At 59.3% G+C, this 56,629-nt stretch carries 56 protein-coding genes (2 of these 56 cut by a window edge); 43 read left to right on the top strand and 13 right to left on the bottom strand.

Going from position 1 to position 56,629, the window contains the following annotated elements; translation table 11 throughout:
* Together GA0061102_RS06635 and GA0061102_RS06640 are read right to left on the bottom strand one after the other, a co-directional pair.
* Window positions 1–359, bottom strand: the 5' end (the start) of a protein-coding gene (locus GA0061102_RS06635) for an amino acid ABC transporter permease (protein ID WP_092845129.1). Its footprint begins 832 nt before the window's first position; only the first 359 of its 1,191 coding nucleotides appear in the window; its start codon is at window positions 357–359; its stop codon lies off the left edge, out of view.
* 94 nt (window positions 360–453) lie between these two features.
* Window positions 454–1,479 carry an amino acid ABC transporter substrate-binding protein gene (locus GA0061102_RS06640; protein WP_092845131.1) on the bottom strand — a complete coding sequence of 342 codons (1,026 nt, stop codon included), beginning with the start codon at window positions 1,477–1,479 and terminating at the stop codon, window positions 454–456.
* 373 nt (window positions 1,480–1,852) lie between these two features.
* Between GA0061102_RS06640 and GA0061102_RS06645 the strand changes: the two genes are divergently transcribed.
* Window positions 1,853–3,043, top strand: a complete 1,191-nt coding sequence (locus tag GA0061102_RS06645) for a cystathionine beta-lyase (RefSeq protein WP_092845133.1) — start codon at window positions 1,853–1,855, stop codon at window positions 3,041–3,043.
* Here the strand turns inward: GA0061102_RS06645 and GA0061102_RS06650 are convergent, their stop codons facing one another.
* Both GA0061102_RS06650 and GA0061102_RS06655 read right to left on the bottom strand, forming a co-directional pair.
* Window positions 3,044–4,207 (bottom strand): FAD-dependent monooxygenase, encoded by a 1,164-nt coding sequence (locus GA0061102_RS06650; RefSeq protein ID WP_092845135.1) that lies wholly within the window; start codon window positions 4,205–4,207, stop codon window positions 3,044–3,046.
* Window positions 4,208–4,236: 29 nt separating this feature from the next.
* Complete coding sequence (locus GA0061102_RS06655; RefSeq protein WP_037152186.1) at window positions 4,237–4,482, bottom strand: zinc-finger domain-containing protein; 246 nt, start codon at window positions 4,480–4,482, stop codon at window positions 4,237–4,239.
* Window positions 4,483–4,681: 199 nt separating this feature from the next.
* On the opposite strand from GA0061102_RS06655, the gene GA0061102_RS06660 reads away from it, so the two are divergent.
* Window positions 4,682–5,467, top strand: a complete 786-nt coding sequence (locus tag GA0061102_RS06660) for an alpha/beta fold hydrolase (protein ID WP_092845137.1) — start codon at window positions 4,682–4,684, stop codon at window positions 5,465–5,467.
* 8 nt (window positions 5,468–5,475) lie between these two features.
* On the opposite strand, the gene GA0061102_RS06665 is transcribed toward GA0061102_RS06660, so the two are convergent.
* The gene (locus GA0061102_RS06665; RefSeq protein ID WP_092845139.1) at window positions 5,476–6,276 is read right to left on the bottom strand and encodes an enoyl-CoA hydratase-related protein; all 801 of its coding nucleotides are present in this window, start codon (window positions 6,274–6,276) and stop codon (window positions 5,476–5,478) included.
* Between the two features lie 76 nt (window positions 6,277–6,352).
* Between GA0061102_RS06665 and cysE the strand changes: the two genes are divergently transcribed.
* The 5 genes from cysE to clpA all read left to right on the top strand — a co-directional run bounded on the left by cysE (window position 6,353) and on the right by clpA (window position 11,487).
* Window positions 6,353–7,216 carry a serine O-acetyltransferase gene (gene cysE, locus GA0061102_RS06670; RefSeq protein WP_092845141.1) on the top strand — a complete coding sequence of 288 codons (864 nt, stop codon included), beginning with the start codon at window positions 6,353–6,355 and terminating at the stop codon, window positions 7,214–7,216.
* A 124-nt stretch (window positions 7,217–7,340) separates the two neighbouring features.
* Entirely contained in the window at window positions 7,341–7,544 is a 204-nt protein-coding gene (locus tag GA0061102_RS06675; protein WP_037152189.1) for a DUF3126 family protein, read from the top strand.
* A gap of 389 nt (window positions 7,545–7,933) precedes the next feature.
* The gene (locus GA0061102_RS06680) at window positions 7,934–8,299 is read left to right on the top strand and encodes a phasin family protein (protein WP_092845143.1); all 366 of its coding nucleotides are present in this window, start codon (window positions 7,934–7,936) and stop codon (window positions 8,297–8,299) included.
* Between the two features lie 286 nt (window positions 8,300–8,585).
* On the top strand, window positions 8,586–8,939 hold the full coding sequence (clpS, locus tag GA0061102_RS06685; protein WP_092845145.1) for an ATP-dependent Clp protease adapter ClpS: 354 nt from the start codon (window positions 8,586–8,588) through the stop codon (window positions 8,937–8,939).
* Window positions 8,940–8,949: 10 nt separating this feature from the next.
* Entirely contained in the window at window positions 8,950–11,487 is a 2,538-nt protein-coding gene (clpA, locus tag GA0061102_RS06690; RefSeq protein ID WP_092845147.1) for an ATP-dependent Clp protease ATP-binding subunit ClpA, read from the top strand.
* 105 nt (window positions 11,488–11,592) lie between these two features.
* Here clpA and GA0061102_RS06695 read toward each other — a convergent pair whose 3' ends face one another.
* The 4 genes from GA0061102_RS06695 to GA0061102_RS06710 form a co-directional block, all read right to left on the bottom strand.
* The gene (locus GA0061102_RS06695) at window positions 11,593–12,024 is read right to left on the bottom strand and encodes an HIT family protein (RefSeq protein ID WP_092845149.1); all 432 of its coding nucleotides are present in this window, start codon (window positions 12,022–12,024) and stop codon (window positions 11,593–11,595) included.
* Between the two features lie 142 nt (window positions 12,025–12,166).
* A complete protein-coding gene (locus GA0061102_RS06700; protein ID WP_092845302.1) occupies window positions 12,167–13,354 on the bottom strand; it encodes a GNAT family N-acetyltransferase in 1,188 nt (395 codons plus the stop codon).
* Between the two features lie 125 nt (window positions 13,355–13,479).
* On the bottom strand, window positions 13,480–14,199 hold the full coding sequence (locus tag GA0061102_RS06705) for a glycerophosphodiester phosphodiesterase (RefSeq protein WP_092845151.1): 720 nt from the start codon (window positions 14,197–14,199) through the stop codon (window positions 13,480–13,482).
* Entirely contained in the window at window positions 14,199–14,666 is a 468-nt protein-coding gene (locus GA0061102_RS06710; protein WP_004118745.1) for a RidA family protein, read from the bottom strand. Before GA0061102_RS06710 ends, GA0061102_RS06705 begins: the two co-directional genes overlap by 1 nt.
* A 135-nt stretch (window positions 14,667–14,801) precedes the next feature.
* On the opposite strand from GA0061102_RS06710, the gene GA0061102_RS06715 reads away from it, so the two are divergent.
* The 18 genes from GA0061102_RS06715 to lpxB all read left to right on the top strand — a co-directional run bounded on the left by GA0061102_RS06715 (window position 14,802) and on the right by lpxB (window position 34,333).
* Window positions 14,802–15,629: a cell envelope integrity EipB family protein gene (locus GA0061102_RS06715; RefSeq protein ID WP_092845153.1), complete on the top strand. Its 828-nt coding sequence runs from the start codon at window positions 14,802–14,804 to the stop codon at window positions 15,627–15,629.
* Between the two features lie 208 nt (window positions 15,630–15,837).
* The gene (locus GA0061102_RS06720) at window positions 15,838–16,917 is read left to right on the top strand and encodes a toxic anion resistance protein (RefSeq protein ID WP_092845155.1); all 1,080 of its coding nucleotides are present in this window, start codon (window positions 15,838–15,840) and stop codon (window positions 16,915–16,917) included.
* 5 nt (window positions 16,918–16,922) lie between these two features.
* Window positions 16,923–18,497 (top strand): VWA domain-containing protein, encoded by a 1,575-nt coding sequence (locus GA0061102_RS06725; protein WP_425348517.1) that lies wholly within the window; start codon window positions 16,923–16,925, stop codon window positions 18,495–18,497.
* Between the two features lie 7 nt (window positions 18,498–18,504).
* Window positions 18,505–19,122, top strand: coding sequence for a 5-bromo-4-chloroindolyl phosphate hydrolysis family protein (locus tag GA0061102_RS06730; RefSeq protein WP_092845157.1), 618 nt, complete (start codon window positions 18,505–18,507; stop codon window positions 19,120–19,122).
* Window positions 19,122–20,228, top strand: a complete 1,107-nt coding sequence (locus GA0061102_RS06735) for a substrate-binding domain-containing protein (RefSeq protein ID WP_092845159.1) — start codon at window positions 19,122–19,124, stop codon at window positions 20,226–20,228. Before GA0061102_RS06730 ends, GA0061102_RS06735 begins: the two co-directional genes overlap by 1 nt.
* Before the next feature lie 187 nt (window positions 20,229–20,415).
* Window positions 20,416–21,183 carry a 30S ribosomal protein S2 gene (gene rpsB, locus GA0061102_RS06740; protein WP_092845161.1) on the top strand — a complete coding sequence of 256 codons (768 nt, stop codon included), beginning with the start codon at window positions 20,416–20,418 and terminating at the stop codon, window positions 21,181–21,183.
* Between the two features lie 377 nt (window positions 21,184–21,560).
* Window positions 21,561–22,487 carry a translation elongation factor Ts gene (gene tsf / locus GA0061102_RS06745; RefSeq protein ID WP_092845163.1) on the top strand — a complete coding sequence of 309 codons (927 nt, stop codon included), beginning with the start codon at window positions 21,561–21,563 and terminating at the stop codon, window positions 22,485–22,487.
* Between the two features lie 135 nt (window positions 22,488–22,622).
* Window positions 22,623–23,342 (top strand): UMP kinase, encoded by a 720-nt coding sequence (gene pyrH / locus GA0061102_RS06750; protein ID WP_092845165.1) that lies wholly within the window; start codon window positions 22,623–22,625, stop codon window positions 23,340–23,342.
* Window positions 23,343–23,397: 55 nt separating this feature from the next.
* Entirely contained in the window at window positions 23,398–23,958 is a 561-nt protein-coding gene (frr, locus tag GA0061102_RS06755) for a ribosome recycling factor (protein WP_092845167.1), read from the top strand.
* A gap of 105 nt (window positions 23,959–24,063) precedes the next feature.
* Window positions 24,064–24,810 (top strand): isoprenyl transferase, encoded by a 747-nt coding sequence (locus GA0061102_RS06760; RefSeq protein WP_092845169.1) that lies wholly within the window; start codon window positions 24,064–24,066, stop codon window positions 24,808–24,810.
* The gene (locus tag GA0061102_RS06765) at window positions 24,810–25,643 is read left to right on the top strand and encodes a phosphatidate cytidylyltransferase (protein WP_092845171.1); all 834 of its coding nucleotides are present in this window, start codon (window positions 24,810–24,812) and stop codon (window positions 25,641–25,643) included. Before GA0061102_RS06760 ends, GA0061102_RS06765 begins: the two co-directional genes overlap by 1 nt.
* A gap of 23 nt (window positions 25,644–25,666) precedes the next feature.
* Window positions 25,667–27,340: an RIP metalloprotease RseP gene (gene rseP / locus GA0061102_RS06770; protein WP_092845173.1), complete on the top strand. Its 1,674-nt coding sequence runs from the start codon at window positions 25,667–25,669 to the stop codon at window positions 27,338–27,340.
* Between the two features lie 201 nt (window positions 27,341–27,541).
* Window positions 27,542–29,875: an outer membrane protein assembly factor BamA gene (gene bamA, locus GA0061102_RS06775; protein ID WP_092845175.1), complete on the top strand. Its 2,334-nt coding sequence runs from the start codon at window positions 27,542–27,544 to the stop codon at window positions 29,873–29,875.
* 51 nt (window positions 29,876–29,926) lie between these two features.
* A complete protein-coding gene (gene lpxD / locus GA0061102_RS06780; RefSeq protein WP_092845177.1) occupies window positions 29,927–30,994 on the top strand; it encodes a UDP-3-O-(3-hydroxymyristoyl)glucosamine N-acyltransferase in 1,068 nt (355 codons plus the stop codon).
* On the top strand, window positions 30,987–31,460 hold the full coding sequence (fabZ, locus tag GA0061102_RS06785) for a 3-hydroxyacyl-ACP dehydratase FabZ (protein ID WP_092845179.1): 474 nt from the start codon (window positions 30,987–30,989) through the stop codon (window positions 31,458–31,460). The genes lpxD and fabZ overlap by 8 nt, the downstream gene beginning before the upstream one ends.
* The gene (gene lpxA, locus GA0061102_RS06790) at window positions 31,457–32,272 is read left to right on the top strand and encodes an acyl-ACP--UDP-N-acetylglucosamine O-acyltransferase (RefSeq protein ID WP_092845181.1); all 816 of its coding nucleotides are present in this window, start codon (window positions 31,457–31,459) and stop codon (window positions 32,270–32,272) included. Before fabZ ends, lpxA begins: the two co-directional genes overlap by 4 nt.
* 1 nt (window position 32,273) lies before the next feature.
* Window positions 32,274–33,155 (top strand): LpxI family protein, encoded by an 882-nt coding sequence (locus GA0061102_RS06795; protein ID WP_092845183.1) that lies wholly within the window; start codon window positions 32,274–32,276, stop codon window positions 33,153–33,155.
* The gene (gene lpxB, locus GA0061102_RS06800; RefSeq protein ID WP_092845185.1) at window positions 33,152–34,333 is read left to right on the top strand and encodes a lipid-A-disaccharide synthase; all 1,182 of its coding nucleotides are present in this window, start codon (window positions 33,152–33,154) and stop codon (window positions 34,331–34,333) included. The genes GA0061102_RS06795 and lpxB overlap by 4 nt, the downstream gene beginning before the upstream one ends.
* 28 nt (window positions 34,334–34,361) lie before the next feature.
* Here the strand turns inward: lpxB and gltA are convergent, their stop codons facing one another.
* Complete coding sequence (gltA, locus tag GA0061102_RS06805; RefSeq protein ID WP_092845187.1) at window positions 34,362–35,651, bottom strand: citrate synthase; 1,290 nt, start codon at window positions 35,649–35,651, stop codon at window positions 34,362–34,364.
* 281 nt (window positions 35,652–35,932) lie between these two features.
* On the opposite strand from gltA, the gene GA0061102_RS06810 reads away from it, so the two are divergent.
* Window positions 35,933–38,395, top strand: coding sequence for a ComEC/Rec2 family competence protein (locus tag GA0061102_RS06810; protein ID WP_167667923.1), 2,463 nt, complete (start codon window positions 35,933–35,935; stop codon window positions 38,393–38,395).
* Here GA0061102_RS06810 and lexA read toward each other — a convergent pair.
* The gene (lexA, locus tag GA0061102_RS06815; RefSeq protein ID WP_092845306.1) at window positions 38,376–39,098 is read right to left on the bottom strand and encodes a transcriptional repressor LexA; all 723 of its coding nucleotides are present in this window, start codon (window positions 39,096–39,098) and stop codon (window positions 38,376–38,378) included. The two genes, GA0061102_RS06810 and lexA, sit on opposite strands and share 20 nt — an antisense overlap.
* Before the next feature lie 418 nt (window positions 39,099–39,516).
* On the opposite strand from lexA, the gene GA0061102_RS06820 reads away from it, so the two are divergent.
* The 14 genes from GA0061102_RS06820 (at window position 39,517) to GA0061102_RS06885 (ending at window position 52,180) form a co-directional block, all read left to right on the top strand.
* Window positions 39,517–40,404 carry a VOC family protein gene (locus GA0061102_RS06820; protein ID WP_092845191.1) on the top strand — a complete coding sequence of 296 codons (888 nt, stop codon included), beginning with the start codon at window positions 39,517–39,519 and terminating at the stop codon, window positions 40,402–40,404.
* A complete protein-coding gene (kdsA, locus tag GA0061102_RS06825; RefSeq protein ID WP_092845193.1) occupies window positions 40,401–41,240 on the top strand; it encodes a 3-deoxy-8-phosphooctulonate synthase in 840 nt (279 codons plus the stop codon). The genes GA0061102_RS06820 and kdsA overlap by 4 nt, the downstream gene beginning before the upstream one ends.
* Before the next feature lie 149 nt (window positions 41,241–41,389).
* Window positions 41,390–42,664 (top strand): phosphopyruvate hydratase, encoded by a 1,275-nt coding sequence (gene eno, locus GA0061102_RS06830; RefSeq protein WP_092845195.1) that lies wholly within the window; start codon window positions 41,390–41,392, stop codon window positions 42,662–42,664.
* Window positions 42,665–42,898: 234 nt separating this feature from the next.
* Complete coding sequence (locus GA0061102_RS06835; protein ID WP_092845197.1) at window positions 42,899–43,210, top strand: FtsB family cell division protein; 312 nt, start codon at window positions 42,899–42,901, stop codon at window positions 43,208–43,210.
* A 155-nt stretch (window positions 43,211–43,365) separates the two neighbouring features.
* On the top strand, window positions 43,366–44,409 hold the full coding sequence (gene pdhA, locus GA0061102_RS06840) for a pyruvate dehydrogenase (acetyl-transferring) E1 component subunit alpha (RefSeq protein WP_092845199.1): 1,044 nt from the start codon (window positions 43,366–43,368) through the stop codon (window positions 44,407–44,409).
* A gap of 16 nt (window positions 44,410–44,425) precedes the next feature.
* Window positions 44,426–45,808, top strand: coding sequence for a pyruvate dehydrogenase complex E1 component subunit beta (locus GA0061102_RS06845; protein ID WP_092845201.1), 1,383 nt, complete (start codon window positions 44,426–44,428; stop codon window positions 45,806–45,808).
* 15 nt (window positions 45,809–45,823) lie between these two features.
* Complete coding sequence (locus GA0061102_RS06850) at window positions 45,824–47,173, top strand: pyruvate dehydrogenase complex dihydrolipoamide acetyltransferase (protein WP_092845203.1); 1,350 nt, start codon at window positions 45,824–45,826, stop codon at window positions 47,171–47,173.
* Between the two features lie 25 nt (window positions 47,174–47,198).
* A complete protein-coding gene (locus tag GA0061102_RS06855; protein WP_092845205.1) occupies window positions 47,199–47,840 on the top strand; it encodes an SGNH/GDSL hydrolase family protein in 642 nt (213 codons plus the stop codon).
* 52 nt (window positions 47,841–47,892) lie between these two features.
* Window positions 47,893–49,338, top strand: coding sequence for a dihydrolipoyl dehydrogenase (gene lpdA, locus GA0061102_RS06860; RefSeq protein WP_092845207.1), 1,446 nt, complete (start codon window positions 47,893–47,895; stop codon window positions 49,336–49,338).
* 55 nt (window positions 49,339–49,393) lie between these two features.
* Window positions 49,394–49,648 carry a GlsB/YeaQ/YmgE family stress response membrane protein gene (locus GA0061102_RS06865; RefSeq protein WP_092845209.1) on the top strand — a complete coding sequence of 85 codons (255 nt, stop codon included), beginning with the start codon at window positions 49,394–49,396 and terminating at the stop codon, window positions 49,646–49,648.
* Window positions 49,649–49,717: 69 nt separating this feature from the next.
* Entirely contained in the window at window positions 49,718–49,966 is a 249-nt protein-coding gene (locus GA0061102_RS06870) for a GlsB/YeaQ/YmgE family stress response membrane protein (RefSeq protein ID WP_092845211.1), read from the top strand.
* Between the two features lie 35 nt (window positions 49,967–50,001).
* Window positions 50,002–50,973, top strand: coding sequence for a lipoyl synthase (gene lipA, locus GA0061102_RS06875; RefSeq protein WP_092845213.1), 972 nt, complete (start codon window positions 50,002–50,004; stop codon window positions 50,971–50,973).
* Between the two features lie 157 nt (window positions 50,974–51,130).
* A complete protein-coding gene (locus tag GA0061102_RS06880) occupies window positions 51,131–51,724 on the top strand; it encodes a P-loop NTPase family protein (RefSeq protein ID WP_092845215.1) in 594 nt (197 codons plus the stop codon).
* 9 nt (window positions 51,725–51,733) lie between these two features.
* Window positions 51,734–52,180: a type II toxin-antitoxin system RatA family toxin gene (locus GA0061102_RS06885; protein ID WP_092845217.1), complete on the top strand. Its 447-nt coding sequence runs from the start codon at window positions 51,734–51,736 to the stop codon at window positions 52,178–52,180.
* Window positions 52,181–52,192: 12 nt separating this feature from the next.
* Here the strand turns inward: GA0061102_RS06885 and GA0061102_RS06890 are convergent, their stop codons facing one another.
* Window positions 52,193–52,687, bottom strand: a complete 495-nt coding sequence (locus tag GA0061102_RS06890; protein WP_425348518.1) for a CinA family protein — start codon at window positions 52,685–52,687, stop codon at window positions 52,193–52,195.
* The gene (locus GA0061102_RS06895) at window positions 52,687–53,907 is read right to left on the bottom strand and encodes a bifunctional 2-C-methyl-D-erythritol 4-phosphate cytidylyltransferase/2-C-methyl-D-erythritol 2,4-cyclodiphosphate synthase (protein ID WP_092845310.1); all 1,221 of its coding nucleotides are present in this window, start codon (window positions 53,905–53,907) and stop codon (window positions 52,687–52,689) included. Before GA0061102_RS06895 ends, GA0061102_RS06890 begins: the two co-directional genes overlap by 1 nt.
* Window positions 53,908–54,129: 222 nt before the next feature.
* Here GA0061102_RS06895 and dusB point away from each other — a divergent pair, with 222 nt between their 5' ends.
* The 3 genes in view from dusB to ntrC are tightly spaced (each overlapping or abutting the next) and all read left to right on the top strand, a layout consistent with a single transcriptional unit that may run on beyond the window.
* Window positions 54,130–55,158, top strand: coding sequence for a tRNA dihydrouridine synthase DusB (dusB, locus tag GA0061102_RS06900; protein WP_092845219.1), 1,029 nt, complete (start codon window positions 54,130–54,132; stop codon window positions 55,156–55,158).
* The gene (locus tag GA0061102_RS06905; protein WP_092845221.1) at window positions 55,155–56,312 is read left to right on the top strand and encodes a two-component system sensor histidine kinase NtrB; all 1,158 of its coding nucleotides are present in this window, start codon (window positions 55,155–55,157) and stop codon (window positions 56,310–56,312) included. The genes dusB and GA0061102_RS06905 overlap by 4 nt, the downstream gene beginning before the upstream one ends.
* On the top strand, window positions 56,309–56,629 hold the 5' end (the start) of the coding sequence (gene ntrC / locus GA0061102_RS06910; RefSeq protein WP_092845223.1) for a nitrogen regulation protein NR(I). The gene runs 1,131 nt beyond the window's last position; 321 of the gene's 1,452 nt are visible here — the first part of the coding sequence; the start codon lies at window positions 56,309–56,311; its stop codon lies beyond the right edge, outside the window. The genes GA0061102_RS06905 and ntrC overlap by 4 nt, the downstream gene beginning before the upstream one ends.

Here is a 56,629-nt window from a genome sequence, read left to right on the forward strand (position 1 = left end):
TTCGAAAGCCTGCCGATGCCGATGATGAAGCCGACGATCGTTGCCGCAACGATGCCGACGACCGATATAAGGAGCGTGTTGAGCAGGCCGACGATCAGCGCATCGGTATTGGTGGAATCGCTGGAATAGGGGATGAGAGCCTGTCCCAGATTGAAACCGGCGCGACCTTCGAGAAAGCCAAAGCCGAAGGAGCGGTTCAAGTCGTGGAGATTGCGCGCTGTATTGTAAAAGATGACCGCGCCGATGCCTGCGAGAATGACGATAGTCAGGACCTGGTAAAAAATACCCCGGACTTTGGGGTTGTTCAGCGCAGATACGAATGCGCTCCCGCCCTCAGGCGAATTCGTCGTGATTGCCATGCAAATTTTTTCCCCAATGTGCCTGTTTCAGGCTTGTTTTCTTGAGGGGAGAAAGGCGGATGCCGCCTTTCTCCAAAAGTGAGCTTGTTGAAGCTTAGCGTACCGGAGGCGCGTACTGGATGCCGCCCTTGTTCCAGAGAGCGTTGAGGCCGCGGGCGATCTTCAGCGGGCTGCCTGCGCCGATGTTGCGGTCGAAGACTTCGCCGTAGTTACCAACACCTTTGATGACGTTGTAGGCCCAGTCACTGGTGAGGCCAAGGTCGGTGCCGATCGTGGAACCCTGCTCGGCGCCGAGGAAACGCTTGATATCCGGGTTTGCGGACTTCTTCATGTCGTCGACGTTCTTCTGCGTGATGCCGAATTCCTCAGCATTGACGAGCGCATAGGCCGTCCAGCTGACGATGTTGAACCATTGGTCGTCGCCCTGGCGGACGGCCGGGCCGAGCGGCTCTTTGGAGATGATTTCAGGCAGAACGACGTTGTCGTCCGGATTCTTCAGCGTCAGACGCAGAGAGTAAAGGCCGGACTGGTCGGTGGTGTAGACGTCGCAACGGCCGGAGTCGTAAGCGGTGTTGACTTCCTCGAGCTTGTCGAAGACGACCGGATTGTACTGCAGATTATTGGTCTTGAAATAGTCGGCGAGGTTGAGCTCGGTCGTCGTGCCGGACTGGACGCAGACGGCCGCGCCGGAAAGCTCAAGCGCCGACTTCACGTTCAATTCCTTGCGAACCATGAAGCCCTGGCCGTCATAATAGGTGACGGGGCGGAACTTGAGGCCGAGAGCGGTGTCGCGGTTGATGGTCCAAGTCGTGTTACGAGAAAGCACGTCGATTTCGCCGGACTGCAGCGCGGTGAAGCGGTCCTTCGCGCTGAGGGGAGTGTACTTTACCTTGGTCGCGTCACCGAAGACGGCGGAAGCGACGGCCTTGCAGAAGTCGACGTCGAAACCGGCCCAATTACCGGATGCGTCCGGCTGTGCGAAGCCAAGAAGGCCCGTATTCACGCCGCACTGAACGAAGCCCTTGGCCTTTACATCGCCGAGCGTCGAGGCGGAGGCGCCGGACGCGGTGTAGGCCAATGCTGCGACTCCGAGAAACGCGGAGAGAGCAAACTTTTTCATCTTTCCCAACCTTCTTCTATTGTTTTATAGTTAAACTGTATCACCTCTGAAGCTGGTTCACGGGGAACCATGTTTCCTCACTCTCTTGAGGCGAGTGATCCTATCACAGTCGCAAATGGATTTCCGGTCAAGAGATTGACCCCATTATTGCCGATTTATTCCAAAATTTCACCCTGTTAGGCTGGAAATCGGGCGTTTGGCGCCAAAATGAGCAGGGTTTTGCCAAAAAACTGCACGGAAATGGGGTTTTAGGCACAGTTTTCAGTATTTTAGTCCTATAATAATATGATGCGATCGATAGGATCGGGGTTGACCCAACTGGACTTGCTCGCCACAAATCCAGCTTCCTACAGCGCCAAAGGCATATCCGGACATGAAAGACAAAGACACCTTCCTGCAGAACGCCGGCATCAACACACGTTTATCCCACATCGGCTATTCGCCTCTCGATTTTCACGGCTTCGTCAATCCGCCCGTAGTGCATGCCTCGACGGTGCTGTTTCCCAATGCCCGGGTGATGGAGACGCACGATCAGAAATACACCTATGGGACCCGCGGCACGCCGACGACGGACGCGCTGTGCGAGGCCATGGACGCACTGGAAGGATCGGCTGGAACCGTCATCGTTCCTTCCGGTCTTGCGGCGGTTACCGTGCCGTTTCTTGCCTACTTGTCCGCCGGCGATCACGCGTTGATCGTTGATTCGGTCTACGGGCCGACTCGCTTTTTTTGCGATACCATGCTGAAGCGACTCGGGGTTGAGGTCGACTATTACGATCCTTTGGCCGGTGCCGGTATCGAGCAACTGTTCAAGCCGAACACCAGGCTGGTTCATACCGAGGCGCCAGGTTCCAATACCTTCGAAATGCAGGATATTCCGGCCATTTCGGCGGCGGCTCACCGGCATGGATGCGTCGTCACCATGGACAATACCTGGGCGACCCCGCTCTATTTCAAGCCGCTCGATCATGGTGTCGACGTCTCCATCCACGCAGTGACGAAGTATCCGGCCGGCCACTCCGATATCGTCATGGGAACCGTTTCCGCCAACGAGACGCATTGGCAGCGATTGCTGGATGCGCATGGCCAGCTCGGCATCTGCGGCGCACCGGATGACGCCTATCAGGTGCTGCGCGGCTTGCGCACCATGGGTGTGCGCCTGGAGCGGCATCAGGAGAGTGCGCTCGAGATTGCCCGATGGCTCGAGAGCAGGGAAGAAGTCGCCCGCGTCTTGCATCCGGCGCTGCCGAGCTTCCCGAGCCATGAGATCTGGAAGCGTGACTTCAAGGGATCAAGCGGCATCTTCTCGTTCGTGCTGGCCGTCGACCGCGCTGAGAAATTCAAGGTCAAGGCGCATGCCTTCCTCGATGCATTGCGGATTTTCGGCCTCGGCTATTCCTGGGGCGGGTTCGAAAGCCTTGCATTGCAGGTGAACCTCAACGATCGGCGAGTCGCCAAGGCGCCAACCGAGGGACCGGTGATCCGTCTGCAGATCGGTCTCGAAGATGTCGCCGATATCAAGGCGGATATCGAAAAGGGCTTTGCGGCAGTCAAGGAAGTTTGATCAGCCGATGGCTCGATAGCCGTAAATCCAGTCCATATCCGCCGCAAGGCTTTGCGGCGGCCGTAGGGAGAGAACGATGTCGCGCGCCATGCGGATCGGTCCGCGGGCATGGTAGGCGAATTGATTAAAGGCGGCGCGCTGGCGCAGGCGAGCGATGCGCGGCGCACGACGTTTTTCAAAGAGATCGAATGCTTCCGCCGGTATGTGCTTTGCCAGCATGCCCGCCAGCTCGAACGCATCCTCGATCGCCATGGCCGCGCCCTGAGCCGCAAACGGCATCATCGCATGCGCGGCATCACCGATCAGGATCGTATCGCCGCCATTGTGCCAACGACCGGCGCCCATGGCATAAAGCGGCCAGAAACTTGTCTGAGCCTGCGCTTCCAGCATTCCCCGAATCGCATTGTTCCAGCCGGAAAAGCCCTCAAGCATGCTGTCCCGCTGCGCCTTGCTGCCGGCCGCTTTCCAGTCGTGACCGGTGCTGCTGCCGGAAACGATGGCGACGATGTTGAAGGCGGCATTTTCCCGGATCGGGTAGCAGACGAGATGGCTGGCCGGACCGAGAAATGCGGTGACGCTGGTCCTGTTCATGGCCGCCGGCGCCGCTGATTCCGCAATGGTGAAACGCCATGCGATGTTGCCGGAAAAGATGGGCGAGGGAGCGCCGGGTACCAGCATGCGTGCCTTGGACCAGACGCCATCGGCACCGATGATAACATCCAGATCCCGGCCGGCGATTCCAGCCAGCGCCTGCCGGTCTTTTACGTTGATGCGCTGGCCGAGACGCAGCGTGCAAAGCGCATTGGCGGTCACGGCGTCTAGAAGCACTTTTTGGAGCGTTGCGCGATGCACGGCCCCGTAGGGCGCACCCCATCGGTGTATGGCAAAATTCCCGCATGGAACGGAGGTGACGGGCCGCAGCGACGAACCGGAGACCAGCCGAATTTCCTCTGGCTCCAGCCAGAGCGACCGAAGTGTGTCGAGCACACCGAGCGTGTCGAGGATACGGGAAGCATTCGGGGAAATCTGCAAGCCGGCGCCGACTTCGGTCAGCGCTTCGGCCTGTTCGAAAATTTCGGAGCGGATGCCATGTCTCGCCAGCGCCAGCGCCGTCGTCAATCCGGCTATTCCGGCGCCGATGATTGCGGCTGTCTTGATCGGCATTCTTTTCTGTCCGATCGGACTCTACGGCGTCACGCTGCCTTGAAGTGGAAGACGCAGCCGGCAGGGTTGGTCTGATCCGCCTTCAGCGACGGATTGTAGCGATACAGCGTCGAGCAATAGGAGCAGACCTTCTCGGTCTCGTCGCCGAGATCGATGAAGATATGCGGATGATCGTAGGGAACCGACGCGCCAGTGCACATGAATTCCTTCACGCCGATTTCGATGGCACGGTGTCCGCCGTCGTTCTGGAAATGGGGAATATTGTGACCGGCCATGATGATCTCCAAATGCGTCTTGCCTTGAGCGGCATGAATTGCGCCAGACTTGATAGCCCCTCTTTATAGTCCTTCGCATCGATTGTGTAGTGCGAAAGTCCGGCTCGCAGCAGAGATTTTCGCCGATGCGGGGTTCACCTGATATCACCGATAAAATATGGTCCGGCGCCAGGAAGATCCTGTTTGCAAAGATAGTGCCATGAATTTGAATGCTCCTTCGATGTCCTATTTCGTCAGAGACGGATTGAAGCTCGCCTTTTTCGATGAGGGCGATCCGAACGGTCCGCCGGTGCTGCTGATTCACGGCTTTGCCTCGACGGCAATTGCAAATTGGGTCCATCCGGGTTGGCTCAAAACGCTCGGCGACGCGGGCTATCGTGTGATCGCCATCGATAATCGTGGTCACGGCGCGAGCGACAAGCTCTATGACGCCGATGTCTATCATCCGTGGATTATGGCAGAGGATGCCGTCGCGCTGCTCGACCATCTGGGCATCCCCGAGGCGCATGTGATGGGCTATTCCATGGGCGCCCGCGTTTCGACGTTCATGGCGATGGCGCATCCCGATCGCGTTCGTTCGCTGGTGCTCGGCGGCCTCGGCATCGGCATGGTCGAGGGTGTCGGCGATTGGGATCCGATCGCAGATGCGTTGGTTGCGCCGTCGCTCGATGATGTCACGCATGCCCGCGGGCGCATGTTCCGCGCCTTTGCCGAACAGACGAAGAGCGATCGGCAAGCGCTGGCAGCCTGTATCCAGGGCTCACGCGATCTGGCGACAAGAGAGGATGTGGCGAGGATCCAAGCGCCGACCCTGATCGCCGTCGGCACCAAGGACGATATTGCCGGCTCGGCGCAAGAGCTTGCCGGGTTGATGCCGCATGCCGAGGCCGTCGACATACCGAACCGCGATCATATGCTCGCCGTCGGCGACAAGGTCTTCAAGACGGCGGTTCTTGAATTTTATCAGCGCCTCGACAAGCGCTAGGCCTTAAGTCACTTGCCGGTGAAATGCGGCTTTCGCCGCTCGGCAAAGGCAGCACGGCCCTCGGCATAGTCGTCGCTATCGAAAGTCTCGGCGCCGATCACTTCCGCCTCGCGCAACAGATCGCTATCCTGTTCCAGGACGGCACGGACCGCGAGTTTGGAGGCATGCAATGCAATCGGCGCATTGGCGGCGATAGCATGGGCGAGGGTGGATACTTCGTCATCGAACGAACCGGCCTCGATTTCCTCCAGCAAAAATCCGGCCGCCGCCATCTTCTCGCCCGACATCTGCGCGCCGGTAAAGAGCGCGACCTTGGCCATCTGAGGTCCAAGCGCGTTGACGATGTCCTGCACGGCGTCGGCGGGATAGGCGATGCCGAGACGAACTGCGGGGACGGAGAAGCGTGCGCCTTGCTCGGCGATCCGCAGATCGCAGGCAGCGGCCAGTCCGAAACCGCCGCCGTAGCAGATGCCACGGATCGCCGCGATCGTCGGCACGCGGCAATGTCGGATAGCCTCGAAAGCCTGGCTGTTAAGGGCTTCGTAGGCGACGGCGGTCTCGGAATTCTTGCGCAGGCTGTCGAATTCGCGGATGTCGGCGCCGGCGGAAAAGTCCGCGCCGATACCGCGCAGAATGATGACATGGGCATGTGCCTTGTCGGTCAGCATACGCACAGCTTGAGGGATTGCTCGCCACATGGCGGCCGTTACGGCATTCTTTCGGTCGGGGTTGTTGATCGTGATCGTGCCTATGGCATCACTGCTGGTGACACGGAGGAGACCACCGGCAAAATCGTGCTCGAAATTCATGCTCGCTCGATCCATTTGTCTTGTGTGGCATTTCTTCTATATAATGCACGCCTGACAGAAAATCGGGAGACCGCCAATGGTCGCAGTAACGGATATTCGCCCTTTGGAGGGCTTAGGCGCGGTGAAGGTCGTGGATCCCATATGGGATAGCATGCGCGACGAAGCTCGCACGGCCGCTGAGCGTGACCCGCTCCTTGCCGCTTTCCTCTATTCGACCATCATCAACCATCGCTCGCTGGAAGAATGCGTGATCTATCGCATCTGCGAGCGCCTCGACCATCCGGACATGCAGGCCATTCTCTTGCGCCAGACGTTTGAGGAAATGCTGGCTGACTGGCCGGAATGGGGCGCGATTCTGCGCGTCGATATCCAGGCCGTCTACGATCGCGATCCTGCCTGCCTGCGCTTCATGGAGCCCGTGCTCTATTTCAAGGGGTTCCATGCCCTGCAGACGCATCGTCTCGCCCACTGGCTCTATAATCGCGGCCGCCGCGATTTCGCGCTCTATCTGCAAAGCCGCTCCTCAAGCGTTTTCCAGACGGACATCAATCCGGCAGCACGTATCGGCAAGGGCATCTTCCTCGACCACGCGACGGGTCTCGTCGTTGGCGAAACGGCTGTGATCGGCGACAACGTATCGATCCTGCATGGCGTCACGCTCGGCGGCACCGGCAAGGAGGGCAGCGACCGCCACCCGAAAATCGCCCATGGCGTCCTGATCGGTGCCGGTGCCAAGATCCTTGGCAATATCCAGATCGGTCATTGCTCGCGCATTGCCGCCGGCTCCGTGGTGTTGAAGGAAGTGCCTGCGAAGACGACGGTTGCCGGCGTTCCGGCCAAGGTCGTCGGCGAAGCCGGTTGTTCCGAGCCGTCCCGCTCCATGGATCAGCTGCTTGCCGAACGTGTGGTCGTGGATCAGATTATGGGTGCCGGAATCTAGAGAAATCCAGCCAGACATTCCGAGGCTTGCGCTGTCGCTGGGGAGGTATGCGCGGTTCCGGTCTTTACACCGCCGCTTTTCCTATGCAAGAAGCGGCCAACCGAGATCCTCACGGAGAAGCATTGTGAAGCCTGAAGAAATCAAGAAACTCGACGCCTATTTCAAGCGCACGTTCAACCCGCAGATCGTGGTGAAGGCCCGTCCGCGCAAGAACGATTCGGCGGAAGTTTATCTTGACGAAGAATTTCTGGGCGTCGTCTACATCGACGATGAAGATGGCGATCGTTCCTACAATTTCTCGATGGCTATCCTGGACGTCGATCTCTAGTCCGCGTGGGCAATATCCGATATTGCAACCGAATTCCTGGGCCGTATTTCATTGAAATACGGCTCTTTTCTTTGAAGATGGCGGGAAATGCCATCGTCAGGCGCTCCTGAGTACCGATTGAGTTTGTCATCGGCCCGATCGTGATTTTCCCAGCAACGGCAATATTTCTGTCAAAGCCTGCGGTTGTAGGAGGCAATGACATATATTAGCGAAAACAAAATGATGCAGCGCAAACACCGCCGCTGACATGACATTGTCACCGGAAATACAATCTTGGGTGGATATTGCATCGCACAAGACTACTTGACTAATTGTGCGTCGCATTTAAGTTTCCTGCCTGTAAACCGGCCGCCGGCCGGCCAACAACAGGCCAACAAGGGACGGAGAGCATGTTTAATTTCGACGAAGCGAACAAGAAGGGCAAGGAAGCTATGGACACGGCGCTGAAGAGCTATTCCGACGTCAGCAAGGGCTTCCAGGCGATTGCCGCCGAAGCTGCAGAGTATTCCAAGAAGTCGTTCCAGGACGGCGTTACGCATTTCGAAACGCTCGCCGGCGTCAAGAGCTTCGAAGCGGCTTTCGAACTCCAGAGCAGCTATGTGAAGTCCGCCTACGAAAACTTCGTTGCCGAAGCCACCAAGCTCGGCGAAATGTATGCCGATATCGCCAAGGTTGCTTACAAGCCTTACGAAGCGCCCGTCGCCGCTGCGACGAAGGCTGCCAGCAAGGCTGTGGCACCGGCAACGGCTGCCTGATCTCTCGCTAAAAACAAAGATTTCCGGAAGGACCGGCTACGCGATGCGTGGCCGGTCTTTTATTTTTTCGCATACCGGACAAGAACCGAAGATATGCCGCGACTTTTTTGGTCGCAGCCCATTTTGTCAGCGAATTGTGATTGCAGTGTCCCGTAAGGGGCTTAAAATCGCGCCGATATGAACTAAGTTAGAGGTTCGGATATTCGGCCCGACCAAATAAAGAAACCAACCGAGTTGCCAAGTCGGAATGCGATAGCTTCTGCCGGATGATTTGAGGAAGAATGAAATGATCGCTGAGCCGATCCGGATGCAAAACAACAACGAAAGGAATGGGGACAACGGAAATCGTGGGACCTCGGTGATTACACGCACCAAACCCAAAACCAAAAAGCCCAACCTGTATCGTGTGCTGCTTCTGAACGACGACTACACGCCCATGGACTTCGTGATCCATATCCTGGAGCGTTTCTTTCAAAAGGATCTCGAAAGTGCCACCCGCATCATGCTTCATGTCCACAACCACGGCGTCGGCGAGTGCGGGATATATACATATGAAGTGGCGGAAACGAAGGTGAGCCAGGTGATGGATTTTGCCCGGGAGCACCAGCATCCGCTGCAATGTGTTATGGAAAAGAAGTGAGGATCTGAACGTGCCAACATTTTCGCCTAGTCTTGAGAAGGCGCTGCATCAGGCACTGACCTACGCGAACGAGCGGCATCACGAGTATGCCACGCTGGAACATCTGCTTTTGGCGCTGGTAGACGACGCCGATGCCGCAGCTGTCATGGGCGCGTGCAATGTTGATCTCGACGCGCTCCGTAAGACTCTGACTGAATACGTCGATAATGAACTTTCCAACCTGATTACGGGCTATGATGAGGACTCGAAGCCGACATCCGGCTTCCAGCGAGTCATTCAGCGTGCCGTAATCCATGTGCAGTCGTCCGGTCGCGAGGAAGTGACGGGCGCCAATGTTCTCGTCGCGATTTTCGCGGAACGGGAAAGCCATGCCGCATTCTTCCTGCAGGAGCAGGAAATGACCCGCTACGACGCGGTCAACTATATCTCGCACGGTATCGGCAAGCGTCCGGGCTCCACCCAGACCCGCACGCCGCGCGGCGCCGAGGAAAGCGAATCCGAGAGCAAGCCGACCTCCCGCGGCGAGCAGGAGGAAGGTAACGGCAAGAAGCAGCAGGATGCGCTGAAGGCCTATTGCGTCAACCTCAACGAGAAGGCCAAGAACGGCAAGATCGATCCGCTGATCGGCCGCCACTCGGAGGTCAACCGCACCATCCAGGTGCTGTGCCGCCGCTCGAAGAACAATCCGCTCTATGTCGGCGACCCCGGTGTGGGCAAGACGGCGATTGCCGAAGGTCTTGCCAAGCGGATCGTCGAAGGCAAGGTCCCGGAAGCTCTGGCCGATGCCACGATCTTTTCGCTGGATATGGGCACGCTGCTTGCCGGCACCCGCTATCGCGGCGATTTCGAAGAACGCCTGAAGCAGGTCGTCAAGGAGCTCGAAGAGTATCCGGGCGCCGTGCTGTTCATCGACGAGATCCACACCGTCATTGGCGCCGGTGCCACCTCCGGCGGCGCGATGGATGCATCGAACCTGCTGAAGCCGGCTCTTTCCTCGGGTGCGATCCGTTGCATCGGTTCGACCACCTATAAGGAATACCGTCAGTTCTTCGAGAAGGACCGGGCACTTGTCCGCCGCTTCCAGAAGATCGACGTCAACGAGCCGAGCATCGAGGATGCCATCGAAATCATGAAGGGCCTGAAGCCCTATTTCGAAGAGTATCATCACCTGCGCTACTCGAACGACGCCATCAAGTCGGCTGTCGAGCTGTCGGCTCGCTATATCTCCGACCGCAAGCTGCCGGATAAGGCGATTGACGTCATTGACGAGACGGGTGCCGCACAAATGCTGCTGCCGCCGTCAAAGCGTCGCAAGCTGATAACCGAGCGCGAGATCGAGGTGACGATCGCCACCATGGCCCGCATCCCGCCGAAGACGGTTTCCAAGGATGACGAGATGGTTCTCGCCAACCTCGAGCAGGAACTACGTTCGGTCGTCTACGGCCAGGATACGGCGATCGAAGCGCTTTCGACCTCGATCAAGCTGGCTCGCGCGGGCTTGCGCGAACCGAACAAGCCGATCGGCTGCTACGTCTTCTCCGGCCCCACTGGCGTCGGCAAGACTGAGGTCGCCAAGCAGCTTGCTTCGTCGCTCGGCGTCGAACTGCTGCGCTTCGACATGTCGGAATATATGGAGCGTCATACGGTCTCCCGTCTGCTCGGAGCACCTCCCGGCTATGTCGGCTTCGACCAGGGCGGCCTCTTGACCGATGGCGTCGACCAGCACCCGCACAGCGTGGTTCTGCTTGACGAAATCGAGAAGGCGCATCCGGATATCTTCAATATCCTGCTGCAGGTCATGGACCACGGCGCGCTGACCGACCACAACGGCAAGAAGATCGACTTCCGCAACGTCATCCTGATCATGACGACCAATGCGGGCGCCTCGGAAATGGCCAAGGCCGCCATCGGCTTCGGTTCGTCCAAGCGTACGGGCGAGGATGAAGAGGCGCTCAACCGCCTGTTCACGCCGGAATTCCGCAACCGTCTGGATGCGGTCATTCCCTTCGCAGCGCTGCCGACGACGGTCATCCACAAGGTCGTGCAGAAGTTCATCATGCAGCTGGAAGCACAGCTTTCCGAACGGAATGTTACCTTCGACCTGCATGAGGATGCTATCGCCTGGCTGTCCGAGAAGGGCTACGACGACAAGATGGGCGCCCGTCCGCTGGCGCGCGTCATCCAGGAAAACATCAAGAAGCCGCTGGCGAACGAAATCCTCTTCGGCAAGCTGAAGAAGGGCGGCGTCGTCACCGTCACGGTCGGCGAGAAAGAAGACGGCAGTACCGGCATCGTGCTCAACGCGACCGCCGATACCACGCCGATCCGCCCGAAGCCGGAGGCGGAGGTCGGTGAACCGGTCGTCGAGGTGGAAGAGGATGACGGCGATACCGCCGTCAAGACCAGAAGCCGCGTCAGCAAGGCCGGTGCCGCCGCCGCCGCGCGCCGTTCCGCCAAGGCTGCGGCGGCAGCCAGTGAAAATGAAGAGCCGGAAGGCAAGTCGCCGCGTAAGGGCGGCGGCACGGTTCCGAAGGTTCCGCGTAAGTAACTGCTGAAACTAGCTGAAACGAAAGGCTGCATTGGAAACAATGCAGCCTTTTCATTTTGTTAAATGGAATTCTTGATGTGAAATCTCACGAAGCGCGACCGCGCCTCATCCGCCCAGTGCTTCGATGATCTTCTTGGCATTCTCAGCCAATACCGCGCCATCTTCCATCTTGCCCGAATGCGGTTTCAGCGCGACGCCCTCGAGGCGCGGGATAACGTGGAAATGCAGGTGGAACACGGTCTGACCGGCGGAAGGCTCGTTGAACTGGGCGATATAGACGCCATCGGCATCGAAGGCTTCCTGAACCGCGATGGCGACTTTCTGGACGACGGTGATTGCATGCTGCAGGGCAGCCGGATCGGCGTCGAAAATATTGCGCGACGAGGATTTCGGCAGAACCAGCGTATGGCCCGGCGACTGCGGCATCACATCCATGAAAGCAACCGTGTGCTCATCCTCGTAGACGCGATAGGAAGGGATCTCGCCCTTCAGGATCTTCGCGAAGATATTGTTGTCGTCATAGGCGGGGCTGGTCATCCAGGATCTCCTCGTCTTGCTTTGTGATCGTGTTGAGCGGCTACAGCAATTCCAGGAAAAATGTATAGCGGTTTTCCGGTCGGAATTGCGTAAAAACAAAAAGATAGAGCGTTTTCGCGATTCGAAGAAAAGCGGAAAGGCTCTAGATATCCTGCCGTTCGCCTTTGCGGAAGGGGCTGTGTTCGGTGAGGATTTCGCTCATCTCCTCCACCTGTTCCCGCTCATGCTTGAGATAGTCGGCAACGGCGCGCCGCAGGCCCTGATGGCCGATATAATGCGCCGAATGGGTGATGACCGGAAGATAGCCGCGGGCCAGCTTGTGCTCGCCCTGCGCTCCAGCCTCCACGCGCTTCAATCCCTTGCTGAGCGCAAAATCGATCGCCTGATGATAGCAGACCTCGAAATGCAGGAAGGGGTGATCCTCGATGCAGCCCCAGTGCCGGCCATAGAGCGTTTCGCCGCCGATGAAATTGATGGCGCCGGCAATATAGCGCCCCTCGCGCTTGGCCATGACAAGCAGGACATCCTCGGGCATGCGCTCGCCGATCAGCGAATAGAATTTCCGGGTCAGATAGGGCCGGCCCCATTTGCGGCTGCCGGTATCCATGTAGAAGGCGAAGAACTGATCCCAGATGTTTTCGGTGAGATCGCTGCCGGTCAGCCAGTCGATGCTGATGCCATGCTCCAGCGCCGCACGCCGTTCTTTCTTCAATGCCTTGCGCTTGCGGGATGCCAGCGTCTCCAGGAAGGCATCGTGATCGGCATAACCTTTATTGATGAAGTGAAACTGCTGGTCGGTACGATGTAGATAGCCGTTGCCCTCGAAGATCGAAGCTTCGTCCTCCGGCAGGAAAGTGATGTGCGCGGAGGAAGCACCGAGCTGACGGGTGACTTCCTTCAGGCTTTCGGCAAGCGCCGGCTGCAGCACGCTCCGGTCCTGTCCCTCGGCGACGAGAAGCCGCGGCCCGGTCGCGGGCGTGAAGGGAATGGAGCATTGCAGTTTCGGATAGTAGCGCCCGCCGGCACGCTCGAAGGCATCGGCCCAGCCATGATCGAAGACATATTCGCCCTGGCTATGGCTCTTCAGATAGCCGATCACCGCGCCGAGCAATTCGCCGTCGTCGGTTTCGAGCAGCAGATGATTGCCGAGCCAGCCCGTCTTGTCCGTCGCGGAGCCGGACTCCTCGAGCGACGACAGGAAGGCGTGCGAGACGAAGGGGTTGTATGGCAGCACGCTACCGGTTTTGGACGCCCCGGCCAGCTTGGACCAGCTCTCCGGAGCGATATTCTTGAAGGATCGTTCGACTCGAATAGATAATTCGTCTGTCATCAAACTCTTGGCGCTAAGAAGGAAGGACTGGGCTTTCGCCGCTGCGCTATGCATCCGGCAGGATGCGCTACTAGCGCAGCGGAATTTCAGGTTTGCCCGCAGCCTCTCCTTCGATCGATCCCGATTTACGAGGCTGTGCGCGGGTCAAAACCTTCGAAGGTCATCTGGTCTGCATTGGCAAATGTTTGCTTGCGGGCCGCTTCGTCGCGCACGGTCCAGGTGATGACCGGAATGCCGCGCTGGCGCTGCGCCGTGATGAAGGGGTTCGGCAGGTGGCCAAAGAAGTATGATATGAAGTCTAGCCCAAGATGCATGGCTTCGTCATGCTGAAAAAACGTCTCAGGCTTGTTTCCTTCAGCCGTGAGGCCGACCGGGTAGGGCGATTCCAGGGCCTTGAGGTCCTTGAGCAGCCATTGGTCGAAACTCATCAGCGCGACATTTCCCTTGTAGCCTTCGAGGACTTCGAGCACGGATTCGGCAAAGCCTTCGTCATCGCCTTCGCGGCCCTTGAGTTCCAGCACGAGCGGCACCTTGCCGTCACAGAGCCGCAAAAGCTGCTTCAAGGTCGGGATCTTGTCCTTGGTGCCGCCGATCGAGAGCAGCCCGAGCTCGGCCGAGGTGCGCTCGCGTACCTCTCCGGGCAGGTTGCACACGCGCTGAAGATCGTCGTCATGGAAGACGACCGGAACGCCGTCCGAGGCGTAATGCAGGTCGCACTCGATGGCAAAACCTGCCTCGATGGCGCGGCTGAAGGCCGAGAGCGTGTTCTCCCAGACCTGCCCGTTCATGTCATGATAGCCACGATGAGCGACGGGGCGCTCGGTCAGCCAGGCAAGCTTGCTCATTATGCGATTTCCAGAATGGCATCGATCTCGACGGCGGCATTCAGCGGCAGCGCGGCCATGCCGACGGCGGCTCGGGCGTGCTTGCCGGCTTCGCCCAGCACATTTGCCAGAAGATTGGAGGCGCCGTTGATCACAAGATGTTGTTCGACGAAATCCGGCGTCGAAGCGACGAAGCCATTCAGCTTGATCAGCCGCTTGATGCGGCCGAGATCGCCGCCGAGAGCAGCCTTCGCCTGGGCGAGAATGTTGATGGCGCAGAGTTCAGCTGCGCGCTGGCCGCCGGCAACATCGACGTCCTTGCCGAGATGGCCCGTCACGCCGATCTTGCCGTTTTCCATCGGCAGCTGGCCGGACAGATAGAGAAGATTGCCGCTGATGACATAGGGAACGTAGTTGGCGGCCGGTGCTGCGGCTTGCGGCAAAGCGATACCAAGTTCCTTCAGGCGAGCCTCTATGGCAGCGGACATTTTCATCTCCCGTTTTGTTGTAAAAACTTCAAAAATCCGGCATCAAGACTCAATTCCGACAACTGGAACCGGCAGCCTCGTTTCAGCCGAAAGCGTTCTTATAACATCGCGTGCGAGTCCAACAGGAGATAATGAATGTTCCGCTCGAGTATTGCTGCCACCGTCGTTTCGGGGCTGGGCATTCTTTCAATGGCGACGCCCGCGGCCCATGCAGCCGGCCCAAGCGGACTGATCGCACATCGCGCCGTCTACGATCTCGAGCTGAAGGATGCATCCGATCGCTCCGGCATTGCCGGCATGGTCGGACGCATGGTCTACGAATTCGAAGGCTCCGATTGCGCCGGCTTCACCACCAATTTCCGCTTCGTGACGAAGATCGACACTGGCGATTCCACCCGCGTCAGCGACCAGCAGACGACTACCTTCGAGGATCTCGGCAAGCGGATATTTCGTTTTGAGACCAAGTCCTACACGGACAGCCAGCTCGACAAGGACGTGCGCGGTGCTGCCACCGACGACCAGAAGGGCATAAAGGTCGATCTGAGCCAGCCGCAGAGCAAGCAGATCGAGCTCATCGAAAGCCGCTTCCCGACCGAGCACATGCTCGACATCATCCACAATGCCAAGCTCGGCAAGAGTTTCTTCGAGGCTCAAGTCTTCGATGGTTCGGACGATGGTGACAAGTCGCTGATCGCCACCACCGTCGTCGGCAAGCAGCAAACGCCCGCCAAGGATGACCCGGACGCCGACAAGGCCGGTCCTTTCGCGCAGACGGCTTTCTGGCCGGTGAGCGTCGCCTATTTCAACGAGAAGTCCAGCGGCGACGCCATGCCGGTCTACCGCATGTCATTCAAGCTTTATGAGAACGGCATAACGCGCGATCTCACCATGGACTACGGCGACTTCGCCCTGACAGGCAAACTCACGAAGCTCGAGGTTCTCGATAGCAAGGCGTGCCAATAGCTATCTGCTCTCAAAGCGCGAATTCATTGTCATAAAACTGTGATCCAAGTTTCACTATTGTGTGAAACGATCGGCACGCGTGGGTGAGTCTAGCCATCGCCCGTGCCGATCTGGAATTGTAGTCGGGCGCGCGGGGGAATGATCGTCTTTGGGGCGATTGGAAGTTTTTGCGGTCGGCTCCGTGTTGATGGACAGGAAAGCGCGACCTATGAGCAATATCGATATCTCCACCGGTTCCAGCAATACTCTGCCGGTTGTCGCCGCCGATCCGGCGGAAATCGCTCGCATCGGTGACAGCATCGATCTGACCGATCGTGCCGGCATTTCCGTCTATGGAGATCGTGCTCAGCAAGCGGTTTCCGATTATTCTGACCGCGTCCTGCGCGAGGTCCGCAATCGCGATCTCGGTGAGGTCGGCAAGCTGCTGACCGATATCATCGTCAAGTCGAAGAAGCTCGACCCGGCCTCGCTAAAGGATGAGGGCTTCCTGTCGCGGATGTTTTCCTCGTTCCGGGCGCGGCTGGAGCGTTTCAAGGAACAGTTCGAGGATGTGGCCGGCCAGATCGACCGCATCGGGCTGGAGCTCGACCGCCACAAGGATGTTTTGCGCCGCGACATCGCCCTTCTGGACGATCTGCATGAAGAGACCAAGCAGTCCATCGTGCAGCTCGACGCCTATGTGCAGGCTGGCAAGGATTTTGCCGAGCGTTTTCGCACCACCGAACTTCCGCGGTTGAAGAGCGTCGCCGACGCGGCCTCCGCCCATCCCGGTGGCGGCATGCTGGAGGCACAGGTCTACCAAGATAGCCTGCAGGCCCTCGATCGGCTGGAGAAGCGGGTTTTCTACCTGCAGCAGGCGCGCCAGCTCGGCATCCAGCAATTGCCGCAGATCCGTATCGTCCAGTCCGGCGACGAAACCCTGATCGAAAACCTGCAGGCGACCTCCGCGCTGACGGTGCCGGCCTGGAAGCAGAAGATGGTGATCCTGCTCGGCCTCACCCAGCAGAAATCCGCGCTCGAATTGCAGAAGACGGTCACCGACGCCACCAACGACATGATCCGCGAGGCATCGAAAATGATGAAGGATCAGGCGATTGCCATAGAACAGCAATCGCAGCGCGGTATCGTAGATATCGACACGCTGGCCGCCGCCAATCGCGATCTCATCGACACCATCAACGGTGTCCTGAAGGTGCAGGAGGATGGCCGCGCCAAGCGAGCCGAGGCCGAACAGCGGATGCAGAAAATGACCGTTGAGCTCAAAAAGGCAATGATCGAGGTGCGTTGAAGGCCATGGCGATGCGCACTTTCGTTACCGGGCTGACACTGGCAGGCCTATTCATGCTGAGCGGCTGCAATGTCGGCGGGCAGGGCCCGAAGTTTTCGATCGTTTCCGGCTCGGAAAACACCGTGCTGCAGCCGATCATCGAGGAGTTCTGCAAGGAAAAGAAGGCGAGCTGCAGTTTCACCTATGAGGGCACGCTGGATATCGGCCTTGCCCTTCAGAGCGAGAAGGGCGTCGAGCAGGACGCCGTCTGGCCGGCATCGAGCGTCTGGGTCGACATGTTCGATGCCAAGCGCCGCGTGAAGTTGCTGACTTCAGTCGCGCAGATGCCCGTCATTCTCGGTGTGCGTAAATCCAAGGCCCAGGCGCTCGGCTGGGTCGGCAAGCCGGTCTATATGAGGGATATATTGGCGGCCGTGAAAAGCGGTTCGCTGAAATTCCTCATGACGTCAGCCACGCAATCCAATTCGGGCGCCAGCGCCTATCTCGGCATGCTGTCGAGCGCGCTGGGCAACAAGCCCGTCATAGAGCCGGGCGATCTCGATAAGCCGGACGTGCAGGGTGCCGTCCGCTCCCTGCTTGCCGGCGTCGAGCGCTCCTCGGGCTCGTCGGGCTGGCTTGCTGATCTCTATACGGAGTCGGCGACAAAGGGCGTGCTTTATGACGCCATGTGGAACTACGAGGCGCTGCTGAAAGAGACCAACGACAAGCTGGTGGGCATGGGCAAGGAGCCGCTCTATGCCATCTATCCTGCCGATGGCGTCGTGGTCGCCGATTCGCCGATCGGCTTCATCGATCACGGCCGAGGGCAGGAGGTCGAGACCTTCTTCAATCAGCTCGGCGAATACCTACGGTCAGCACCCGTACAGAAGCGTATCGCCGATACCGGCCGCCGCATTCCGCTCGCCGATGTCTCTGCCAAGCCGGACCCGTCATGGAATTTCGATCCCACGCGCCTGGTGACCGCGATCCGCATGCCGGAACCCGCCGTGATCCGTCAGGCACTCGATCTCTATCAGGTGGCATTGCGAAAGCCCTCGCTGACGGCCCTCTGCCTGGATTTTTCCGGGTCGATGGAAGGCAAGGGAGAGAGCCAGCTGCAGGCGGCGATGCAGTTCCTGTTCAATCCGGATGAGACCGGCAAGGTGCTTGCGCAGTGGACGCTAGCCGATCGCATCATGGTCATTCCCTTCGACGCCGATGTGCGGACGACTTTCGAGGGCACCGGAAATCCGGCCCAGCAGAAAATGCTGGTCGACAAGGTTTCGCGCCAGCATGCCGGCGGCGGTACGGATATGTATGCCTGCGCGAGCAGGGCGCTTGACTGGATGAACGCGACGCGGGATCTGTCGTCTTATCTGCCGGCGATCGTCATCATGACCGACGGAAAGTCCGATGATGCCAATCGTGATTTCATGGGCAAGTGGGCTTCGGTGAGCCCGCATGTGCCGGTGTTCGGCATCACCTTCGGCGATGCGGACAAGCGACAGCTCGATGCTCTTGCGAAAGAGACCTCGGCACGCGTCTTCGATGGCCGCGGCGATCTGGTCAGCGCATTCCGGGCAGTGCGCGGCTATAACTAGGACGATAATGCGCAACTGGTTCGGCAATGACTGGAATTGGATTGTGGCGGGGTTCGCCGCCGCGATCGTCGTTCCCATGCTCAGCTTCTTTGCCGGCATGCCGATATGGATCGCGGCGATCATCGGTCTCTTGGTCTTCGTTGGCCTGATCTTCGTGCTCGCGCCGAAGCGCCTCTTCGAAGGGCTGGATGCCAAGGCGGTCGGCAGGGGACGCCTTGAATTTGCCCGTGACTTGTTGAGTGCGGCGGCACCCGCCGCCCAAAGGCTGGAAGCGTCGGCGGGCCAGATCGCCAGCAAGGAAACGGCAAAACGGGTGCGACATCTGGCGGAGATCGCCGCCGACGTCTTCGCCAAGGTGGAGGCCAATCCGGAAAGCGCCGGCACCGTCAGGCGGTTCCTCAGCTATTATCTGCCGCGCGCGGCAGAGGTGGCCGAGGGGTTTGCCACAATCGAGGCGAAGCGTCAGCCGGATGCTGCGCGCCTACAGGAGGTCGGTCTCGTTCTGACCAAGCTGGAAGACGCTTTCGTGCACTATTCCGACAGCCTGGTCGAAGACAGGCTGGATACGCTTGATACGGAGCTGCGCCTCATACAGGCCTCGCTCAAAGAGGATATAGGACCCTGATGGCCATTTCCCGCCGCGCTTTTGGAGTAGGGCTTCTAGCTACTGGTGTTGCAGGGACCGGCGGCTATTTCGCCGTCAAGGATCGGCCGGAACTGCAGGGGTTGCTCGGCAATCGCACGAAGCTGTTCGGCTTCATCGGTGGCGAGAAGGAAGCATTCCTTGCCGATCAGGATGTGATTTCGGCGCTGCACAGCCACGGACTTGAGATCAACAGCCGTGTCGCGGGCTCCGTGGAAATGGTGCGGGAGCAGGTGCTTCTGTCGCAGAACCCCGCCTTCCTCTGGCCGTCCTCGTCGATCATGGTCGATATCGCCCGGCAGAACGGCATCAAGATCCGCAATGATCGCGTCATCCTCAACACGCCTGTCGTCGTCTATTCCTGGCAGCCTGTCGTCGAAGGATTGACGAAGGCAGGGCTTGTCACCACGACGGCGGAGGGACATCACCAGCTCGACCTAAAGGCGCTGCTGGATGCCGTGCTTGCCGGGACGAACTGGTCGAAGCTCGGCGTCAATTCGCTCTACGGTCAGGCAAGAATCGTCTCGACGGACCCCAACCGCTCCAACTCCGGCTTCATGTTCTCCGGTCTGGTGCTCAGCCTTCTGAGCGGTAATGTGGCTAGCGGCGCCGGTCTCGCGCAGTTCGGAGACAAGGCGCAGGCCATTTTCCGCAACATGGGCTTCAAATCGTCGTCGTCGGGCAAGCTCTTCGAGCAATATCTGGCAGGCGGCATCGGTGGCGAGCCGATGATCATTGGGTACGAGAATCAGCTGGTGGAATGGATCCTCGCCGACCCGCAGCGTTGGAAGAGGGTCCAGGCCAGCAATGGCGCCAAGCCCGTGGTGCTCTATCCGCATCCGACCGTCTATTCCGCCCATCCCCTTATCGCCATCGACGAACAGGTCGATCGTATGATCGAGGCGCTCATCGGCCCGCGATTGCAGCAGCTCGCCTGGACCAAGCACGGTTTTCGCGGGCCGCTCGGCACGGTGACGGGCGATGCCGACAGCGCCATTGCCGGCCTGCTGCCGGCGGAAATCGATGCCGTCTTGCCGATGCCGGACGCCAATGTCATGCTGGCGTTGCTCGATAAACTGGCCGCATGAGGGCGGGGTAGGGCTATTTTTTTGACGAAAGCCTTGCATTCCCGGCAAATCGAATGTATGGGCAGCCGCATTCCACACGTAAGGCATGGGATTGTCCGGGAGAAATCCGGATCGTTCCGCCCGGTGGCATTCTCGAAGAGGGTGCTGTTCGCCTTGCGGAGGTTCAACCGGAAAAGGATACAAAGGCATGGCATTGCCCGATTTTTCTATGCGCCAGCTTCTCGAAGCAGGTGTTCACTTCGGCCACCAGACACACCGCTGGAACCCGAAGATGAAGCCGTACATTTTCGGCGATCGTAACAACATCCACATCATCGATCTCGCTCAGACGGTTCCGTTGCTCAGCCGCGCCCTACAGGTTGTCAGCGACACCGTTGCCCGTGGCGGCCGCGTTCTGTTCGTCGGCACCAAGCGTCAGGCGTCCGAACTGATCGCCGACAGCGCCAAGCGCTCGGCCCAGTACTACGTCAACGCTCGCTGGCTCGGCGGCATGATGACCAACTGGAAGACGATCTCCAACTCGATCCAGCGTCTGCGCAAGCTCGACGAAATCCTCTCCGGCGAAGCCCAGGGCTTCACCAAGAAGGAGCGTCTGAACCTTGAGCGCGAACGCGAAAAGCTCGACAAGGCCCTCGGCGGTATCAAGGACATGGGCGGCACGCCGGACCTGATGTTCATCATCGACACCAACAAGGAAAAGATCGCGATCGACGAAGCCAAGCGCCTCGGCATCCCGGTCGTAGCCATCATCGACTCGAATTGCGATCCGGACCTGATCGACTACCCGATCCCGGGCAACGACGACGCTTCGCGCGCCATCGCTCTTTACTGCGACCTGATCTCGCGCGCTGCCATCGACGGCATCGCTCGCCAGCAGGGTGCATCCGGCCGTGATCTCGGCGCTTCCGAGGAAGCCCCGATCGAGCCGACCCTGGCGGACGGCACCGAAGCCTGATCGCGCCTCAAGGCGGGCAGTAGACTGTCCGCCCAAGCGCAATGACATCCGGGATAAGGCCGTTTGCGACTTCAACAAGTTCGAGCGGCCTTATCGCGTTTTGCATAACGCCTTGCCCGCTGCATAATTCCTTAAATCGGAATCGATTTAAGGGTAAGATTATGCAGCAGATTTAAAGCGCTACAGCGACCTTTGTGCGTCACCCGTGACGCACGGCGCTGTAGGCGGTAAATCCAGGCTTGTTCCAATCAAGAATTCCACAGTATGACGCAGCTTCATAACGCTGTCATACTTACGGGTACATTTCGTCCCTCAAATCGGTGCCGCTTCAGCTCAAAGCCGCATGCCGCACCGTATGAACCGACAAGAGGAAGCTTATGACCGAGATTACGGCTGCACTGGTGAAGGAACTGCGCGAAAAGTCTGGCGCAGGCATGATGGACTGCAAGAAGGCGCTGACCGAAACCAACGGCGATATCGAAGCAGCGATCGACTGGCTGCGCGCCAAGGGCATCTCCAAGGCCGACAAGAAGTCCGGCCGCACCGCCGCTGAAGGCCTGATCGCCATTGCTGGCGCCGGTCACAAGGCCGTTGTCGTCGAGCTCAATTCCGAAACCGACTTCGTTGCCCGTAACGATGCCTTCCAGGACCTCGCTCGCGGCATCGCCGAAGTTGCGCTGTCCACCGACGGCACTGTTGAAGCCATTTCGGCTGCGACCTATCCGGCATCCGGCAAGCCGGTCGCCGACACCATCAAGGACGCGATCGCAACCATCGGCGAGAACATGACGCTTCGTCGCTCCGCCAAGCTCGAAGTCGAGCACGGCGTCGTTGCGACCTACATCCACAACGCTGCCGGCGACGGCATCGGCAAGCTGGGCGTTCTGGTTGCTCTGAAGTCGGTCGGTGACAAGGCTGTTCTGACGTCGATCGGCCGTCAGGTTGCCATGCACATCGCTGCTACCAACCCGCTCGCTATCCGTGCCGAAGAAGTCGACGCCGCTGTCGCCGAGCGCGAACGCAACGTCTTCATCGAGCAGTCCCGCGAATCCGGCAAGCCGGAAGCCATCATCGAAAAGATGGTCGAAGGCCGTATGCGCAAGTTCTTCGAGGAAGTCGCTCTTCTCTCGCAGGCTTTCGTCATCAACCCGGACCTGACGGTTGCTGCTGCCATCAAGGAAGCTGAAAAGACCGCTGGCGCCGCGATCGAAGTCGTCGGCATGGCCCGTCTGCTCCTCGGCGAAGGCGTCGAGAAGGAAGAAACCGACTTCGCTGCCGAAGTTGCAGCTGTCGCCAAGGGCTGATTAACAAAAGAAGCCATATCCCGGTTTGGTGAAACCATATCAGGGAAAACATCAGGGCATCGCGTGACAACGCGGTGCCCTTCGTGTATCCGGCATTCACAATCATTCCCCCGGTGATCACTTCAAGGAGCTACCATGTCCCAGCCGATCTACAAGCGCGTGTTGCTCAAGGCCTCCGGTGAAGCTCTGATGGGTAGTCAGGGGTTTGGCATCGACGTTACCGTCGCGGACCGGATTGCGTCCGACATCGCGGCGGCGCGCGCCATGGGGGTCGAGGTCGGCGTCGTGGTTGGCGGCGGCAACATTTTCCGGGGTGTAGCCGTGGCTTCCAAGGGCGGCGACCGCGTGACCGGCGACCACATGGGAATGCTCGGAACCGTCATCAATGCGCTGGCGCTGGCAACCTCGCTGCGCAAGCTCGACATCGAGACCGTCGTGCTCTCGGCCATTTCCATGCCGGAGATCTGCGAGAGCTTCTCGCAGCGCGCCACGCTCTATCATCTCTCGCTGGGGCGCGTGGTGATCTTCGCGGGCGGCACGGGAAATCCGTTTTTTACCACCGATTCGGCGGCCGCACTGCGCGCCGCAGAAATGGGCGCGCAGGCCATATTCAAGGGCACGCAGGTCGACGGAATCTATTCCGCCGATCCGAAGAAGTTCCCCGATGCGGAGCGTTTCGACCATCTGACCCATAGTCAGGTGCTCGAGAAGGGGCTGGCAGTCATGGACGTCGCCGCCGTTGCGCTTGCGCGGGAAAACTCAATTCCGATCATCGTCTTCTCCATTCACGAGAAGGGCGAGTTCGCGGAAATCTTGACCGGCGGCGGCCGCAAGACCATCGTATCAGACAACTGACATTCCTGTGGCGCCGGACGAGACCGGTGTCGCCTTGTTACAGGGGAGCATAGACATGAGTGAAGCCACCGATCTCAAGGAACTGAAGCGTCGCATGGACGGCGCCATTGCGGCATTCAAGAGCGACATCGCCTCGTTGCGCACCGGGCGCGCATCCGCCAATATTTTGGATCCGGTGACGATCGAAGCCTATGGCTCGCGCATGCCGCTGAACCAGGTTGCCAACATCACCGTGCCTGAATCGCGCATGCTGACCGTATCGGTCTGGGACAAGTCGATGGTCAGCGCCGTCGAGCGCTCCATCCGCGAGTCCAATCTCGGCCTCAACCCCATCGTCGATGGCCAGAACCTGCGTATCCCGCTGCCGGAGCTCAACGAAGAGCGTCGCCGTTCGCTGGTGAAGGTCGCCCATGAATATGCCGAGAAGGCCAAGGTCGCGATTCGCCACGTCCGCCGTGACGGTATGGACGGTCTCAAGAAGTCCGAAAAGGACGGCGTGATCGGCCAGGACGAGAGCCGATCCCTCTCCGAGCGTGTGCAGAAGATGACGGATGAGACGATTTCCGAGATCGACCGCTTGCTAGCCGATAAAGAAAAGGAAATCATGCACGTCTGATCGTACGCTGGGGCGTCGCGCTTTCGGGTTGGAAACATTGAAAGCGGTGACGGCGCCCTAGATTACGAGGCCAGAGCATCTTCTGCCGAACGAAACCGGATCCAAATGTCAGCTCCTACGTTCTCTGTCGTACCTGAACACGTTGCCATCATCATGGATGGCAACGGGCGTTGGGCCAATGCGCGCGGTCTGCCGCGCACCATGGGTCATCGCAAGGGCGTGGAGGCGGTACGGGAGACGGTACGGGCAGCTGGCGATGTCGGCATAAAGTATCTGACGCTGTTTGCCTTCTCCTCGGAGAACTGGCGTCGTCCGGAGACCGAGGTGAGCGATCTGCTCGGTCTGCTCAAAGCATTCATCCGGCGAGACCTTGCCGAGCTTCATCGACAGAATGTGCGGATCCGCGTCATAGGCGACCGCAGCAATCTGCGCGGCGATATCCTGCCGCTGCTGCTCGAAGCCGAGGAAACCACGAGGAACAACACTGCTCTTACGCTGGTGATCGCGTTCAACTATGGCTCGCGCGACGAGATTGCGCGTGCCTTCGTGAGCCTGGCAAAGGATGTGGAGGCCGGGCGGCTGCGTCCGCAGGACATCGGCCCTGAGCTGGTCGGCGCGCGTTTGGATACCGCCGGCATTCCCGATCCTGACCTCATTATCCGCACGAGCGGCGAGGAGCGGCTGTCGAACTTCCTGCTTTGGCAGGCCGCCTATTCCGAATTCATGTTCATGCCGGAATACTGGCCTGATTTCAGCCGCGATCTTTTCTTTGCAGCGCTGGAGAAATATGCCGCGCGCGATCGGCGATTTGGCGGTCTTTCCGCCAAGCCGGCGGCGGCCGTGGGGTCCTGATGAGCCGCGAACTCAGGCTGCGCATCATCTCCGGCATCATCCTTGCCGTCCTTGTTCTTGCGGCCGCTTGGTATGGCGGCTTGAGTTTCCGGCTCCTGGCGGCGGCGATCAGCTTGCTTGTCTATTACGAGTGGTCGACGATATCTGACCTGCACGGAAGCGATCCGCAAGGAAATGCGCTCGGCTGGGTCGGCCTCCTCGTGATTGCCGGTGCAACCGTGACCGGCGAATCGGTCTATTCCCTCGAGGTGCTGGCTGCCTTTGTCATCGTCACCGCGATCATGGTCGCCATTCGCCAAAAGAGCTGGTGGCTGCCTGCAGGGGTGTTCTACTCCGGATTGACCGCGATCGCCCTTGCCGAGATTCGCGATGACGATCTTCGCGGCTTCGTGCTGATGCTGTTCATCTTCGCCACCGTCTGGGCAACCGATATCTTCGCCTATTTCGTCGGCCGTGCGATTGGCGGCCCAAAGCTTGCGCCGCGCATATCGCCGGGCAAGACCTGGTCGGGTGCCATAGGTGGCGCCATTGCTGCCGTCATGGCCGGAACCGCTGTCGTCTGGAGTTACTTTTCCGCCGATGGTTTGCGGATTCCGGTGCTCGCATTGGCACTGTCCGTTTGCAGCCAAATCGGCGATTTATTCGAGTCTTTCATCAAGCGCCGTTTCGGCGTGAAGGATTCCGGCCATCTGATTCCGGGCCATGGCGGCGTCATGGATCGGGTCGATGGACTAATTTTTGCTTGTTTTGCGGCGTTTTTGTTGGCTATCGTAATATCGCTGACAAAGAGCGGCGAGACCTTGTCATTGGGCGGCGTTCTGCTCGGTGTCTGAATTAATACGAACAGGATCGTTGCATGGGTAGCGCGGCTGGCTTTATCGGTTTCTTGACGAACAACGTCATTACGTTTGTTTTTGTCCTGTCGCTGCTCGTTTTCGTGCATGAGATGGGCCACTATCTGATCGGCCGTTGGTCGGGCATCCGCATCATGGCCTTTTCGATCGGCTTCGGTCCCGAGATTGCGGGATTTACCGACCGGCACGGCACGCGCTGGAAGCTTTCGCTTGTTCCACTCGGGGGCTATGTGCGCTTTTTCGGCGACGAGGATGCTTCCAGCAAGACCGACGCGGATCAGCTCGCGGCCATGACGGAAGAAGAGCGCGCCCAGTCCTTTGCCGGTGCCAAGCTCTGGAAAAGAGCGGCAACCGTTGCTGCAGGCCCGATCGCGAATTTCCTCCTCGCCATCGTCATCTTTGCCGCGCTTTTCAGTATTTATGGCCGCACTGCAGCCGATCCCGTCGTCGCCATGGTGACGCGTGATGGTGCGGCTGCCGAAGCCGGCATCGAGCCCGGCGACCGGCTGATGGCCATCGACGGCGTCAATGTCACCACGTTCGACGAGGTGCAGCGCTATGTTGGCCTGCGTCCGGGGCGCACGATCGTTCTGTCGGTCGAGCGCAACGGTCAGAAACGCGATTTCCGCATTGTTCCGAAGCTGGTCGAGGACACCGATCAATTCGGCAACAAGATGGAGATGGGCCGCATCGGCATCGCACTCGTCGATCCGCTGGTGACTACCGTCGAGCCGGCCGGACCGGCCGCCAAGGCTGGCCTCTTAACCGGAGATCGGCTGATCGCCATCGACGGCCATAATGTCGCGACCTACTACGATATCGGACGCTACGTCAGCGAACGCCCAGCCAAGAACATCGTGCTGACGGTGCAGCGCAACGGCCAAATGCGCGATTTTGCGATGGTTGCCGGGACCCTCACCGATATCGATGCTTCCGGCAACAAGAAGAATGTCGGTAGCATCGGCATTGGGCCGATCGACCCTCTGGTTGGCTCGATCGTCTCCGATAGCCCTGCCGCGGCAGCCGGTCTCGAACTCGGCGACCGCATTCTTTCCGTTGATGACCATGCAGTCGGCTCCATCGGCGAAGTGCAGCGTTTTGCCGCTTCCCACGCCGACAAGCCCATCAAGCTCTCCGTCGAGCGCAACGGCCAGACGCGCGATGTGACAGTGACGCCGAAGACGTCCGAAGAGACCGATATCTTTGGCGCGCCGGCGAAGATCGCCACCATCGGCATCACGGACGGCCAGAAGCCGCTGAAACTGCGCTACGAGGCATATGGACCGTTCCGCGCGCTTGGCGAAGGCGTGAAGCAGACCGTCAGCATCGTCTCCGGTACTTTCGAGTATCTCGGCAATGTCATCGGCGGCTACATGAAGGCCGATCAGCTTGGCGGCCCGATTCGGGTTGCGCAAATGTCGGGACAAATGGCAACCTTGGGTTTTGCTGCGGTGCTCCAGTTTGCCGCCATACTTTCTGTTTCAATAGGGTTATTAAATTTGATGCCTGTGCCGGTACTTGATGGCGGGCACTTGATGTTCTATGCGATTGAAGCCGTAAGAGGAAAACCTCTGGGTGCACGGGCGCAGGATATCGCTTTCCGAATTGGATTTGCGATGGTGCTCTCACTCATGGTGTTTGCGACATGGAATGATATTAGTTCCCGGCTGGGCTAGAGGGGCAAAGCGAGAGGAAAATTACGATTTATTTACGATGTTTCAAAGCTGTAGTGGCGAATGGGTCACGCTTTGAAATGAAGTAAACGGAAATTAACTTGCTCCCTTGCTTGTATGTCAAAAGCGGGTAAAACGACACACGTGGCCGGAATCGGGTTCGCTCGGGGCTGGGGACGACTGAAAAAAAGGTAAGAAGTGAAAATGAAGGCTGGTTCAAGATTATTGAACGCAGTGTCGGCGGTAGCGCTGTCTGCTGGTGTTGTTGCGTCGGGTGCTGGTGTTATCACCCTTGCCTCTGCCTCAGTCGCGGAAGCCGCTGTCATACAGCGGGTCGATGTCCGGGGCGCAGAACGCGTCGGGGCAACGGCTGTCCGTGACAATATCACGATTAAGCCCGGCAAGAGCTTCTCTCCCAGCGACATCGATTCTTCGGTGAAGCAGCTCTATGCCACCGGATATTTCTCCGATGTCCATATTAGCGTTTCGGGCAGCACCCTTGTCATCTCGGTCAAGGAAAACCAGCTCATCAACGCTGTGGTCTTCAACGGCAACCGCAAGATCAAGGACGACAAGCTTCAGGGCATCGTCCAGACGCACTCTGCCGGCCCGTACAACGAAGCTACCGTCCAGGCCGATATCAAGACCATCAAGGACGCCTACGCCTCCATCGGTCGTAACGATGTGCAGGTGACGACGCAGACCGCGCAGGTCGGGCAGGGCCGCCTCAACGTGGCCTTCGTCATCAATGAAGGCGATCGTACCAAGATCGACAAGATCAACTTCTCGGGCAACCAGGCTTACGGCAGCGGCCGTCTTGCTTCGGTGATCAGCACCAAGAAGAGCAACTTCCTGTCGTTCCTGACCCGTAAGGACGTCTACAGCCCGGATCGCCAGCAGGCCGACCAGGACGCTCTGCGCCAGTTCTACTACAATCACGGCTATGCGGACTTCCGCATCGTGAGCGCGGATGCGACGCTGAACGAGCAGAGCAACGAATACACGCTGAACTTCAATGTCGATGAAGGTCCGCGCTACACCTATGGCGATATCAACGTCGTTTCGACGGTCGACGGCATCAACGCCGACGAGCTGAAAGGTCTCGTTATCACCCAGAAGGGCTCTGTTTACAGCGCCAAGGATATCCAGACCTCGATCGAGAACATTTCCAAGCGCGTAGCTTCCGCCGGTTATCCGTTCGCCCGCATCACGCCGCGCGGCAACCGCGATCTGACTGGCCACACGATCGGTATCGAATATCTGGTCGACCAGGGCGAGCGTGCCTATGTCGAGCGTATCGAAATCCGCGGCAACACCCGCACGCGCGATTACGTCATCCGTCGCGAGTTCGATCTCAACGAAGGCGATGCGTTCAACCAGGAAATGATCACGCGCGCCAAGCGTCGCCTCGATGCGCTTGGTTACTTCACGAAGGTCGATGTTTCGACGGCACAGGGCAGTGCTCCGGATCGTGTCGTCGTAATCGTCAACGTCGAAGACCAGCCGACCGGCTCGTTCGGGATCGGTGCTGGTTACGCTGTCGGCAACAACGGCGGTCTGCTGCTGGAAGCCTCGGTTGAAGAAAAGAACTTCCTCGGCCGCGGTCAGTACATCCGCGTCGCCGCAGGTGCCGGTACGGAAGGCAATCGTACCTACAATATCTCGTTCACCGAGCCCTACTTCCTCGGTTATCGTCTGGCTGCCGGTTTTGATATCTTCAAGAACCAGACCTCGAGCGACGACTTCTACGACTATTCGGAAGAAGGCTTCTCGCTGCGCGTCACTGCGCCGATCACCGAGAACCTGGCGACGACCCTGCGCTACAACTACAAGCGTCTGACCTATGATGGCACGAATGATTGGCAGAACAATCTTTCGGCTCCGTATCTGAATCTTGTCAATAACGGTCCTTGGACCCAGTCGACGGTTTCGCAGACCTTTACCTACAACACGCTGGACGACCAGAATCTGCCGCGTGAAGGTCTCATCGCCAAGTTCACGCATGAATTTGCAGGCCTCGGCGGCGACTCCAACTTCTACAAGTTGAGCGGCAAGGCTCGTTACTACCACATGATCAGCGACGAAGCCGATATCATCGGCTCGCTGACGGTCGGTGCGGGTTACGTGATGCCGACGGATGGCAAGCTGAACGTTTTCGATCAGTTCACCCTCGGTGGTCGTGAAATCCGCGGCTTCGAGAATGCTGGTATCGGCCCGCGTTCGTCGCATGGCGACCCGCTCGGTGGTACGACCTACTTCACCGCTTCGGCTGAAGCGAGCATGCCGATGCCGGGCGTCCCGCAGGATATCGGCCTTCGCATAGCAGCTTTCGCTGATGCAGGTACGCTTTATGGCAATAAGGCAAACCTCTTCGGTGATACGCTGAACAACGACAGCTCGCTTCGAGCTTCGCTCGGTGCTGGTCTGATCTGGTCTTCGCCGTTCGGTGTTATCCGTGTCGACTACGCAGTGCCGGTCGCCAAGGAAAGCTACGACAAGGTTCAGAATTTCCGGTTTGGCATCGCCAATCAGTTCTGATATCGGCAGTCCAGAACTGCGGGCTTGAACACCGTTCTGGAGCTGGTGCTTATGGAACATACTGGTTTTTTCCCACCCCATGGTGGCGTCAGCTTGAAACAACTGGCTGTACATCTTGGGGTGGAGCTTGCTGATGAGGCCTCTTCGGAGGTCGTCATCAGATCGATTGCTCCCGTCTATCGCGCAGGCGAGGGCGATATTTGCTACATTCTTTCTCGGAAGAATCGCGCTGAGCTGGAGACCTGCAAGGCTTCGGCAATCATCTGTTTGCCGGCGCTGAAGTCTTTCATCCCCGAGCATATTCCGGTGCTTCTATCCAAAAAGCCGCATACGGATTTTGCGCTTGCCGGTGCGTTGCTGCATCCGGAAGCAATGCGCCCCGTTACGTTCACGTCTAATCCGGCGACCGTATCGCCCGCAGCGGTAATCGATGCGACGGCGAAGCTGGAGGCCAATGTTGGCGTCGAGCCTGGTGCGGTCATCGGTGCGGGCGCTGAGATCGGCGAGGGGACCTATATCGGCGCCAATGCCCTTATCGGGCCGGGCGTGAAGATCGGACGCAATTGCAGCATCGGCGGCGGCGCGAGCGTGCTCTGCGCATATCTCGGCAATGGTGTCATCATCCACAATGGCGCGCGCATCGGTCAGGATGGCTTCGGCTATGCGCCGGGGCCGCGCGGCATGATCAAGATCGTGCAGATTGGCCGGGTCATCATCCAGGACAACGTCGAGATCGGCGCCAATACGACGATCGACCGGGGCACGATGGATGACACCGTGATCGGTGAGGGCACCAAGATCGACAACCAGGTGCAGATCGGACATAACGTCCGCATCGGTCGCCACTGTGCTATCGTCAGTCAGGTCGGTATCGCCGGCAGTACGGTGGTTGGCGATGGTGTGCAGATCGGTGGCCAGGCTGGCCTCAACGGGCATATCCACATCGGCGACGGCGTGCAGATCGGCGCCAAGAGTGGTGTTATGAATGATATTCCGGCGGGCGAGCGCTATGCTGGTCTTCCAGCGCGGCCGCTATGGGATTTTCTGAGAGAGTCGGCGGAGATCGCGAAGCGGTCAGGAGCCAGAGACAAGAAAGACGGGAGTGCGGAGCATGACTGAGGAAGCCAAGACGTCATTGTCGTCGGCCGATGTTCTGGAAATAATGAAGCTGTTGCCGCATCGCTATCCTTTCCTGATGGTCGACAAGATCATCGAGATCGATAGCGATAACTCCGCGATCGGCATCAAGAACGTAACGGCGAATGAGCCGCAATTCACCGGACATTTCCCGGGGTCGCCTATCATGCCGGGCGTTTTGCTCATTGAAGGCATGGCGCAAACGGCCGGTGCGATCTGTGCACGGAAAGATGGTATCGGCGGAAATCTCGTCTACTTCATGACGATCGACAACGCCCGTTTCCGCAAACCGGTTGTTCCGGGTGATCGTGTCGAATTTCATGTTGCCAAGCTGAAGCAGCGCGGTACCATCTGGAAATTCCATTGCGACGCCAAGGTCGATGGCAACCTGGTTGCCGAAGCGGATATCGGGGCGATGATCGTGCGGAAGGATCAGAACGAAGCATGAGCAGCATCGCAAAAAGCGCGCGCATCCATAAGCTCGCGGTCGTTGAGGATGGTGCCGTCGTTGGTGAGAATGTCGTGCTCGGGCCCTTTTGCCACGTTGGCCCCAAGGTTGTGCTGCATGACGATGTTCATTTGCTGACACATGCCGTTGTTACCGGTCGCACGACGATCGGCAAGGGAACGAAGATATTCCCGATGGCGGTTGTCGGCGGCGACCCGCAAAGCGTTCACCACGGCGGCGAAGAGACGACGCTGGATGTCGGTGAGAACTGCACGATCCGCGAGGGTGTGACGATGAACACCGGCACGACCGATTTCGGCGGCAAGACGATTGTTGGCAACAACAATCTGTTCCTGGCCAATTCGCATGTGGCGCATGATTGCCGCGTCGGCAATCATGTCATCATGTCGAACAACGTCATGCTGGCAGGACATGTGGTCGTTGAAGACCGGGCCATCCTCGGAGGCGGCTGCGCAGTGCATCAGTTTACCCGCATCGGCCGGCAAGCCTTCGTCGGCGGGCTTTCTGCCGCAAGTTACGATGTCATTCCCTATGGCATGCTGAACGGAAATCCGGGCGTACTTTCCGGTCTCAACATCGTCGGCATGACGCGTGCGGGCATAGACCGTGCGGTCATTCACCGGGTTCGACGTGCCTACAAGAGCATTTTCGAGGGCGAAGGTTCGATTAGGGACAATGCAGCGGCGATCCGCGAGGAGTATGCCGATTGCAAGGAGGCGATGGAGATCCTTGATTTCATCGCAGCCGAAAGCGATCGCGCGCTGTCGTCCCCCAATCGCGGCAAGAGCTGACGTGGTTTCGGCCAGCCAAAACGGCGGGGGCAGACTGGCGATCATCGCAGGCAGTGGCTTTTTGCCCGTTTATGTCGCCGAGGCCGCCCGTCAGGCTGGCGAAGACCCGGTCGTCATCGCGCTGACGAATGAGGCGGATCGTGATTGGTCCAGCTTCGATCACGCCAATCTCGGTGTCGGTAACTTTGCCGGACTTGAAGCAACGTTTCGTCGTTACGGCGTGGATCGTGTCGTCATGTCCGGCGGCGTGGCGCGGCGTCCTGCCTGGCGCGAAGTGCATCCGACTTGGCGCGTCATCAAGGAATTGCCCCAGACTATACGAACGCTCCTTTCGGGCGGCGATAATGCCGTTCTGCAAATGGTCATTCGTCTGATCGAGGCCGGCGGCGTTCGCGTCGTGGGCGCGCATGAAATTGCCCCCGATTTACTGGCGACCACGGGCCTTCTGGGCCGGTTTTCCCCGTCGGATGAGGATCTGCGCGATATCGCGCAGGGTGCCAAAGCGGCCGATGCGCTCGGACTTCTGGACATCGGGCAGGGCGCAGTCAGCGTCGGTGGTCGGGTCGTCGCGCTCGAGGGTGCCGAGGGCACCGATAAGATGATCGAGCGTGTTGCCGAACTGCGCGCCGAAGGGCGCATATCGAGGCGCCGTCGTGGCGTACTGGTCAAGCTTTGCAAGCCGCAGCAGGATGTTCGTGCCGATCTGCCGTCGATCGGCGTCTCGACCGTGCTCAACGCCAAGAAGGCAGGGCTTGCCGGCGTCGCGGTCGAGGCCGGCAGGGCACTGGTTCTTGACCGCGAGGCCGTGATTGCGGCGGCAGACGACGCGGGCATTTTCGTCTGCGGGATCGACCGAGGATTGAGCGCAGGGAGCTTCTTTTGAGCGGAGCGCCTCTGAAACTTGCCGTCATAGCGGGAGAGGTTTCCGGCGACCTGCTGGGTGGCGATCTCGTTGCTGCGCTGAAGCGACAATATGACGGCCCTGTGGAGTTGATCGGCGTCGGTGGCGAGGCGCTGGAGGCCCAGGGTCTCCGGTCGCTGTTCGATTATTCCGAGCTCTCGATCATGGGCTTCATCCAGGTGATCAAGCGCCTGCCGAAGCTGCTGGCCCGCATCCGGCAGACGGCTGATGCCATCATCGCCGCGAAACCCGACATTCTCCTCATTATCGACAGCCCGGATTTCACGCATCGCGTGGCGAAAAGGGTGCGCAAGGTGCTCCCTGATCTGCCGATCGTCAACTACGTCTGCCCTAGTGTATGGGCGTGGAAGGAATATCGCGCGCAGAAAATGCTCGCCTATGTCGATCATGTGCTGGCGGTGCTCCCGTTCGAGCCGGAAGCCATGCAACGGCTGGGCGGCCCGGCGACGACCTATGTCGGCCATCGGCTGACTGTCGATGCCGATCTGCTCGAGACACGCCGGCAGCGCGCACTGCGCGATATAAAGGCGGGAAGCGACCTGAAGACCGTGCTTCTCCTGCCCGGCTCGCGTGGCTCGGAAATACGCCAGCTTCTGCCTGTTTTTGAGCGGGCTACCGAAGAGCTTAGCCGGAGAAACGATAACGTACGCTATCTGCTACCGACTGTGCCGAAGCAGGAGGCTCTGGTGCGTTCTCTGCTTGAGAGCTGGAGTGCCAAGCCGGAAGTTCTTGTCGGCCAGCGTGCAAAGTGGCAAGCATTCGCTCTCGCTGATGCCGCAATGGCTGCATCAGGCACGGTGATCCTGGAGTTGGGTCTGGCCGGCGTTCCCGTCGTTTCGACTTACAAGACGGAGTGGCTCGCCAGGTTAGTGATGTCGCGCATCAAGGTATGGACGGCAGCTCTGCCGAACCTCATTGTCGACTACGCCGTCCTGCCCGAGCTCATCAATGATGTCTTGCGGCCCGGCCTGCTTGCCCGATACATGGAGCGTCTTTCGACCGACACTCCCGAGCAAGCGGCAATGCTTGCCGGTTACGATCTGGTCTGGCAGCGCATGCAGACGGAGGAGCCGCCCGGCGACAAGGCGGCGGCAATCGTTCTTGAGGTCTTGTCCAACAAAAAAGCCGGTCATTTCTGACCGGCTTTTCTAATGTTATTTCCGAGGCTTAACGCTTGGAAACCGGAACGTATTCGCGCAGCGGTGCGCCCGTGTAGAGCTGGCGCGGACGGCCGATGCGCTGATGCGGATCCTCGATCATCTCGTTCCACTGAGCGATCCAGCCGACGGTGCGGGCGAGAGCGAACAGAACGGTGAACATGGTCGTGGGGAAGCCCAGAGCCTTCAGCGTGATGCCGGAGTAGAAGTCGACGTTCGGATAGAGCTTCTTCTCGATGAAGTACTCATCGGTGAGTGCGATGCGCTCGAGCTCGATTGCGATGTCGAGCAGCGGATCGTCCTTGATGCCGAGTTCGCCGAGAACTTCGTGCGCCGTCTTCTGCATGATCTTGGCGCGCGGGTCGTAGTTCTTGTAAACGCGGTGACCGAAGCCCATCAGACGGAACGGGTCGTTCTTGTCCTTGGCGCGGGCAATGTATTCCGGAATGCGGTCGACCGAGCCGATTTCGCTGAGCATATTGAGCGCAGCTTCGTTGGCGCCGCCGTGAGCCGGGCCCCAGAGGCAGGCAATGCCCGCTGCGATACAGGCGAACGGATTGGCACCCGACGAGCCGGCCAAGCGAACCGTCGAGGTCGATGCATTCTGCTCGTGGTCGGCATGCAGGATGAAGATGCGGTCCATGGCGCGCGCCAGCACCGGATTGACCACGTATTCTTCGCAAGGAACGGCAAAGCACATGCGCAGGAAGTTCGATGCGTAGTCGAGATCGTTCTTCGGATAAACGAAGGGCTGGCCGATATGGTACTTGTAGGCCATGGCGGCGAGCGTCGGCATTTTGGCGATCATGCGCAGGCTTGCGACCATGCGCTGATGCGGATCGGTGATATCGGTCGAGTCATGGTAGAAGGCCGACAGAGCGCCAACGCAGCCGCACATGACGGCCATCGGATGCGCATCGCGGCGGAAACCGGTGAAGAAACGCGACATCTGCTCATGCACCATGGTGTGGTGCACGACCCGATAGTCGAAGTCCTTTTTCTGAGCTGCCGTCGGCAGTTCGCCGTAAAGGAGCAGGTAGCAGACTTCGAGAAAATCGCCGTGTTCGGCCAGCTGGTCGATCGGATAGCCGCGGTGCAGGAGAACGCCTTCGTCGCCATCAATATAGGTGATGCTGGACTCGCACGACGCCGTCGAGGTGAAGCCAGGATCATAGGTGAAAGTGGAGGTGTTCTTATAAAGGGCACCAATATCAATGACACTTGGGCCGATGGTTCCGGTTTTGACCGGCAAGTCCACCGTCTTTTCGCCCCAAGTTAGTTTCGCGCTTTGTTCCGTCATGCTGATCCTCCAAGATTTGGCGGGATTGACGCCATAAAAAGCGCCAAAAGGTTAAGCGACTACCGACTAGCTATATGATCCAGAGCCTAATGCCAAGTTATCCCAATGCCGAATTGTGCATTGCAGTATCAACTTTTGGGCACTGCACTAGGGCCATGGGTTATTCTGCTAAGCGCATTCAGCTCCGTTTAGCCACGATCGCGATGATTTTGGTTGAATTCACCGAACGGTGACGGCAAAAATCGCGCGAAAGCTGTAGTTTTGCGTGGGGCAGGCGGCGAATGCCTAATTTGGAGGCACCGGAGCAGCAGGAGGATGGCCAGGATCTTGTTCTGCCATCGCGGCATCGCCGTGCCATCGCCACAGTCGTCTTTCGTGCCAAAGCTGAGCAACGGGAGCGGACGCAGGACCATGCTCCCCTGTCAGGGCGGCTCTACCTGGCGCTCAATCACATACGAGTCGTTATTGGACGCCTTATCGAAGAGGAGGCAGCGCACGGCCGCGCCATCCTGTTCGCGCCGATCTATATGGGCCTGGGTGCGATCTTCTGGTTCACGCTCGCCAGCGATCCGCCCCCGCAGACTATCCTGGTCGGGTTTCTGCTGCTGACGGGTGGCTTTCTTTTCAGGCGGGAATCCGGCCGGCTGGTTCGGCATCTGCTGTTCGCCGGCATGCTGATAAGTCTCGGTATGGCCTTGGCGCAGCTGGAGAGTTGGCGGGCATCGACCGTCATGCTCGATTCGGCGGTGACGACGACCGTGACCGGCCGGGTCGAAAGACGCGAAACCTACGACAACGGTCGATGGAGATACGTCGTCAAAGTCGAGGCGACGGAGAAGCCGTCCGTTCACAGGCCGCCGGAACGCGTGACGATCTTCGTGCGCAAGCAGGCGGAACCGTTCAATCTCGGCGATCGTATTCAGGGCAGGGCGCGCCTGACGCCGCCGGCAGGCCCTGCGCTGCCTCGCCTCAACGATTTCGCATTCAGCTCCTACTTTAACGGCATCGGTGCGAATGGCTTTGCCTACGGAACCCTGACATTGTTGTCTCCGAACGGTGATGCTGCGGAAAACTCGCTGCTGGATAAGGCGGATATCTGGCTTGCCGGCCTTCGCAACAGCATAGGCGACAGGATCAGACGGACCTTGCCTGGTGATGCCGGCGCCTTTGCAGCGGCACTTGTCACCGATGAGAGACGAGCGATTTCGGATGATACGACCGAGGCGCTGCGAGTTGCCGGGCTGACCCACATCATTGCCATTTCCGGCCTGAACATGGCGCTTTCGGCCGGCATCTTCTATGTCGGCCTGCGATACCTGTTCAGCCTGTTCCCAGGTCTGGTTCAGGCGTGGCCAACCAAGAAGATCGCCGCGTTCGGCGCGCTGGTTACAGTGACCGCCTATTACCTAATTTCCGGCTTCGGCGTGTCGGCCGAGCGGGCTTTCATCATGATGGCGATCATGCTGGTTGCGGTCCTGCTCGACCGGCCGTCGATCAGTCTCCGCAATGTGGCGCTCTCTGCGATTGTCATTCTCGTTCTCTCACCATCGCAGGTGCTCGGGCCGAGCTTTCAGATGTCCTATGCCGCAACGCTGGCGCTGGTGTCGGGCTACACGCTCTGGAAACGAAGGCGGCATCGTGAAAACATCCTTTCACGGTCGAAGTTCCTGAGTCCGCTGCTGTTCGTTTCGCGTTTCTTCGGCGGCATATTATCGACCTCGTTCATCGGTGGCGCTTCGACCGCGATCTTCTCGATAGAGTATTTTCACCGACTGGCGACATACGGCCTTGCCGCCAATCTTGCCGCCATGCCTATTGTCTCCTTTATCGTCATGCCATTCGGCATGGTCGCCATGCTGCTCATGCCTTTCGGCCTCGACGGGCCATTCTGGAAAGTCACCGGCGAGGGACTGGAGCTCGTCATCCTTGTTGCCAAGACACCTGCCGGCTGGGGCGGCGATATCACGTTCGGACGCCAGCCGGCATGGTTGATGCCGACGTTCATCGCCGGCTTTCTGATCATGAGTGTGCTGCGAACCAGGCTGCGCCATCTGGGCTTCGTCTTGCTGCTTGCGACGATTGGCGCGGCGGCATTCGGCTCCGGCGTGCAGAAGCCTGATCTGATGATCTCCGAGGACGGTGCCCTGGTTGCTCTCAGGCAGGACGGGATATTGGCGACTAATCGTGAAAGACCACAGACCTTTATTTTCGAGCAATGGCAGAAGGCACTGGTTGCAGCTGAGCACCAGCCTCCAACGATCCTTCCTGCCGATAGCCGGCTTCCTCAGGTCAGCAAGAAGGAGCGCCGTCGCCGATTAAGCGCGGACGAACAGAAGGCGGTACGCAAGGCAATGGGAGAGGCCCTCGATCAGACGATGCAGGGGAGCTTCGCCTGCCAGAAAGGCGCATGGTGCGTTGCAATGCTTGAGAATGGGACCATTCTGGTCACCATCGAAAACGCAGCCTATCTGCCACCGGCCTGCGATACGGCCAATATCGTCGTGACAGCGATACGCCTGCGTCTCGACCGCTGCCGCTCAGGCGCGATGCTCTTTACCGGCGCGACGTTGCGGCGAAGCGGATCAGTCGAAATGGACCTGCGCGGCGACATCCCTATCGTCTCCACAGCATTCGAAAATCCTCAGCGCCCATGGACCCGGCATCGGACCTACGATTGGCGCACCGGAACGTTCGGTGCTCCCATCGGATCGCGGCCATCACCGGCTAGTGATAACGGCGAATAAGGCCGACCAGCTTTCCCTGAACCTTGACCCGGTCAGGCCCGAAGATACGGGTCTCGTAGGCCGGATTGGCGGCTTCGAGAGCGATCGAGGCGCCTTTGCGGCGGAAGCGCTTCAGCGTTGCCTCTTCATCGTCGACGAGAGCGACGACGATATCGCCCGGATTGGCAGTCGTCGAATTGCGGATAATGACCGTATCGCCATCGAAAATGCCGGCATCGATCATCGAATCGCCCCGTACTTCCAAGGCATAGTGATCGCCTGCACCAAGCATGTCGGCGGGAACGGTTATATCATGCGTATTGTTCTGAATGGCCGAGATCGGAACGCCTGCCGCGATGCGGCCCATGACCGGCACGGATACCGCACTATTGTGATCGTCATTTGCCACTTTCGGTGGAGCCGGCGGGGCAACGGGCTGGGGCTTGCCAAGGCTGCCTTCGATGACGCTCGGCGAAAAGCCGCGTCGCTGCTGCAAACTCGAATTATAGGCATCCGGCAGCTTGATGACTTCAAGCGCCCTGGCGCGATTCGGCAGTCGGCGGATGAAGCCGCGCTCCTCGAGCGCCGTGATCAGCCGGTGAATTCCGGACTTCGATGCAAGATCCAGCGCATCCTTCATCTCGTCGAAAGATGGTGGAACACCGGACTCCTTCATGCGTTCGTGAATGAAGAGAAGCAGTTCCTGCTGCTTGCGCGTCAACATCGTCTTGGAACCCCAGATCAAGAAAAAGTCGTGAAACAAATCCAGAACGGACACTATATGTTCCATATGTGTTCCGCAAGTGCTTAAATTTCGGTAAAGCCTTGTTCGGGCAATTAAATAATTATCACTGTCGAATGTATCGCCTGAAGACACTTGCACGTCACGTCTGCGCTAACCTGCGGATAAATATAGGAAATGCCGTCCGTACCGCCACGAAGACTTTCCTGGTTCAGCGGGTGCGTCTGATGCCTCTACGCGTACGACACTTCGTCGGATAAGCCCGCTATGGAAGAGAATCAGTAATCACGTTTCCGAGATTGCGTTTCGTTCACGCCGCCTGCTTTGTGCTCGTTGCTTCCATCTTGAATTAGGCGACGGATAGGCGCAAATCTGCACCTGCAGGGAAACAGGAGAAACCATGATTTCATCGCCGCACCCGCTGGATCATCTCGTGCTGCCGACCGTCAACATCGCTCTGGCGCGTGAACGTCTCGGTAAGCTCGGCTTTACCGTGGCTCCGGATGCGCGTCATCCTTTCGGCACCGAGAATGCCTGCGTCTTCTTTGCCGACAAGACCTATCTCGAACCTCTGGGCGTGGCGTCGCAAGAGCAATGCGAGACGAGCATTGCCGATGGCAATGTCTTCGTCGCGCGCGATCAGGCCTATCGCTTCCGTGTCAGCGAGGATGGTTTCTCGGCAGTGGTTTTCGGTACCGATGATGCTGCTGTGGATGACAAACGTTTCAGGGCTGCCACGATCTCGGCGGGGCGGATGCTGGATTTCTCCCGGCCCCTGAGGATGCCGGATGGAACGCAAACCACGGCCGGTTTTCGCCTGGCCTTTGCCGCCGACCTGCGTGCGCCGGATTTTCTGGCCTTCTGCTGCCAACGCATCAATCCGCTGCCGGCGGACCGCGGCGCGCTCGAGCGCCATGAGAACGCCGTGACCGGCATTGCGCGGGTGGCGATGTCGGCAACCAAGCCGGCCGCGTTCCGCAGCTTCTTCGAGCACGTCGTCGGCAACCCTCGAATTTTTGAGCACTCCTTCGGGCTGACGATCAAGGCGGCCAACGCCGATATCGAGCTTCTGACGCCGCAAGGTATAGAAGCATTTTACGATTTGCGGGTCGGCGATCATGATCCGGGCTTGCGGGCGCGAGCAATCCTTTTCAAAACGCGCGATCTTTCCGTGACATCGTCGCATTTCGCTGCTAACGGCGTCACATATACGCGTAAGAACAATCGTATTTTGGCACGGCTGGCGCCCGAACAGGGCGCGTTGTTCGCCTTCGAGGAGATAGCATGAGCACGAATTCCGAAGTGATCGTCGGCGAAGGAGCTTCTAAGGTTCTGTTTTCCAACACCGCCAAGCTCTCCCTGATTGCCGGTCCCTGCCAGATGGAAAGCCGCGAGCATGCGTTCATGGTTGCCGGCGTCCTGAAGGAACTCTGCGAGAAGCTCGGCATCGGCCTTGTCTACAAGTCGTCCTATGACAAGGCGAACCGCACGTCGCTCTCTGGCAAGCGCGGCATTGGCCTTGAAACATCCATGGAAGTCTTTGCCGATCTGAAAAAGGAGTACGGCTTTCCTGTTCTGACCGACATCCACACGGAAGAGCAATGCGCTGTCGTCGCCAAGACGGTCGACATCCTGCAGATCCCAGCCTTCCTGTCGCGCCAGACCGATCTTCTTGTCGCCGCCGCCAAGACCGGCCGCGTCGTCAACGTCAAGAAGGGGCAGTTCCTTGCCCCCTGGGACATGAAGAACGTGCTTGCCAAGCTGAACGACAGCGGCAACCCGAACATTCTTCTGTGCGAGCGCGGCGCTTCCTTCGGCTACAACACACTCGTCTCCGACATGCGCTCGCTGCCGATCATGGCATCGATGGGCGCACCGGTGATCTTCGATGCGACCCATTCGGTGCAGCAGCCCGGCGGGCAGGGTGGCTCGACCGGGGGGGATCGCCGATTCGTCGAGACGCTAGCGCGTGCCGCCGTTGCCGTTGGCGTTGCGGGCGTCTTCGTCGAAACCCATGAGGACCCGGACAACGCGCCCTCGGACGGTCCGAACATGGTCTATTTGAAGGATATGCCGCGGCTTCTGGAGAAGTTGCTGGCCTTTGACGCCATCGCCAAGGCTTGAGAAATACGGGTGTTCAACAGGCTGACATGAATTTGCGCTACGCGGCCTGTAAGGGTGCCAAATCAACGGTGTGGATCGACATTGTAATTTCCACACCTTCGATTAAAACGATTTAAATCGATTTATAAACCAGCGAGCAGGAAGCTATCATGACCGCAATCACCGACATTATCGCCCGCGAGATTCTCGACAGCCGTGGCAATCCGACTGTCGAAGTCGATGTCTACCTTGAAGATGGCAGCATGGGCCGCGCGGCGGTTCCGTCGGGCGCCTCGACCGGCGCACATGAAGCTGTCGAGCTGCGCGATGGCGGCAAGCGCTATCACGGCAAGGGCGTCGAAAAGGCTGTCGAAGCCGTTAACTCGGAAATCTTCGACGCGATCGGCGGCATGGATGCTGAAAACCAGATCCAGCTCGACAACATCATGATCGAGCTCGACGGCACGCCGAACAAGTCGCGCCTCGGCGCCAACGCTATCCTCGGCGTCTCGCTCGCTGTTGCCAAGGCTGCTGCCCAGAGCGCCAACCTGCCGCTCTATCGTTACGTCGGCGGCGCTCACGCCCGCCTGCTGCCGGTTCCGATGATGAACATCATCAACGGCGGCGCTCACGCCGACAACCCGATCGACTTCCAGGAATTCATGATCCTGCCGGTTGGCGCTGAATCCATTCGCGACGCCGTTCGCATGGGTTCGGAAATCTTCCACGTTCTGAAGAAGGAACTGGCGTCGCAGGGCCACAACACCAACGTCGGCGACGAAGGCGGATTTGCTCCGGGTCTTTCCAGCGCCCCGGCAGCCCTCGACTTCATCATGAAGTCGATCGAAAAGGCTGGTTATAAGCCAGGCGAAGAAATCGCTCTCGGCCTCGATTGCGCTTCGACCGAATTCTTCAAGGACGGCAAGTACGTGCTCGAAGGTGAAGGCCGCACGCTGGAATCCGGCGCAATGGCCGAATACCTGGCGGAACTCGCCGCCAAGTACCCGATCGTCTCGATCGAAGACGGCATGGCTGAAGACGACTGGGAAGGCTGGAAGACGCTGACCGACCTGATCGGCAAGAAGACGCAGCTCGTCGGCGACGACCTGTTCGTCACCAACTCCGCTCGTCTGCGCGACGGTATCCGCATGGGCGTTGCCAATTCGATCCTCGTCAAGGTCAACCAGATCGGCTCGCTGACCGAGACCCTCGACGCCGTCGAAACCGCGCACAAGGCCAACTACACGGCCGTCATGTCGCACCGCTCGGGCGAAACGGAAGACTCCACGATCGCCGATCTTGCGGTTGCCACCAACTGCGGCCAGATCAAGACCGGCTCGCTGTCGCGCTCCGACCGTCTTGCCAAGTACAACCAGCTCATCCGCATCGAGGAAGCGCTCGGCCCGCAGGCAAAATATGCCGGCCGCTCCATCTTGCGCGGCTGATGCCAGATCCGCTGGATTCCATTGGATCCGCGGCTGCATTATATCCGTTGAAATCGAACCGCGCCCCAGGGCGCGGTTTTTTGTTGACCCGCGCAGTTAGAGTCAACGGACGGTTAATCTCTGCCAGTTAAATTAGCTCTAGGTGTTTGATTTGATGTGATCTTGTCTCTGGCTGCAATGCTTGCAGCGTGGGTCGTGATGGGATCGCCTAACGGCAGAGCGTTTCGAGCGAGTATGTGGACAAAGTATCATAAGAAGAGAAAGTTCGGTCGTTTCGTTCTTCCCGCCATCACGATCGCTTTTGTGAGTTACTTCGGTTATCATTGCGTTCACGGCGACTACGGCCTGAAGGCGACGGAGGTTTTCGAACAGCGCCGCATCGACCGTGGCAAGGAATTGGCGGATCTGGTTGCCAGGCGCGAGCACCTTGAAAAGGAGGTCGCTCTGCTCAGTGACGGCTCCCTGGATAAGGATATGCTCGACCAGCATGCGCGCTACCAATTGACCTACTCCAAGGCGAACGAAATCGTCATTTTCAATAAATAGCCACAATTAACCGAATTCCGGTTAATTGTGTTTTTGCGATTTATATCAATAGTTTGCAGAGAATATGAGCCATGCAATTATAGCATTGCTGTGGCGAACAATCTTGCCTATGTTAGCTTCACCACAAACGAGGCTACTCACACAGGGAGGGTTGAATGGCGCCGCGAAAGAACGCGTCCGTTTCCAGCCGTAAGACAGCATCAAGACCTGCCAAAGAAACCAATGGCGGTCCGATCGCAGATTTCGATCGTGATGCGGAGCTCAAGGCTTATCGTGAGATGCTCTTGATCCGCCGCTTCGAGGAGAAAGCCGGCCAGCTTTACGGCATGGGCTTCATCGGCGGCTTCTGTCACCTTTACATCGGCCAGGAAGCTGTCGTCGTCGGCATGCAGATGGCGCTGAAGGATGGCGACCAGATCATTACCGGCTATCGCGACCACGGCCATATGCTCGCAACCGGCATGAGCGCGCGCGGCGTCATGGCCGAGCTGACCGGACGTAAGGGCGGCTATTCCCGAGGGAAGGGCGGCTCCATGCACATGTTCTCCAAGGAAAAGAACTTCTATGGCGGCCATGGCATCGTCGGCGCGCAGGTCTCGCTCGGCACCGGTCTCGGCTTTGCCAACTGGTATCGCGGCAATGACAATGTCAGTGTCGCCTATTTCGGCGACGGCGCTGCCAACCAGGGCCAGGTCTACGAAAGCTTCAACATGGCGCAGCTGTGGAAGCTGCCGGTGATTTTCGTGATCGAAAACAACCGATACGCCATGGGCACTTCGACCGCCCGCGCTACCGCGCAGGCCGATTTCTCCAAGCGCGGCGCTTCCTTCGGCATTCCTGGCATCCAGGTCGACGGCATGGACGTTCGTGCGGTCAGGGCCGCGGCTGACGAAGCCGTTGCGCATTGCCGCTCCGGCAATGGTCCGATCATCCTCGAAATGATGACCTATCGTTATCGCGGTCACTCCATGTCCGACCCGGCGAAGTATCGTTCCAAGGATGAAGTGCAGAAGATGCGCTCCGAACATGACCCGATCGAGCAGGTTCGCGCTCGCCTGCTCGAAAAGGGCTGGGCAAGCGAAGACGATCTGAAGGATATCGACAAGGATGTCCGCGAGATCGTTGCCGACAGCGCCGATTTCGCCCAGAACGATCCTGAGCCGGATGCATCCGAGCTCTACACCGACATTCTGCTCTAAATCGGGGAGGGACACTATGCCCATCGACATTCTCATGCCCGCCCTTTCTCCGACGATGGAAGAGGGTACCCTTTCGAAATGGCTCAAGAAGGAAGGCGACAAGGTCGTTTCCGGTGACGTCATTGCCGAAATCGAAACCGACAAGGCCACCATGGAAGTGGAAGCTGTCGACGAAGGCACGATCGGCAAGCTGCTGATCGACGCCGGCACCGAAGGCGTCAAGGTCAACACCAAGATCGCCATCCTCTTGCAGGACGGTGAATCTGCCGACGCTATTTCGTCTGCCAAGGCAGCACCTGCCGCCCAGCCGGTAAAGACCGAAGCTGCCGCCGCCGCTCCGGCGCCTGCAGCGGCACCGGTTCCGGCTCAGCCGAAGGTTGCCGCAGCCGCCGATCCGGAAATTCCGGCCGGCACTGAAATGGTGTCTATGACGGTGCGTGAAGCACTGCGCGACGCGATGGCCGAAGAAATGCGCGCCAATCCCGACGTTTTCGTCATGGGTGAGGAAGTGGCCGAGTATCAGGGCGCCTACAAGGTGACCCAGGGCCTGCTGCAGGAATTCGGCGCACGCCGCGTCATCGACACCCCGATCACCGAGCACGGTTTTGCCGGTATCGGCGTCGGTGCCGCTATGGCCGGCCTTCGCCCGATCGTCGAGTTCATGACGTTCAACTTCGCCATGCAGGCGATCGACCAGATCATCAACTCCGCTGCCAAGACGCTCTATATGTCCGGCGGCCAGATGGGCGCTCCGATCGTCTTCCGCGGCCCAAACGGCGCAGCAGCCCGCGTCGGCGCTCAGCACAGCCAGGACTATGCTGCCTGGTACAGCCAAATTCCAGGCCTGAAGGTCGTCATGCCGTACACGGCAGCCGACGCCAAAGGCCTGCTGAAGGCTGCCATCCGCGATCCGAACCCGGTCATCTTCCTCGAGAACGAAATTCTATACGGTCAGCACTTCGACGTGCCGAAGCTCGATAACTTCGTTCTGCCGATCGGCAAGGCCCGCATCCACCGTCCGGGCAAGGACGTCACGGTCGTCTCCTTCGGCATCGGCATGACCTATGCCACGAAGGCCGTCGCCGAGCTGGAAGCCCAGGGCATCGATGTCGAACTCATCGACCTGCGCACCATCCGTCCGATGGATCTTCCGACGGTCATCGAGTCGGTCAAGAAGACCGGCCGTCTGGTCACCGTCGAGGAAGGCTATCCGCAGTCCTCCGTCGGCACGGAAATCGCCACCCGCGTCATGCAGCAGGCCTTCGACTATCTCGATGCGCCGATCCTGACGATTGCTGGCAAGGACGTACCCATGCCATATGCCGCCAACCTCGAAAAGCTGGCGCTCCCGAGCGTCGCCGAAGTGGTCGATGCGGTAAAGGCCGTTTGCTACAAGTAAGGGGAGGGCTCATCGATGCCTATCAACATCACCATGCCTGCCCTCTCGCCGACCATGGAAGAGGGTAACCTCGCCAAGTGGCTGGTCAAGGAAGGCGACAAGATCAAGTCCGGCGACGTGATCGCCGAGATCGAGACTGACAAGGCAACGATGGAAGTCGAGGCCGTCGATGAAGGCACCGTCGCCAAGATCGTCGTTCCTGCCGGCACCGAAGGCGTGAAGGTCAATGCCCTGATCGCCGTGCTCGCTGCCGATGGCGAAGATGTCGCGGCTGCGGCTTCCGGTGCTGGCGCTGCTGCGGCTCCTGCTCCGAAGGCGGAAACAGCCCCGGCGGCCGCACCCGCTCCGGCAATCGTTGCGGCTCCGGCTGCATCCACTCCGGCACCCGCTATATCGGCTCCGGCCGCAAACGACGGTCATCGCACCTTCGCGTCTCCGCTCGCCCGCCGTCTTGCAAAGGACGCCGGCATTGATGTTGCGGCACTCGACGGCTCCGGCCCGCATGGTCGTGTCATCAAGAAGGATATCGAGGCTGCGATTTCCGGCGGTACCGCAAAGGCTGCTCCCGCAGCAGCACCGGTTGCACAGCCGGCTGCCGCTGCTGCTCCGGCAGCACCGAAGGGCATGTCGGACGATGCCGTCCTCAAGCTGTTCGAGCCCGGTTCCTACGAGCTCGTGCCGCATGACGGTATGCGCAAGACGATCGCCAAGCGCCTGCAGGAATCCAAGCAGACGATCCCGCACTTCTACGTCTCGGTCGATTGCGAACTCGATGCGCTTCTGGCGCTCCGCACGCAGCTCAACGATTCCGCTCCGAAGTCGAAGGACGGTGTGCCGGCCTATAAGCTCTCGGTCAACGACATGGTCATCAAGGCCCTGGCGCTGGCACTGCGTGACGTTCCGGATGCCAACGTATCCTGGACCGACAGCAACATGGTCAAGCACAAGCATGCGGATGTCGGCGTTGCCGTTTCCATTCCGGGCGGCCTGATCACGCCGATCATCCGCAGCGCCGACCAGAAGACGCTCTCGACCATCTCCAACGAGATGAAGGATTACGGCAAGCGCGCCAAGGAGCGCAAGCTGAAGCCTGAGGAGTATCAGGGTGGCACCACGGCCGTGTCGAACATGGGCATGATGGGCGTCAAGAACTTCGCTGCCGTCGTCAACCCGCCGCATGCGACCATTCTGGCGGTCGGCGCGGGCGAGCAGCGCGTCATCGTCAAGAAGGGCGAAATGGCGATTGCCACCGTGATGACCGTCACGCTGTCGACCGACCATCGTGCCGTCGACGGTGCGCTTGGCGCCGAGCTCCTGGCAGCCTTCAAGGGCTACATCGAAAATCCGATGGGGATGCTCGTCTGAGCCTTGCTGCGATACGGAGGCATGAATGACCAAGACTGTTCTGTGTTACGGCGACTCGCTGACATGGGGCTACAGTGCCGAAACGGTCGGCCGTCATGCCTATGAAGATCGGTGGCCGAGCGTGCTGCAAAAGGCGCTCGGCAACCAGGTTCGCGTGATCCCGGAAGGATTGAACGGCCGCACGACGGCGTTCGACGATCATCTTGCCGATTGCGACCGCAACGGCGCGAGGATCCTGCCGACGATCTTGCAGAGCCACAACCCGCTCGATCTCGTGATTATCCTGCTGGGGACCAACGATATGAAGCCGGTCGTCGCCGGCTCGGCTTTCGCCGCTCTGCAGGGCATCAGCCGCTTGGTCCAGCTCGTGCGCAATCATGCTTGGGGGTTCGACTACGAGGTGCCCGATATCCTCATCGTCGCCCCGCCGACAATCTCCGAGACCGCCAATGCCGCTTTTGCGGCCAGCTATCTCGGCGCAGTCAAGGAATCGAGCAAGCTGCCGACGCTCTATAGCGATCTGGCCGACGAGCTGGGCTGCGGCTTCTTCGATGCCAATACGGTCGCCGTCACCACGCCGCTCGATGGCGTACATCTCGATGCTGAAAATACCCGGGCGCTCGGTCGCGGCCTCGAGCCGATCGTGCGGATGATGCTCGGTCTCTGACACAGTCAAGGCGCCGGTTTAGATCCGCCGCCACCAATAAGGCAGGAAACACATGGCTGAGAATTACGACGTCATTATCATCGGCTCCGGTCCCGGCGGTTATGTCGCCGCCGTGCGCGCCGCCCAGCTTGGCCTGAAGACCGCGATCGTCGAGCGCGAGCACCTGGGCGGCATCTGCCTCAACTGGGGCTGCATACCCACAAAGGCGCTGCTCCGCTCCGCTGAAATCCTCGATCATTCCAACCATCTGAAGGATTACGGCCTCGTTCTCGAAGGCAAGGTAAGCGCGGATGTGAAGGCGGTCGTTGCCCGCTCGCGCGGCGTTTCCGCCCGTCTGAACAACGGCGTCGGCTTCCTGATGAAGAAGAACAAGGTCGACGTCATCTGGGGCGAAGCCAAGATCACGAAGCCGGGCGAGATCGTCGTCAGCAAGTCGACCAAGCCGGTCGTCGAGCCGCAGCATCCGGTGCCGAAGAACGTCAAGGGCGAGGGCACCTATACCGCCAAGCACATCATCGTCGCCACGGGCGCCCGTCCGCGCGCTCTGCCCGGCATCGAGCCGGATGGCAAGTTGATCTGGACCTATTTCGAGGCGCTGAAGCCTGACTTCCTGCCGAAATCGCTGCTCGTCATGGGCTCGGGCGCCATCGGCATCGAGTTTGCCAGCTTCTATCGCTCGATGGGCGTCGACGTTACCGTCGTCGAAGTCATGCCGACGGTCATGCCGGTCGAAGACGCCGAAATCTCCGGCATCGCCCGCAAGCAGCTTGAAAAGCGCGGCCTGAAGATCTTCACCAATGCGAAGGTCACGAAGGTCGACAAGGCTGCCAACAGCATCACCGCCCATGTCGAAACCGAAGACGGCAAGGTTCAGCAGATCGTCGCCGACCGCATGATTTCGGCCGTCGGCGTGCAGGGCAACATCGAAAACCTCGGCCTCGAGGCGCTTGGTGTGAAGACCGACCGCGGCTGCGTCGTCATCGACGGTTACGGCAAGACCAACGTACCGGGCATCTACGCGATCGGCGACGTTGCCGGTCCGCCGATGCTGGCGCACAAGGCCGAGCATGAGGGCGTCGTCTGCATCGAGAAGATCGCCGGCCTGCCGAATGTTCACCCGACGGATAAGAGCAAGGTTCCGGGCTGTACCTATTGCCACCCGCAGGTTGCCTCCGTCGGCCTGACCGAAGCCAAGGCCAAGGAACTCGGCCGCGATATCCGCGTCGGCCGCTTCTCCTTCGTTGCCAACGGCAAGGCGATTGCGCTTGGCGAAGACCAGGGCCTCTGCAAGGTCATCTTCGACAAGAAGACCGGCGAGCTTCTGGGTGCCCATATGGTGGGTGCAGAAGTGACGGAACTCATCCAGGGTTTCGTCGTCGCGATGAACCTGGAGACGACGGAAGAAGAGCTGATGCACACGATCTTCCCGCATCCGACCGTTTCGGAAACGATGAAGGAAGCCGTGCTGGACGCCTACGGCCGCGTGCTGAACGCTTGATAATTTCCTGCCACGCCCTTTATCCGAGGGGTGGAAAACAGGAAAGGAAATCAACATGTCTATCGCAGCGCAAGGTTGGGTCGTCTTTCTTCTTATCGGTCTGGTGGCGGGTTTTCTCGCAAGCCTGATCGTCGGTGGCGGCGGCCTCATCAGTTGCCTGGTGAGCGGCGTGATCGGCGCCTTCGTGGGTGGCTTCCTGTTCCACTGGTTCGGGATTTCGCTCGGCATAGAAAATGCGCTGGTGGTGGAGATCATCCATGCCACCGTCGGCGCGATCGTCGTGGTGCTGCTGGCGAGATTGATCGTCTAGCGCATCATCGGTAAGACGCAACGCGGCGTTCGGCGGGATTATCCTCACGGCGCTTGAAACGAGGGTTTGATGGAAAGCGTGGGTTGGCTGGGTCTGATCATCATTGGCGGTCTCGCGGGCTGGCTCGCAGGTAAGCTGATGGATGCGCGCTATGGGATCATTCTCAACATCATCCTCGGTATTGCCGGCTCGGTTGTCGCGGCAGGGCTTTTGGTGGCCATGCATGTCGGCGTACCTGGCGGCCGGCTTGGCTTTTTCATCACCGGTTTCATCGGTGCGTGCATTCTGATATTCCTCGCCAAAGTCGCACGGCGATGAGGGGCCGCATTTGAGCGGCGGAAAGTAGACGTTTCATGGTCACCATTCTCGACACGATCAACCCGGAAGCCAAGCGCGTTCGACACCCGGAGAAGGCGCATCGGCCAGATACCGAAGTCCTGCGCAAGCCGGACTGGATCCGCGTGAAGGCGCCGACGTCGAAGGGCTATGCCGAGACGCGCTCCATCGTGAAGGAGCACAAGCTCGTCACGGTCTGCGAAGAGGCCGGCTGCCCGAACATCGGCGAGTGCTGGGACAAGAAGCACGCCACCTTCATGATCATGGGCGAGATCTGTACGCGTGCCTGCGCCTTCTGCAACGTCGCGACCGGCAAGCCGAATGCTCTCGATATGGCGGAGCCGGAAAACGTCGCCAAGGCCGTCAAGGAGATGGGCCTCAGCCACGTCGTCATCACCTCGGTCGACCGTGACGATCTGGAAGACGGTGGCGCCGAGCATTTCGAAAAGGTGATCTGGGCGATCCGCGCCGCTTCGCCTGCAACCACGATCGAGATCCTGACGCCTGACTTCCTGAAGAAGCCGGGTGCATTGGAGCGCGTCGTTGCCGCCAAGCCTGATGTCTTCAATCACAATATGGAAACCGTGCCGGGCAACTATCTGACGGTTCGCCCCGGTGCGCGCTATTTCCATTCGGTCCGCCTGTTGCAACGGGTCAAGGAACTGGATCCGACCATGTTCACCAAGTCGGGGATCATGGTAGGGCTCGGAGAAGAGCGTAACGAAGTCCTGCAGCTGATGGACGATTTGCGCACGGCCGATGTCGACTTCCTGACCATCGGTCAGTACCTGCAACCGACGCGCAAGCATCACCAAGTAATGAGCTTCGTCACGCCGGAGGAATTCAAGTCCTACGAGACCGTGGCCTACACCAAGGGCTTCCTCATGGTGGCGTCTAGCCCGCTAACGCGCTCCTCGCATCATGCCGGCGACGATTTCGAGCGGCTGCGGGCTGCTCGCGCCAAGAAGCTGTTGCTCGCTGCCGAGTAAGCCCGACAACATCCAGTCTTGCCTTTTGAACGAACCGCGGCGATTGTGCCGCGGTTTTTGTTCGCGCGGTCATCTGTTCGTCATGTGGGCGGCTTAGGGAACACGCCGCCGTTTGTGACCGGTGTCGGCACTTTAGATTCGACTATGGAGCTGGACCGTGGAGCAGATCGTCGCGCCGCAGGCGCTTTCCGATGCCGTCGATCTCGAAGAGGCGGCTACCCTCATCAGGAAGGCGAACCGCATTCTCGTTATGGGCTGTTCCGGCGGCGGCAAGTCGACTCTATCGCAGAAGATCGCCGCGCGCTTCGGCTTGGCCTATGTTTCGATCGATCGCGATATTCTCTGGCTGCCGGGCTGGGTTCAGCGCGACAGGGATGAGCAGCGCGCCATCATTGTCGCCAAGGTGCAAGGCGAGCGGTGGATCATGGATGGCACCAATCCCTCGACATTCGATGTGCGCTTGCCGCGCACGGATTTCGTCATCTGGGTGCGAATGCCGCGCCTGCTGTGCATCTGGGGCGTGGTCTCCCGCTGGATCAAATGGATGGGCCGCACGCGCCCGGAAATGGCACCCGGCTGCATCGAGAAGGTCGATTGGGAATTCCTGCGCTTCATCTGGACGTTCGAGGAGAAATTCACGCCACGCGTTCTTGGCGGACTTGCACAGCACGGCCCGGATGTCCCTGTTTTGCAGCTGAAATCCCGCGGCGAAATGCGTCAGCTTCTTGATCTTCTCTGCCGTCCTGCTTAATTGCGGCTCATGCCTCACTTCGAAACTCATCGCCCCGTTCCGCATTCACCCGATCAGATGTTCGACCTCGTCGCCGACGTGGAGCGTTATCCGGAGTTCCTGCCGCTCTGCGAAGCGCTCGTTGTCCGTAGCCGCAAGGAGCGCGACGGCAAGATCCTGCTGATTGCCGATATGACTGTCGGCTACAAGGCGATCCGCGAGACCTTCACTACGCAAGTACTGTTGAACAAGGCGGAACGTGCCATCGATGTGAAATATATCGACGGCCCCTTCAAGTATCTTGACAATCGCTGGCGCTTCACGCCGTCGGAGAATGGCGGCAGCGTCATCGATTTCTTCATCGATTATGAGTTCAAGAGCCGCATTCTCGGCGCCCTGATGGGTTCGATGTTCGACCGAGCCTTCCGCATGTTCACGGATGCCTTCGAGACGCGCGCGAGCAAGATATATGCGTAAAGCTGCTCCCGGTCATTGACCGAGAGCGACGAGCATCTCCAATGCCGTCTTCAAGGTGGCGATCCGAACCCGATCGCGCCCGATATCGCCATAACGCATTTCGTGATGGATGAGGGCACCGCTGCGCGACTTAGCGGCGAGATGGACGAGCCCCACGGGCTTTTCCGCAGAGCCGCCACCGGGGCCGGCAACGCCGGTTACCGCCACTGCAAAATCGGCCCGGGAGCGGAAGAGGGCGCCGTGCACCATTTGCAGTGCCGTTTCCTTCGACACTGCGCCGAACTGCGCTAGCGTCTGCTCCTGCACGCCGAGCATCTCCATCTTGGCGGTGTTCGTATAGGTCACGAAGCCGCGATCGACGACGGCGGACGAGCCTGGAATTTCCGTCAGCGCGCCGGCGATCAGCCCGCCGGTACAGGATTCGGCTGTTGCGACCATCCAGCCCTTCGCCGTGAAGTCCGTGACGATCTTCTGTGCGAGCGCGAGAATCTCATTCGGGAAATGCATTATGCTTTGCCTCCGCGATAGACGACGGTCGCCGTGGCGATAGCCGCGATGCCTTCGCGGCGCCCGACGAAGCCGATTTTCTCGTTGGTCGTTGCCTTGACCGAACAGCGATCGATGCTGATGCCGAGAAACTCCGAGAGCTTGGCGCGCATGACGTCGCGATGCGGCCCGACCTTTGGCGCTTCGGCAATCAGAGAGACGTCCGCATTCATGATGGTGCCGCCGCGCTCGCGCACGATCTTTGCCGCATGCTCGATGAAGATGCGGGAGGGGGCGCCCTTCCATTGCGGATCGGACGGCGGAAAATGGTCGCCGATATCGCCGGCGCCGCATGTGGCGAGCAGCGCATCCGTGAGGGCATGCAAGGCAACATCCGCGTCCGAATGCCCCTTCAGCCTCTGGTCGTGCGGAATGAAGACGCCGCAAAGGGTCACGCCGTCGCCGGGCTCCAGCTGGTGCACGTCATAGCCGTTGCCGGTGCGCACATCGGGCAGCAGACCGGCGCTGAGCTTTTCATCGGCCATGGCAATATCCCTCTTGATCGTCAGTTTCACATTGTCGGCACTACCGGTCACCAATGTCACCGGCAGGTTACACCATTCCGCAATCGCCGCATCGTCTGTGAAATCGCTTTTGCCCTCAGCTGCTGCTTTCTCATGCGCAGCAAGGATATCACTGAATAGGAAGGATTGCGGCGTCTGCGCAGCGTGAAGCCCGGTGCGGGGAACCGTCTCGACCACCAGCCCGCTTGTGTCACCGCGCTTCAGCGTGTCGGTGACGGGCATGGCGGGCAAAACGGCAGGCGCTCCCGCGGCAAGGGCTGCGGCGACGCGATCCAGCAGATCATGGTCGAAGAAGGGACGTACCGCGTCATGGATCATGACATGCGTTACGCCGCTGTTCTTCAGTTGCCTTAGCCCGGCAAGCACGGATTGCTGGCGGGTCGTGCCGCCGAAGGCGATCTCGATCTCAGGCAGATCCGCAACTTGCTCCAACGCCGCCCGAAGCAGGTTTTCATCGTGACGGTGGATGACGACGACGATCTTCGACGCCTGCGGCCATGTCACGAATCTTTCAAGCGTATGCGCAATAACCGCTCTGCCGCCGATCGGACGATATTGCTTGGGGCCTTCTTCGGGAGAACCCGCCCGTTCGCCGCGCCCGGCGGCAACGATCACTATTCCTACCGACAGCGGTTGCGTTGAATGCATTTGCGTCATAAACCCCCGAAAGATGAAAGGCTCGGTCTCTTGCATGGCTTTGAAAAGAGCGGAGCTTTCCTTTGAATAAGCGCATTCTAGATAGATCGCCAAGGCGGGATCCTGCTTCAGCAGGGTCTATCGTCTCAATTGAGTATTTTCCAGCATTTGCCCCAAAAATATCGGGATTTTCCGAAACCCCTTGGCAAACATTTAAACCGTGTCTAAAAATAGTGCAGATGTATGGTGTGCCCGAAAGATAATCATTTGTTTTCCTCCAAGCTTGCAGCCCCATTTTCCATCGGTTCCGTATCAATCCGAAATCGCGTCATCCTGGCGCCGATGTCGGGTGTGACCGATCTGCCGTTCCGGCAGCTCGCTTTGCGTTACGGTGCCGGCCTAGTCGTCACGGAAATGGTCGCAAGCCGCGAGCTGGTGCAGGATACGGCTGAATCCTTGGCGCGTCTGAAGAGTGCGGGATTGAGGCCGCATATGGTGCAGCTTGCCGGCCGCGAAGCGCATTGGATGGCCGAGGCAGCAAAGATCGCCGCTGATAATGGTGCCGATATCATCGATATCAACATGGGATGCCCGGCCAAGAAGGTCATTGGTGGCTATTCCGGCTCGGCGCTGATGCGCGACCCGGATCATGCGCTGGCATTGATCGAAGCGACGGTTGGCGCGGTGAACATTCCCGTGACCTTGAAGATGCGGCTTGGCTGGGATGAGAACTCCATCAATGCGCCTGATATCGCACGCCGTGCCGAAGAGGCTGGTATCCAGCTCGTCACCATTCATGGCCGCACGCGCATGCAGTTCTATGAGGGCAGGGCGGATTGGGATGCGATCCGCGCGGTGCGCGATGTCGTTTCCATCCCGCTGGTCGCCAATGGCGATGTCGAGACGGTGGAAGATGCCGAGGAAATCCTGCGGCGCTCCGGTGCTGATGTCGTCATGATCGGCCGCGGTTGTCAGGGCCGTCCGTGGCATGCGGGCATTCTGGCTGGTCATCGCGGGCCGGGCCGTCAGGAGATTGTCGAGGTCGCGCTCGAACACTACCGGATGATGCTGGAGTTTTACGGCGAGGCGGTTGGCATCCGCCATGCGCGCAAGCATCTGGCCTGGTATCTCGATCGCTATGCGCCGGAGACGACAGGTGCCGAGAAGGCGAAAATCATGACGTCGAAAGACAGCGGCGAAGTGGCTGCATTGTTCCATGCCTCACTCTGGGCCGGCGCCGATCTCGCTCAATGCGTCCAGGAGGCTGCATGACTTCGAAACTCAGCTCCGGGGCCGGTGACAACGCGGCCAATTCCGTGGCGATGGCCGTTCTCAACGCGATCCAGAACCCTGTCGTCATGGTCGACGAGGCGGGTCTCATTGCCTTTGCCAACTGGGAGGCCGAAGCTTTCTTCGGCGCCAGCGCCTCGCATCTGTCGCGCTACAAGATTTCGACCTTCATCCCCTTCGGCAGCCCGTTGCTGGCGCTGATCGACCAGGTGCGCGAGCGCCGCGGACCTGTCAACGAGTATCGTGTCGACCTCAGTTCGCCGCGTCTCGGACAGGATAAGCTGGTGGATCTCTACGTAGCGCCGGTTTCCAGCGAGCCCGGCTCCGTAGTGGTGGTGTTCCAGGAACGCTCGATGGCGGACAAGATCGATCGGCAACTGACCCATCGCGCTGCTGCTCGCTCGGTCACCGGCCTTGCCTCCATGCTGGCGCACGAGATCAAGAATCCGCTGTCGGGCATTCGCGGCGCCGCACAGTTGCTCGAACAGTCCGTCGAGGACGACGATCGCGCGCTGACGCGCCTCATCTGCGACGAGACCGACCGTATCGTGTCGCTGGTCGATCGCATGGAGGTCTTCTCCGATGAGCGGCCCGTCGATCGCGTGCCCGTCAATATCCATTCCGTCCTCGATCATGTGAAGGCAGTCGCCAAGGCCGGTTTTGCCCGCAACATCAAACTGTCGGAGAATTACGACCCGTCGCTGCCGGCAGTTTTTGCCAACAGGGACCAGCTCGTACAGGTCTTCCTCAATCTGGTGAAGAATGCCGCCGAAGCGGTTGGCGACCGGCAGGATGGCGAGATCATGCTGACGACGGCCTACCGTCCGGGCATTCGCCTTTCGGTCGCCGGCACGCGCGAGAAGATCTCGCTGCCGCTGGAATTCTGCGTGATCGACAATGGTCCCGGCGTACCGGCCGATCTCGTGCCGCATCTTTTCGATCCGTTCATCACGACGAAGACGAACGGTACTGGCCTCGGCCTAGCGCTGGTCGCCAAGATCATCGGCGATCATGGCGGCATCGTCGAATGCGACAGCCAGAACCATCGCACTACTTTCCGCGTTTTGATGCCGGCTTCCAAAGGCATCACGCTTGAAGACGCCCCCTTTCCGAACTCTACAGGGACTACTCGATGACAGCCACGATCCTTGTCGCCGATGACGATGCGGCCATTCGTACCGTGCTCAATCAGGCTTTGAGCCGTGCAGGTTATGATGTGCGCATCACCTCCAACGCCGCCACGCTCTGGCGTTGGGTTTCCGCCGGCGAAGGCGACCTTGTCGTAACCGACGTCGTCATGCCGGACGAAAATGCATTCGATCTGCTGCCCCGCATCAAGAAGGCGAGACCGGATCTGCCTGTCCTGGTCATGAGCGCGCAGAATACCTTCATGACGGCGATCAAGGCATCCGAGAAGGGCGCCTATGACTATTTGCCGAAACCGTTCGACCTG

The organism is Martinezella miluonensis (assembly GCF_900094545.1).
GTDB classification, from domain to species: domain Bacteria; phylum Pseudomonadota; class Alphaproteobacteria; order Rhizobiales; family Rhizobiaceae; genus Rhizobium; species Rhizobium miluonense.

Bases quoted from the DNA above. Each gene is read 5' to 3' on its own strand.
- GA0061102_RS06660 (WP_092845137.1), top strand. From the start codon at position 4,682: ATGAATTTGAATGCTCCTTCGATGTCCTATTTCGTCAGAGACGGATTG.
- GA0061102_RS06890 (WP_425348518.1), bottom strand. From the start codon at position 52,687: ATGCATTTCCCGAATGAGATTCTCGCGCTCGCACAGAAGATCGTCACG.
- rseP (WP_092845173.1), top strand. From the start codon at position 25,667: ATGGGTAGCGCGGCTGGCTTTATCGGTTTCTTGACGAACAACGTCATT.
- lpdA (WP_092845207.1), top strand. From the start codon at position 47,893: ATGGCTGAGAATTACGACGTCATTATCATCGGCTCCGGTCCCGGCGGT.
- GA0061102_RS06820 (WP_092845191.1), top strand. From the start codon at position 39,517: ATGATTTCATCGCCGCACCCGCTGGATCATCTCGTGCTGCCGACCGTC.
- GA0061102_RS06810 (WP_167667923.1), top strand. From the start codon at position 35,933: ATGCCTAATTTGGAGGCACCGGAGCAGCAGGAGGATGGCCAGGATCTT.
- GA0061102_RS06680 (WP_092845143.1), top strand. From the start codon at position 7,934: ATGTTTAATTTCGACGAAGCGAACAAGAAGGGCAAGGAAGCTATGGAC.
- GA0061102_RS06710 (WP_004118745.1), bottom strand. From the start codon at position 14,666: ATGTCCGCTGCCATAGAGGCTCGCCTGAAGGAACTTGGTATCGCTTTG.
- GA0061102_RS06850 (WP_092845203.1), top strand. From the start codon at position 45,824: ATGCCTATCAACATCACCATGCCTGCCCTCTCGCCGACCATGGAAGAG.
- GA0061102_RS06655 (WP_037152186.1), bottom strand. From the start codon at position 4,482: ATGGCCGGTCACAATATTCCCCATTTCCAGAACGACGGCGGACACCGT.
- GA0061102_RS06730 (WP_092845157.1), top strand. From the start codon at position 18,505: ATGCGCAACTGGTTCGGCAATGACTGGAATTGGATTGTGGCGGGGTTC.
- lpxD (WP_092845177.1), top strand. From the start codon at position 29,927: ATGGAACATACTGGTTTTTTCCCACCCCATGGTGGCGTCAGCTTGAAA.
- kdsA (WP_092845193.1), top strand. From the start codon at position 40,401: ATGAGCACGAATTCCGAAGTGATCGTCGGCGAAGGAGCTTCTAAGGTT.
- GA0061102_RS06865 (WP_092845209.1), top strand. From the start codon at position 49,394: ATGTCTATCGCAGCGCAAGGTTGGGTCGTCTTTCTTCTTATCGGTCTG.
- eno (WP_092845195.1), top strand. From the start codon at position 41,390: ATGACCGCAATCACCGACATTATCGCCCGCGAGATTCTCGACAGCCGT.
- GA0061102_RS06665 (WP_092845139.1), bottom strand. From the start codon at position 6,276: ATGAATTTCGAGCACGATTTTGCCGGTGGTCTCCTCCGTGTCACCAGC.
- GA0061102_RS06760 (WP_092845169.1), top strand. From the start codon at position 24,064: ATGTCAGCTCCTACGTTCTCTGTCGTACCTGAACACGTTGCCATCATC.
- GA0061102_RS06835 (WP_092845197.1), top strand. From the start codon at position 42,899: ATGTGGACAAAGTATCATAAGAAGAGAAAGTTCGGTCGTTTCGTTCTT.
- GA0061102_RS06720 (WP_092845155.1), top strand. From the start codon at position 15,838: ATGAGCAATATCGATATCTCCACCGGTTCCAGCAATACTCTGCCGGTT.
- GA0061102_RS06765 (WP_092845171.1), top strand. From the start codon at position 24,810: ATGAGCCGCGAACTCAGGCTGCGCATCATCTCCGGCATCATCCTTGCC.
- pyrH (WP_092845165.1), top strand. From the start codon at position 22,623: ATGTCCCAGCCGATCTACAAGCGCGTGTTGCTCAAGGCCTCCGGTGAA.
- fabZ (WP_092845179.1), top strand. From the start codon at position 30,987: ATGACTGAGGAAGCCAAGACGTCATTGTCGTCGGCCGATGTTCTGGAA.
- GA0061102_RS06725 (WP_425348517.1), top strand. From the start codon at position 16,923: ATGGCGATGCGCACTTTCGTTACCGGGCTGACACTGGCAGGCCTATTC.
- lipA (WP_092845213.1), top strand. From the start codon at position 50,002: ATGGTCACCATTCTCGACACGATCAACCCGGAAGCCAAGCGCGTTCGA.
- GA0061102_RS06705 (WP_092845151.1), bottom strand. From the start codon at position 14,199: ATGAGCAAGCTTGCCTGGCTGACCGAGCGCCCCGTCGCTCATCGTGGC.
- GA0061102_RS06650 (WP_092845135.1), bottom strand. From the start codon at position 4,207: ATGCCGATCAAGACAGCCGCAATCATCGGCGCCGGAATAGCCGGATTG.
- lpxA (WP_092845181.1), top strand. From the start codon at position 31,457: ATGAGCAGCATCGCAAAAAGCGCGCGCATCCATAAGCTCGCGGTCGTT.
- dusB (WP_092845219.1), top strand. From the start codon at position 54,130: ATGGTGTGCCCGAAAGATAATCATTTGTTTTCCTCCAAGCTTGCAGCC.
- frr (WP_092845167.1), top strand. From the start codon at position 23,398: ATGAGTGAAGCCACCGATCTCAAGGAACTGAAGCGTCGCATGGACGGC.
- lexA (WP_092845306.1), bottom strand. From the start codon at position 39,098: ATGTTGACGCGCAAGCAGCAGGAACTGCTTCTCTTCATTCACGAACGC.
- GA0061102_RS06735 (WP_092845159.1), top strand. From the start codon at position 19,122: ATGGCCATTTCCCGCCGCGCTTTTGGAGTAGGGCTTCTAGCTACTGGT.
- GA0061102_RS06870 (WP_092845211.1), top strand. From the start codon at position 49,718: ATGGAAAGCGTGGGTTGGCTGGGTCTGATCATCATTGGCGGTCTCGCG.
- pdhA (WP_092845199.1), top strand. From the start codon at position 43,366: ATGGCGCCGCGAAAGAACGCGTCCGTTTCCAGCCGTAAGACAGCATCA.
- GA0061102_RS06695 (WP_092845149.1), bottom strand. From the start codon at position 12,024: ATGACCAGCCCCGCCTATGACGACAACAATATCTTCGCGAAGATCCTG.
- GA0061102_RS06905 (WP_092845221.1), top strand. From the start codon at position 55,155: ATGACTTCGAAACTCAGCTCCGGGGCCGGTGACAACGCGGCCAATTCC.
- rpsB (WP_092845161.1), top strand. From the start codon at position 20,416: ATGGCATTGCCCGATTTTTCTATGCGCCAGCTTCTCGAAGCAGGTGTT.
- GA0061102_RS06855 (WP_092845205.1), top strand. From the start codon at position 47,199: ATGACCAAGACTGTTCTGTGTTACGGCGACTCGCTGACATGGGGCTAC.
- cysE (WP_092845141.1), top strand. From the start codon at position 6,353: ATGGTCGCAGTAACGGATATTCGCCCTTTGGAGGGCTTAGGCGCGGTG.
- bamA (WP_092845175.1), top strand. From the start codon at position 27,542: ATGAAGGCTGGTTCAAGATTATTGAACGCAGTGTCGGCGGTAGCGCTG.
- GA0061102_RS06895 (WP_092845310.1), bottom strand. From the start codon at position 53,907: ATGACGCAAATGCATTCAACGCAACCGCTGTCGGTAGGAATAGTGATC.
- GA0061102_RS06645 (WP_092845133.1), top strand. From the start codon at position 1,853: ATGAAAGACAAAGACACCTTCCTGCAGAACGCCGGCATCAACACACGT.
- GA0061102_RS06640 (WP_092845131.1), bottom strand. From the start codon at position 1,479: ATGAAAAAGTTTGCTCTCTCCGCGTTTCTCGGAGTCGCAGCATTGGCC.
- gltA (WP_092845187.1), bottom strand. From the start codon at position 35,651: ATGACGGAACAAAGCGCGAAACTAACTTGGGGCGAAAAGACGGTGGAC.
- tsf (WP_092845163.1), top strand. From the start codon at position 21,561: ATGACCGAGATTACGGCTGCACTGGTGAAGGAACTGCGCGAAAAGTCT.
- GA0061102_RS06845 (WP_092845201.1), top strand. From the start codon at position 44,426: ATGCCCATCGACATTCTCATGCCCGCCCTTTCTCCGACGATGGAAGAG.
- GA0061102_RS06700 (WP_092845302.1), bottom strand. From the start codon at position 13,354: ATGACAGACGAATTATCTATTCGAGTCGAACGATCCTTCAAGAATATC.
- GA0061102_RS06885 (WP_092845217.1), top strand. From the start codon at position 51,734: ATGCCTCACTTCGAAACTCATCGCCCCGTTCCGCATTCACCCGATCAG.
- clpS (WP_092845145.1), top strand. From the start codon at position 8,586: ATGATCGCTGAGCCGATCCGGATGCAAAACAACAACGAAAGGAATGGG.
- GA0061102_RS06715 (WP_092845153.1), top strand. From the start codon at position 14,802: ATGTTCCGCTCGAGTATTGCTGCCACCGTCGTTTCGGGGCTGGGCATT.